We start from the raw sequence: 55155 nt of genomic DNA on the forward strand, positions 1-55155 counted from the left end.
GTGGTCCACCGCCGCCTGGATGTCGGCGCCGGGCCGCAGGGAGATGGTGGCGGGCTCCGCCCCGAACGCCACCATCGGAAGGCCCACGAGAAGGACGGCTGCGCCCGCGAAGAGGGCAGGGCGGAGGGCGTGCCGCCGGGGTGTGGCGCGTCCGGTGTCCATGGTGGCCTCGCTGCGTCGTCCGCGGCAAGGCGCCGGGCGGATCGAAAGGGCGGGCGGAAACGCTACCACGCGCGTCCGGCGGCCAGAATCGTCAAACCGGACGATCGACCTTGGTCGGGGCCGGACCCTGGCCGAAGGGAACCGGAGAGACCGCAGGCCGTTGCCCAAGGGCACATCCCCAATCGTTCGAGAGCGTGCCATGGCCTCCCGCATCGAGGATTACGCCCTTCTGGGAGACTGCGAGACCGCAGCCCTGTTGTCCGTCGAAGGTTCCATCGACTGGCTGTGCTGGCCGCGCTTCGATTCCGACGCCTGTTTCGCCGCACTGCTGGGAACGCCGGAGAATGGACGCTGGCTGTTGCGCCCCGGCGATCCCGACGCCCGCACGACCCGGCGCTACCGCGGCGACAGCCTGATCCTGGAGACAGATTTCGAGACGGCGGAGGGCGCCGTCACCATGATCGACTTCATGCCGCCGCGCGGGGAGGCGTCGGACGTCGTGCGCATCCTGCGCGGGCGGCGTGGGCGCGTCGCCATGAGGATGGATCTGACGCTGCGCTTCGGCTATGGGCACGTCGTGCCGTGGGTGACGCGGATCGGCCCAAACACCCTGCGCGCCATCGCCGGGCCGGACATGGTCGTCCTGCACACCAGCGCCCCGATCCACGGCGAGGATCTGAGCACCGTCGCCGACTTCACCGTGGCGGAGGGCGAGAGCATCAGCTTCGTGATGATCCATTCCCCCTCGCACCTGCCGCTGCCGGAGCCGGTCGACGCCGAACAGGCGTTGACGGAGACCGAGCGCTTCTGGGCGGAGTGGAGCGGGCGTTGCACCTACAGCGGCCTCTGGCGGGACGCGGTGGTGCGCTCGCTGGTCACGCTGAAGGCGCTGACCTACCGCCCGACCGGCGGCATCGTCGCGGCGCCGACCACGTCCCTTCCCGAACAGCTCGGCGGGGTGCGGAACTGGGACTACCGCTATTGCTGGCTGCGCGACGCCACCCTGACCCTGCTGGCGCTGATGAACGCCGGCTATCTCCAGGAGGCGCTGGACTGGCGCGACTGGGGCCTGCGCACCATCGCCGGCAGCCCCCAGCAGATCCAGATCATGTACGGCATCGCCGGCGAACGGCGTCTGCTGGAATGGGAGGTGCCCTGGCTGCCGGGTTACGAGGGCGCCAGTCCAGTCCGCGTCGGCAACGCCGCTGCCCCCCAGCTCCAGCTCGACGTCTATGGCGAGATGATGGACGCGGCGCATCAGGCGCGGATGCGCGGCATCGAGATCAGGCCGGAAGCCTGGCAGGTCCAGTGCGCCTTGCTCGACCATATGGAATCGGTGTGGGACCAGCCCGACGAGGGCATCTGGGAGGTGCGCGGCGGCGCACGGCATTTCACCCATTCCAAGGTGATGGCCTGGGTCGCCGTGGACCGTATGGTGAAGAGCGCGGAGAAGTTTAGCCTGGACGCGCCGCTGGAGCGCTGGAAGGCGCTGCGGCAGGCCATCTTCGAGGACGTCTGCGCCAACGGATTCTCGAAGGAGCGGAACAGCTTCGTCCAGCATTACGGCGCCAGCCACGTCGATGCGGCTCTGCTGATGCTGCCGATGGTCGGTTTCCTTCCGGTGGACGATCCCCGCATCCGGGGCACCGTCGCCGCCATCGAGCGGGAACTGCTTCAGGACGGCCTCGTCATGCGCTACCGGACGGAAAGAACCGACGACGGGCTTCCGGACGGGGAAGGGGTGTTCCTCGCCTGCTCCTTCTGGCTGGCCGACGTCTACGTCCTCCAGGGGCGTCAGGCCGAGGCCGAGGCCCTGTTCAACAGGCTGCTCGCCCTGCGCAACGATCTGGGCCTGCTGTCGGAGGAGTACGACACAAAGGCGAAGCGGCTGGTCGGCAACTTCCCGCAGGCCTTCTCGCACATCGCGCTGGTCAACACCGCCTTCAACCTGACCCGCGCGGAGAAGCCGGCGGAGCAGCGCCGGGACGGGGATTGACGACGGACAGGAAGAACCCCTCCCGCCGGTGAAGGCGGGAGGGGCGCGTTGGGCACACGGTCAGCGGATGTTGCTGCCCGAGGTGCTGCTGGAAGTGCTGGTGCGGTTGGTGCTGTCCGAGGTGCCGGAGGTCCCGCTCATGCCGGTCCCGGAGGTGCTGGAGGTTCCGGACGTGCCCGTCGTGGACCCGCTCATCCCGGTGCCACTCGTGCCGGTGCCACTCGTGCCGGTGTTGGAAGACCCGGTGGTGCCGAGCCCGGCCATGGCCGACGCCCCGGCGGTGGTGCCGGTGCCGCCGAAGGTCTGCTCGCGGACGCGCAGGTTGTTCTGCACATGGCGGACGCCGGAGATGGTCTCGGCCATGTCCTCGGCCCGGCGCTTGGTCCGGCGGTCGTCCACCGTGCCGCTCAGCGTGACCTCGCAATTGCTGACGGTCACGTCGATCTCCGAGGCGTCGATGTAGGGATCGTCGGTCAGGCGGTCGTTCACATCCTCGCGGATGCGGTCGTCGGAGCGGGTGTAGCCGCGCGGCCCGCGGCCCCGGTGATGCTGGGCGCCGGGATCGTCGTTGCGGGCGTCCATGCGGCGGCGGCGTTCGGCGTCCTCGTCGCCGAACCAGGAGGCCATCTCGTCGCCCGCCCGTTCGAAAAATCCGCGCTCCTCATTGCGGCCAGAGCCGCTTCCGCCGCCATAGCCCATCCGGCCGTAATCCCGGTTGCCATAGTCACGGCTGCTGTAGTCGCGGTTTCCGGTGCCGCGGGACCCGTAGTCCATCCCGCCGTAGTCCCGGCTGCCGTAGTCCCGGCTGCCGAAGTCGCGGCCGCCATAGGCTCCGCCGCCGTAATCGGACCGGCCATAATCGGAACGGCCGAAGCCGCCGCGGTAGCCGAAGTCCTGGCCGTAGTCGCCACGGTCGTCGTAATTCTGGCGATCATCGCGGGAACGCCAGTCGCGCTGTCCCTGGCCGAAGGAACCGCGGGACCCATAATCGCGGCCATAATCGCGACTGCCGGAGCCTTGGCCGTAACCTTGACCATAGGAACCCTGGCCGTAATCGCCCCGGCCCTCCTGCTGGCGCCAATAGTCACGGCCGTAGTCGTAGCCTTCGCGGCCCTGGCCCTCATAGCCGTAGCCGGGCTGGCGGCCACCGCCGCCCATCATGCCGGACCGGCCGGACTGGCCCGAACCGGACTGGCCCCAATTCGACGGACCGAACTCGTCACGGCCACGGTTCTGGTACGAACCGGCGCTCCACTCGCGGCTCTCGCCGCGTTGGCGGTCGCGCTCCCACCGGTCGTCGTCGCGGCGGGTGCCCTGGTCGTTCCTCCACCTGGATTCATAGTCGGACATGGGATGCTCCCCATTTGGACGGTGCCCGTTCGCCGGGCGTCCGAAAACAACAGGGGAGGCGCCGAAGGATCGCGGGGCGGCGTCGGCTTTGCCGTGCCTTTGCCATGCGCTTCGCACAGGCCAGCCAACCGGAGCGCTCCCGGGTACGCGCAACCGCCTGCAATTCAAGGGGGCGCGCCGTCCGCCGCCGCGCCGCGCGGAGGTCGCGGGGACACAGGCGCAAACGGCCCCTTGAATGTCCCCCCTTGAACGCCGCTGCGAAGGAAACATATGTGCAACACCGCCGGCGGATGGCCGTAACCTTCGGGTGACCGACCGGCGAACCCCTTTCCGGGTCATGATTCAGCGGTTGACCGGCGTCTTCATCTGGATTACTGGCTCGAACACCGCTCTCCCTGGCCGGTTCGGCCGGCTGCCTCGACCCATCCCCACGGTCCTGGCGCCGCCGATGGCCGGGGAGACCCCCGAGATCCGCATCGACACGCGATGCACGCCCGTCCGGCAGCGTTGAATGCCGGCTGAGATGTACTGAAGCAGAAGGACGAATGACGTTTGATAACAAGCGCCGCCGCGCGGCGCCCAAGGGCGGCAACCGCCCGAACTCGAATTTTGGCGGCAACCGCCCGAACACGATTGTTGGCGATGTGCGCAGCGGCAAGTCCGGCGGCCCGCGTTTCCAGAAGAACCAGAACCCCAAGCCCTACGAGCGGCCAAAGGCGACCCGTCCGCCGGGTGCGCCGGTTCCCGGCCCGGTGCCGGGCAACGACGAAATCCTGTTCATCCCGCTCGGTGGCTGCTCGCGCATCGGCATGAACATGGCCCTTTACGGCCATGCCGGAAAATGGCTGATCGTGGACGCCGGCGTCGCCTTCATGGGCGACGAGGCGCCGGGCATCGACAGCCTGATGGCCGATCCCTCCTTCATTGAGGAGCGGATGGACGAGGTGGTCGGGCTGGTCGTCACCCACGCCCACGAAGACCACATCGGGGCCATCCATCATCTGTGGCCGGGGCTGGAATGCCCGATCTACGCGACCCCCTTCGCCGCGCACGTGATCCGTGACCGGCTGAAGGAGACCGGCGGCCTGCGCCACGCCCGCATCCGGGTGTTCGAGCCGGGCGCCTCCTTCGAGATCGGCCCCTTCGGCATCGAGACCATCACCGTCACCCACTCGATCCCCGAGCCGGTGTCGGTGGCGATCCACACCAAGGCCGGCACGGTCCTGCACACCGGTGACTGGAAGTTCGACCCGCACCCGCTGGTCGGCCCGACCATGGACCTGGACGCGCTGAAGCGCCTGGGCGACCGCGGCGTCCTGGCGATGATGTGCGACAGCACCAACGCCAACGTCGACGGCACCACGGGGTCGGAGGCGGACGCCCGCGCCGGCCTGATCGAGGCCTTTGCCGGGCGCAAGGGCGCCATCGCGGTGACCGGCTTCGCGTCCAACGTCGCCCGCATGCAGGCGGTGGCGGAGGCCGCGGCGGCCCACGACCGCAAGGTGGTGCTGGTCGGCCGGTCGATGCTGCGCATGGAGAAGGCGGCCCGCGCCAGCGGCTATCTGGAGAAGGCTCCGGAGTTCATCTCCATCATGGAGGCCTCCTGGACGCCGCGCCGGAACCTCGTCTTCCTGTGCACCGGCAGCCAGGGCGAAGAGCGGGCGGCGCTGAGCCGTCTGGCCCGCGACGGCCACCGCGACCTGTGGCTGGAGAGCGGCGACACGGTGATCTTCTCCGCCCGCGCCATTCCCGGCAACGAGGTGGTGCTGGCCGACGTGCAGGACCATCTGAAGGCCAAGGGCGTGACGGTGGTGACCCCGGCCGACGCGCCGGTGCATGTGTCGGGCCACCCGAAGCGGGACGACCTGATCCGCATGTACGACCTGATCCGCCCGCGCTTCTCCGTGCCGGTGCACGGCACCATCGAGCATCTGGAGGCCCACGCCCGTCTCGCCCGCGCCTGCGGCGTGGAGCGGGCGCTGGTTCCGGAGGACGGCGACATCCTGCGGATCGCCCGGGAAGGCACCGCGGTGATCGGCCACATGGAGGCCAAGCGCCTCGCCAACACCGGGCGCGAACTGATCCCCTGGACGGGGCTTCCCGTCGCGGAGGATGCGGACGCCCTGGCTGACGCCGTGGAATCGATGGCCGCCTGACGCGGCCATCCTCCCTCACCGCCATCGTTCATCGGGCCACGAATCACCAGAAGGGGGACACCCGCCCTCCGTTCGCGCGCACCAGGGGCCGGTTCACGGCCCTGTTTTTTCTTGGAGAGTTGCCCATGGCTGGCTATCCCGCCGACCGGCTTTCCTTTCCCGACATCCTCGACCCGGTGCTGGAAGCGCCGGACGGGGACGACACCGCCCTCGACCGCGCCATCAACGAGGTGGCCGAGGCGCTGGCCGACAGCGGGACCCTGATCGTCGATGCCCTGGGCCAGGCGGCCTACGGCGTGACCGACGAGGAGGCCGTCCTCGGCCTGATCGACACCTACATCCGCGTCCTCCTGCATCTTGGCGAGGTGGAGGAGGCGGCGGACATGGGCGAAGTGATCGAGCGCATCCAGAGTTTCCAGCGCCGCCGCAAGCGCCGCGGCTCGCGCGCCTCCTGACCCCACCCTTTCCTCAGACTGGCGGGACGGTTCCGCCGGTCAGCCAGCGGGTCGCCAGGGCGCGCAGCCGCGCGGTCTGCTGCCGCTGGCGGTAGACGGACACGGCGTAGCCGATCCCGATGAAGCCGACGATCACCACCCAGAAGCCGAACAGGTAGCGCCAGTCCGCCCCCGCGGTCAGCAGCACCAGCAGGACCAGCGTCACCACTCCCGCCACCACCCCGCCGATGATGCGCATCCGCAGGAAGGCGGCCTCGTCGCTCTGTTCGAAATCCTCGGCCAGCGCCTGGATTTCCAGTCCGGCCTGACGGCGGGCCTCCGCCGCCGGGTTCAGCGCATCCATGCCATCTCCATTCCGTTTCGGGGCTCCGGCCCCCAGGCGCGATGATCCGTCACATTCGCCTGCTATGAAAGGAAGAACAGGCGAAACGCGCATCCGGCCCTCCGCCCTCACGGTGCGCATGGGCCGCATCGGGGGAGTCTCGAACCATGCAGACCGGCTATGTGCGCACCTATGAACGCATCGCCCCGCTCTATGACGCGCTGGATCTCGGTTACGAGGTGATGTGGAAGCGACGCCTGCGGCAGGGCACGTTCCGCGGGCTGTCCGGGCGCATCCTGGACGCCGGGGCGGGCACCGGCTGCAACATTCCCTTCTACCCCGCCGGCGCCCGCGTGACCGCGGTGGACGCCAGCCCGGCCATGCTGACCCGCGCCGCCCGGCGGGCGGGCCGGGTGGGGCGGGCGGTGGAGTTTGAGGTGCTGGACTTGGCCGCCACAGGCTACCCCGACGGCCATTTCGACCATGTGGTGGCGACCTTCGTCTTTTGCGTCCTGCCGGAGGAGCTTCAGGTGCCGGTGCTGGGCGAGATGCGGCGCATCCTCAAGCCGGAGGGGACGCTGCGCATCCTCGACTACACCCAGTCGGAGCGCTCGGCGGCACGGCTGTGGATGCGCGTGGTGTCGCCCTGGCTGAGCTTCGCCTTCGGCGCCCGCTACACCGCCGGCTACGAGGCCCATCTGCCGCAGGCGGGCATGCGGGCGGTGGACAGCCGCTTCGTGATGGGCGACTGCGTGAAGCTGGTGGAGGCCCGCGCGGTCTGAGCCGCCGGGCCTTTTCTCAACCAGTCGGCCGGCGGTCAGCCGGTGCGCCGCCGCTCGTGCGCCGGGACACCGCCGAAATGGTCGAGCGCCTGGACCAGCGCGTCGTCGAACACCTCGGCCTTCTCGGTGAAATAGTCGAAGTAGCCGTAATGGCGGCGCAGCGGCAGTTCGGTCAGCGAGCGGATGCGGTAGGCCGGGTCGTTCAGCGTGCCACGCTCCATCAGCTCGATCACCCGGCGCAGTCGTGCGACCTCCGCCTTGTAGGAGTTGGCGAACCACTGGCGGATCTTCCAGTTCTCCACTTCGAGCTGGTTGCGCGGCACCGGCCCGATCCAGGAGACGGGGAAGGGGGCGGCCACCGTCACCTCGTCGAAGCCGTGCAGTTCCGACAGGATGATGCTGCGGTGATAGGCGCCGTCGATCAGCCCGCCGGGGGCCTCCTCGAAACCGTAGAGATAGAGCCAGAGGGCGCTTTCCACCGCTTCCGCGGTGATGTCTTCCAGCCCGACCTCCCCGGCCATCAGACGCCGGGCGGCGGCGTTGCCGTGCAGCAGCCCGTTGCCGGAGCGGAAGTCGTAAGTGTTGAAGACGACGCCGACCTCGGCCTCGTTCAGGGTGCGGGCGATTTCGGCCACGGTGTCGCGGTCGCGCACCGGGGCGTACTGGCGGGCCGGCATCAGCCGCTCCAGCATCGCCGAGGGCGACAGCGGCACATCCAGCCAGCGCCGTGCATGCTCGCCCAGCACCGGGCGGAACACGCCCTTGTGCCCGAACATCGCGGTTTGCCAAGCCCGGAGCAGCCCGCCGGACGCCCCCGTGTGTTCGAGAAGCAGGCGGCGCACGTCCTCGCCGCGCAGCCAGGCGGCCAGCACGACGATCTGCCCGGAGGTCACCGTGAACAGGTCGGGCATCCGGTCCAGGCGGTCGAGCGCCGTCAGCACGCCCGCGCCGTGCAGGTTGAACCCACCGAAGCCGCCCAGGGCGACCGCATGTTTCTGCATGTCAAAAACTCCAACCGAAGAACAACCGGCCCGCACGGCGCCGCTGTCGCGAAGCACCGTCGGGCGGGCCCGCCGCCGTGCGCCCGCAGAAGAGGCTGCCGGGCGTGGCGGGGCGTTACTGCCGATATGTCAGGGAAAAATCAGGGCCGTCCGTCGTCAACCGGCGGCACGGCCGCCATCGAGGCGGTGAGGATTCAGGTCGTCCGTCCGACCTTTCAGGAACGCGTTCAGCCGGCCGAGCAGGGACCGGAGATGATCGGCGCGCATCCGCGCCGCCTTGCGGCGGATGAGCTGCAGATCGCGTTCGGAGGGAAGGGCGGAAGCGAAGTTCGAAGGCGTGTTCATAAGGGACCTCCTCAAAGGATTGAGAAGGCGTCTCCCCCTGGAGAAAGGGCTTATCGTTATGTTGCAGTGCACAATATAGGGCAGCGCCACTGCCCCGTCAAGGCTGGTCCGCTTTTTGTCCACCGCTTCCCGGTCGCGACCACCGGCCGGGGAGCGGCTCAGTCCCCGGTCTGGCTCAACGGATTGTGGTTCAGAAGATCCTGGATGGCGCTTTGAAGCTGCCGCGGCGTGATCGGCTTGCGCACCACGGCGAGCCCGAGCGCGGCAGCGTCGCGCTCGCAGTCTGTGCCGATCTCGCCGGTCAGGATGACGGCCGGAACCGGCGATCCGACCAGTCCGCGGATCTGCACGATGGCTTCCGTCCCGATCCGGCCGTTGCGCAACCTGTAATCGGCGATGATCAGGTCGGGCCGGCGGGCCAGCCCGCGCAGCCGGTCCAATGCCTGCTCCGCTGAGCCGGCCACCACGACCTCGTACCCCCATTCCTGGAAGATGGTCCGCAATCCCATCAGGACGATCACGTCGTCCTCGACCAGGACGGCCAGCCGTCCGTCGCCGGATGGGGCGGCCTCGGCCTCGGGGGCGGGAGGGGAGACGGCCGGGGCGGCGGCGCGCGGCGCCTCGATGGAGAAGACCGAGCCGTGGGCCGGTTCGGAGCGGACCGACACCGGATGGTTCAGCAGCCGCGAGAGCCGCTGCACGATGGCCAGCCCGAGCCCCAGCCCCTGGCTGCGGTCGCGTTCCGGATTGCCGACCTGATGGAACTCCTCGAACACCTTGGTCTGCTGCTCCGCCGAGATGCCGATGCCGCTGTCCTGCACGGTGATGCGCACGCTGCCGTTTGACGCCTGGCAGGACACGCGGACATAGCCCACCTCGGTGTAGCGGATGGCGTTCTCAACCAGATTGCGGAGCATCCGGCCGAGCAGCAGCCGGTCGCTGCGCACCGCCAGGTCCGCGCCGGGTTGGGCGACGGCGAACTCCAGCCCCTTGCTGGAGGCGATGGGGGCATAGGCCGCCTCGATCTCCTCCAACAAGGGGCGCAGGGGCAGCGTGACGATCTGTGGGGTGATGACGCCGGCATCCAGGCGCGACACGTCCAGCAAGCTGTCGAGAAGGTTCTTCAACGTCTCCAGCGCGCGCTCCAGAGAGGCCAGCGGGGCGCGCCCCTTGTCCGGATCGACGTGGCGTTGCAGGACGCCGGCGAACAGCAGGGCGGATTGCAGCGGCTGGCGCAGGTCGTGGCTGGCCGCGGCCAGGAATTTCGACTTGGAGACGTTGGCTTCGTCGGCCTTGGCCTTGGCGTCGCGCAGGGCCTCCTCCATCGCCTTGCGCCCGGTGATGTCGATGTTCAATCCGCTGAGCCGGACCAGACGACCATTCTCATAGACGGGGCGCCCGATCGCCATGATCCAACGCACCCCGTCGCGCGGATGAAGGATGCGGAACTCCCCGCGGTAACCGGGACGACGGGCCTCCAGCACGTCCTTCGTGAAACGGCACACCGAATCCCGGTCCGCAGGATGGACCAACTTGAAGAAGCTGTCCTCGCCGGGTGTGAAACTGTCCGGGGTGACGCCGTACAGCCGGTACATGCCGTCCGACCAGGCCAGCGTGCGGTCACGCAAGTCGAAATCCCAGATGCCGGCTTCCGACGCGGCCAGCGCGATGGTCAGCCGCTCCTCGCTGCGGCGCAGGGCCTCCTCCAGCGCCTTGCGCTCGGTGATGTCGAGGTTCAGGCCATTGAAATGCAGAGGCGTGCCGTCCGGATCATAGCTGACGCGCCCGATCGACGAGACCCAGCGGACGGCGCCGCCGGGCTGGATGATGCGGTACTCAAGCCGGATGTAGGCACGCCGCTCGGCGAGCATTTCCGTTTGAGCCTTCAGCGTGGCGATGTCGAAGTCGTCCGGATGGACCACGGACCGCCAGACGGCGCTGGTTGCCTCGTGCACGGCCGGGTCCAGGCCGAAGATGCGGAAGGTTTCCTCCGACCAGTGGCCCTGACCGGAGACCAGATCCCAGTCGAAGGAGCCCGCCATGGCCGATTCCAGGGCGAGGCTCAACCGGTCCTTGCTCTTGCGCAGATCGTCCTCGGCCTGGCGCCGTCGTGTGATGTCGAGAAGATAGACCGACAGGCCGTCTGCGTTGGGAAAGGCCCGCATCCAGAACCAGCGTCCGGTGCGCGCACCCTGGAACTCGGCGTCGGTGGGCATCTGCTCGGCCATCGCCTGATGGGCCTGATGCCACAGCGGCGTGTCCACCAGTTCCGGAAAGGCGTCCCACAGCGACCGACCGCGCAGGTCGCGGCCCTGGGCGACCAGGGAAACCGCCTTGTCGTTCAGGTAGGTGAAGCGCCAGTCGCGATCCAGCTCGATCACGCCGTCCACCGTGCTGCCGAGCACCGCCGCCATGCGCAGCGCGTTGCTGCGCGCCAGTTCATGCGCGCGCAGGAAACGCCACAGGCTCCAGCCTGCGGTCACTCCGGCGAACAGGAACAGCCCGGTAAAGATGACGAGGGTGCGCCGTGCCGCCGCGTTGACCGGCCGCATGGATTCGTCCTTGTCCAGGCTGACATGGAGGTAAAGGTTGGGGACGCCCGCGGCCAGCGGCGACACCGCGGTGATCCGCATCCGGCCCTCCGGCCCGGGTTCCTCGACCACACGCCGCTCGCCCCGGTCCAGCAGGGCCTGGTAAGGCGTGTGCAGCGGTCGGCCGACGGTGTCCGGCGTTTCGGGCTGGTGCGCCAGGACGATGCCGGAGCGGTCGGCGATCACCACCTCCGCGTCCTCCGGCAGGCTTTTCTCGCGAAGGAACAGGTTCAGCCAAGTGGTGTCGAGGAGCGCCGTGACCACCCCCGCCGGAACGCCGTTCTCGTCCTTGTAGGCCAGAGCGAAGGGGATGGAGGGGCGTCCCGTGGTGCGCGAGGTCAGGGTGGCCCCGTTGGTCTGCTCCCCCGTGGTCAGTGCCTCCCGCCAATAGCTGCGGTCGGCGACCGAAAGGCCACGCGCCCGCGGTTCGGTGGAGCACCAGATGGTCCCGGACCGGTTGCTGACGCTCACCGCCAGATACGGGGGAAACTTCGCCTTGATCCGAAGAAGTGTGTCCTGGCAGGCCGCTGGAGACAGTTGTCCTATGCCCATCTCTGTGAGAGCAACCAAAACGTGTTCAATGTCGTCGGCGATGCGCTGCTGCTCGGATTCGACCTGATCCAAAAGCTGCATCGACTCCAGGCGGATTTCCGCTTCCCGGGACTTGCGCAATTCCAGGATGTTGTGCACTTCAAAAGCGATCAGCGGTAACGCAACCACAAGGAAAAGAATCGACAACCGACGCGCCGACCATCCAGGCCGCTGGTCCGGCTCGCTGGTCTTCACCCGTATCTCCCCACTCCACCCTTCTGCGGGGAAAGACTGCCAGAATACGATGGTAATTGAAACAGGCTGTCCGTTCTATCCCGGTTGCCAGTTCTCTTTTTCTTGAAAAGGCTGTTACAGCATGGGTGGCGTGTAACCGCAGGTGGCCTCCACCGCCGCGGCCAGCCGCAGAACCGCCGCGTCGGACAGGCGCGGGCCGGCGATCTGGAGCCCCACGGGAAGCCCGCCGCGCTCCGTCAGCCCGCAGGGGACCGAGCAGGCCGGCGCGTAGCAGTGATTGAACAGCGGCGTGAAGACCGCGTGGCCGCGCGGCGTCACCGGGCGCCCGTTGATGGTGGCGGGGCCGAGCCGGTCGAACGGCCATGCGGTGACCGGAGTCGTCGGGCATACCAGCAGGTCGTACCGCGTGAAGAGGGCGGCCAGCGCGCGGTACGCCTCCTCCCGCAGATGCAGGGCGCGGGCGACCTCCGCGCCGCTGGTGCGCAGGCCGGCCTCGATCTGCTGCCCGATGTCCGGGTCGAACAGGTCCGGCGTCGTGCGGTAGCGCTCGCCGTAGAGCGCGGCGAGACCGGCGAACTGCAGGGGCATCAGGCCGCTTTCCCCGGCCCCCTCGGGCCAGACCGGGTCGGCCTCCTCGACGATGGCCCCGGCGTCGGCGAGGCGGTGGACGGCGCGCTCCACGCAGGCCGCGACCTCCGGATCGACCGGGGCGTCGAGACCCAGCCGCCGGCTGTAAGCGACGCGCAGGCCCGCCGGGTCGGGATCGGCGGCGGCATGCACGAACGAGCCGGACAGCGCCACCGATTGCGGGTCGCGCGGGTCCGGACCGGTCAGCGCGTCGAGCGTCAGCGCCACGTCGGCGACCGAGCGGGCCATCTGGCCGATCACCGAGTTGCCGAACACCGGCTCGGCGAAGCCGATGGGGTGGGGGACGACTCCGGCCGACGGCTTCATGCCGACCACCCCGACATGGGCGGCGGGCCGGCGGGTGGAGCCGCCGCCGTCGGTGCACAGCGCCAGCGGCGCCAAGCCCGCCGCCACCGCGCTGGCCGCCCCGCCGGAGGAGCCGCCAGGCGTCAGCGCCACGTCCCAGGGATTCCGGGTCGGGCCGTGCAGCAGATTGGTCGTCACCCCCTTGCAGGCGAACTCGGAGCAGTTGGTGATCCCCGCGAAGACGGCGCCCGCGGCGCGCAGCCGGGCCACCGCCACCGCATCCTCCGGCGCCACGAAGTCCTCGAACAGCCGCGATCCCTGGCGGACCGGCTGGCCGCGCACCCAGATGTTGTCCTTCACCGTGAAGGGCACGCCCAGCAACGGCAGCGCCTCGCCCCGCGCGGCGCGCGCGTCGGCAGCCTGCGCCTCCGCCCGCCCGGCCTCCGGGTCGAAATGGACAATGGCGTTCAGCCGCGGATTCTCCGCCGCGATCCGCTCCAGCAGATCGTCATAGAGCGCGACGGCGCTGACCGCGCGGGCGGCGACCTGTTCGGCGATCCGGCGGGCGCTCATCGTACGCATGGGGTGTCCTCGGCAGCGGTGGAAAGGTCGGGGGTGGGGGCCGGGGGAAGGGGGACGACCAGCGCCGCGGCGCCGACCAACGCGGCGGCGGCGGCGGCCAGATAGCCGGCGGAATAGCCGAAGCCCCCCGCGACCAGAAGGCTGAACAGCGCCGGCCCGGCGACCAGCCCGGCGTAGGCGATGGCGAGCATGCCGCCCGTCGCCTCGCCCGCCCGGCCCGACGGGGCGAGGCGGGCGACCTCCGCGACGAACAGGCCGTTCCAGCCGCTCGCCGACAGCCCGAAGGCGGCGCAAACGGCCAGAAAGGCGGGCACCGGCCAGCCGGGGTTGGCGATGGCGACGAGGGCGGCGGCCACGCTCATGGCGACGCCCAGCCCGGCGAGGATGACGCGGGGCGTCGCCCAGCGCGTCGCCACGAGGCCCCAGCCGACACGCCCGACCAGCCCGGCGCCCTGCGCCACCGCCAGCGCCGTTCCGGCCAGCGGCAGGCTCCAGCCCAGGCCGGTCACCGCGAAGCTGACCAGGAAGCCGTTCAGGCAGAGCTGCATGGCGGAGAAGGCGCAGACTGCCATGGCCAGCCGGCGCAGCGCCGGTTCCCCGGCGACCAGATCGAGTGCCCGCTTCAGCGTGCCGCGGCCGGCGGGGCGGGGGGCGGCGCGGTCGTCGCCGTCGTGGCGGCGGGCCAGCGGCTCCAGGACGAGGGCCAGGACGGCGGTGGCGCCCGCCACGATCATCAGGCTCGCTTGCCAGCCGAGGGACAGGACCAGCAGCGGCACGGCGAAGCCCGCGGCCATGCCGCCGAACTGGTTGCCGGTCTGGCGCAGCGAGAAGACCAGCGGCCGCTTCTCCGGCGGGGTGAGTCGGGACAGCAGCTGCGTGCTGGCCGGCGTCTCCGGTCCGAAGGCGAAGCCCAACGCCAGCGCCCCCAGCAGGAAGGCGATGGGAAGGGCGCTGGCCGACAGCAGCGCGGCCCCGGCGGCGGCGAGCAGGCAGGCTTGGCAGGTGCGGATCGCCCCCCAGCGCGCGATCAGCCCGCCCGCCCCCAGCGACGCGGGGATGGCGGCGGTGAAGACGACCGCGGTATAAAGGCCGAGAAGCCCCGGATCGACCCCCAGGTCGGGCGCCGCCTGCGGCGCGATCACCGGGATGGCGAAGAGACACAGCCCGACGAACGCCTGAACCGCCGCCATGGCGATCAGAGGCAGCAACCAGACGTTCATGGGGACTCCACAAAGGAAAGGGACGGGCCGATGGCCGGCGGGATTTCGTTGCATGCGGTGGATGTGGCGCGCGGGGTGCCCGCCGAGGGGATGCGGGTGGAACTCTATGCTTTGCGGGACGGACAGCGGGACAGGCTAGCGGAAAGCCGTTTGTGTGCCAATGGCGCGCTTGACCATCCGGTGGTCGGCGGCGCGGGCGTGACGGCGGGCGTCTACGAGGCGGTGTTCCACATCGGTCCCTGGCTGCGCGCGCAAGGCGTGGGAGCGGCGGAACCGGCCTTCCTGGAGGAGGCGCCGTTCCGCTTCACCGTCACCGATGTGGCGCAGCACTACCATCTGCCGCTGAAGTTCACCCCCTGGGGCTATTCCCTGTTCCGCGGGGCGTGAGTTTCGGGTCTTGGGCTTAGCGGAGCTGGCGCGACAGGCCGGCGACTCGCTCCATCACCACCATCGCCAGAACGGTGACGGCGATCAGCACGCCGGACACCGCCGCGGCGCGGACGTCCAGGCTGTTCTCCAGGATCTGCCACATGCGGATGGGCAGCACCTCGTTGCGGGCGTCGGCCATGAACAGCGACACCGGGATGTTGTCGAAGCTCGACATGAAGGCGATGAAGGCGCCGGCGCCGATGCCGTTGCGGATGGTTGGCAGCGTCACCCGGCGGAAGGTGTAGAGGCGCCCGGCCCCCAGGCTCTCGGAGCTTTCCAGCAGCGCCGGGTCGAGCTGGGCGAGGCTCGCCAGCGTGGTGCGCAGGACGTAGGGCACGCTGACCACGATATGGCCGATCGCCAGCGTCAGGAAGGACAGCTCCACCCCCGCCGTGCTGAAGAACACCAGCGAGGCGAGGCCGAAGGCCAGCGCCGGCAGGACCAGCGGCGACATGAACAGGGCGTCCAGCCCGCGCGCCCAGGCGCGGCGGCTGCGCCCGATGGCGAGCGCCGCGGCGGTGCCCAGCACCACCGACACGGCGGTCACCACGGCGCCCAGCTTCAGGCTGACCAGCGCGGCGTCTTGGAGCTGCCACGCGTCGATCAGCGAGGCGTACCAGCGCAGGCTGTAGGAGGGCGGCGGGAACTTCAGCGAATAGCCGTCGGTGAAGGAGGTGACGAGCACCACCAGCGTCGGCGCCGCCAGCAGCAGCAGTGCCGCGCCGGCGAGCGTGCCCATGACGAGGCCGAAGGAGGCGCTTCCCAGGGTCGGGCGCTGCATGTCAGGCATGGACGTACCCCTTGCTGGCGCGGCCCAGCAGATTGAACAGCATCACCACACCCAGCACCGACACCATGAAGACGATGGAGATGGCGGCGGCGAAGGGCCAGTTGTGGAGCGTGATCGTCTGTTGATAGATGTATTGCGGCATGAACAGCATCTGCCCGCCGCCGACCAGCGACTGGGTGATGAAGGCGGTGACCGCGGCGGCGTAGGTCAGCAGGCACCCCGCGACGATTCCCGGCAGGCTCAGCGGCAGCGTCACCTTGAGGAAGCCCCGCCACGGCCCGGCGCCCAGCGCCGCCGAGGCGTCGAGCAGGTTCGGGTCGAGCCGCGACAGGGTGGTGATGAGCGGCAGCACCATCAGCGGCATCTGCACCTGCACCAGGGCGGCGACCAGGCCGCCCTCGGTGTAGAGCAGGCGCAGCGGCGTTTCCGCCAGACCCAGCGACAGCAGCAGGTTGTTGACGATTCCGTCACGCCCCAGAATGACGATCCAGGCGAAGGTGCGGACCACGACGGAGGTCAGCAGCGGCAGGATGATGATCAGGATCAGCGCCGATTGCATCCGCGGCCCGCTGCGGGTGTAGAGCCAGGCCAGCGGATAGCCGAACAGCAGGGTCAGCGCCGTGACCTTCACCCCGAGCAGCAGCGTGCTGCCGAGCACGGCCAGATTGAAGGTGTCGCCGAAGAAGCGGATGTACTGGTCCAGCCCGAACCGCGTCATCTCCGCGTCGGCGTAGAGGCTGACGGCGACCAGCAGAAGCAGCGGCGTCACGAAGAACACCGCGAAGAAGGCGGCCAGCGGCAGCGCCAGCGTCCATTCCCGCCCGATGCGGGGCCGTGCGGCGGTCGCGGGTCCGGCGAGGCCGGGGGCGGTGATGGCGGTCATGGGGTGGGGTCCTGTGGGGGAACGGGGAGTGGCTGCGCCGGGCCCCCCTCCCAGCCTCCCCCCGCTTTGCAGGGGGAGGAGATAAAGCCCTCCCCTGCGAGAGCGGGGATGGTTGGGTGGGGGCCCGTTTCCCGCACTTACACCTTGATCTCCTTGTTGAACCGCTCGATCCAGCCGGCGCGGTTCTGGTTGATCACCGACCAGTCGTGGAACACGAAGGAGGCCTTCAGCTCCTCCTGGTCCTTGGCGATCATGCGGGCGATGTCGCCGTCCATCTGCACCTTGGAATTCGTCGGGATGACGTAGAAGGGCGCCTGCATCAGCTTGGTCTGGACCTCCGGCGCCATGGCGGATTCGATCAGCGCCGCCGCCAGCTTGGCGTTGGGCGAATTCTTGGTGATGTGGGCGGTGGTCAGGAAGGCGATGGTGCCGGTCTTCGGCTTGGCGAACTCCACCGGCACGCCGCGGGCGCGCAGGATCTGGATGGCGTTAAAATTGCCCGGCGAAATGTCGATCTGGCCCTGCTGGAACAGGGTGGCGAGCGCGCCGGGGTTGGGGGCGACAGCGCCGAGATTCGGCTGAAGCTCTTTCAGGGCGGCGAAGGCCGGCTCGATGTCGTTCTCGCCGCCGCCGCGGGTCTTCGCCAGCTCGACCATGAAGGCGGTGCCGAGCGTCGAGTTCATGTTGGTGATGCCGACCCGGCCCTTGTACTCCGGCTTCCACAGGTCGTCCCAGCTCGTCGGCGGGGTCTTGATCTTCTCCGGGTTGTAGGTGATGCCGACCGCCTGGAAGAAGATGCCCGGCCCTTCGGGAAGCTGCGCCACCGGCAGCAGGTCCTGGTAGTTCTTGCTGTCCGCGACGGGGAAGGGGGCGGCCAGATCCTGGCCGATCACCGACAGGCGCGGGCCCGGGTCCATCAGCATCACGTCGATCGGCGGGTTCGCCTTGGCGGCGGACACCTTGGCGATCATGTCCACCGACAGCATCGGGTCAAGCGCGATGTCGGCATTGCCCGTGGCCTTGCGGAAATGCGGGACGATGACGTCGCGGTGGGCTTCCTCCCAGCTTCCGGTGAAGGTGGCGAACACCAGCTTGCGCGCCTGCGCCCAGCTCATGCCGGGGAACAGGGACATGGCGCCGAGCGTGAGGCCGGCGGCAAGGATCTGGCGGCGGTCGAGGGTCATCGGCAGGCACTCCAGGGGGAGGAGAGAAGGGGGAGGGGATGGCGTCAGGCGCCCGCGGGAACGGCGAAGGCGCGGCAGGTCTGGGGGGAGACGGGCTGCAGCCGGACCGGCGTGCCGGGCGCGCGCAGCGCGGCGCCGGCCACGCGCGGCTCGGTCACCTTCACCTGCCCGCCGTCGGCGGTGCGCACCTCGTAGACGACCACGGGGCCGAGCGGCAGGGCGAGTTCGACGGTGCCGGCGATCTGCTGGGGCGCCGCCTCGGTGGCGAGCCGCAGGTTTTCCGGGCGCACGCAGAGGATGGCGGGGTCGCCTACGGCCAGCGTGGCGTCGGGGGTGACGGCGGTCAGAACGGTGCCGGCCTCCAGCGCCACCTCGGCGACGCTGCCGGAGGCGCGGACGACGCGGCCCCGCAACTGGTTGGCGCTGCCGACGAAGCCGTTGACGAACAGCGTGCCGGGACGGTCATAGACGTCTTCCGGCGTGCCGAACTGTTCCAGCTTGCCCCGGCTCAGCACGGCGATGCGGTCGGCCATGCTCAGCGCCTCCTCCTGGTCGTGGGTGACCATGATGGTGGTGATGCCGAAGCGGCGCTGGAGCTGCTTGATCTCGATCTGCATGTCCAGCCGCAGATTCTTGTCGAGCGCCGCGAAGGGCTCGTCGAGCAGCAGGATGCTCGGCTGGATCGCCAGGGCGCGGGCCAGCGCCACGCGCTGCTGCTGCCCGCCGGACAGCTGCTTGGGGAAGCGGTCGCGCATGGCGTCCAACTTCACCAGCCCCAGCATCGCCTCCACCCGCGCCCGCACGGCGTCGCGGGCGGCACCCCGCGCCTCCAGCCCGTAGGCGACGTTCTGCGCCACGGTCATGTGCGGGAACAGCGCATAGTTCTGGAACACGATGCCGACGCCGCGCCCGGCGGGCGGCAGGCTGTCGACCACCCGGTCGCCGATGACGACGCGGCCCAGCGTCTGCGCCTGGAAACCGGCGAGGATGCGCAGCAGCGTGGTCTTGCCGCAGCCGGACGGTCCGAGCAGGGCCACCAGCTCGCCCGCCTTGATCTCCAGCGTCACGTTGTCCACGGCGGTGGAGGCGCCGAAGCGGTGGGTGATGCCGTCCAGCGTCACCGCGACGCCCGCGGGGCTCACGGCGGCCTCCGCGTCGGGCTGCGGGGCCGGATGATGGTGCGAACGGGCGGATTGGAGTGCGGCCATGGGGCGTATCCTGGTGGGGCGCACCGGCGGGAACCCCCGGTGGCGCGACGCAGGACATTGGGAGAGCAACACGCGTGCCACCCCGGCGGCTTCACGGTCGGGCTGGCCGCGAGAACCCGCACACTCTGGTGTCCGCTTGAAAAGGGCGGTTCGGGCACGGCGCGAAGCTGGGCAGACTGCCCGCTGAATATGCCTAAATTTTCAGCGCAGCCTTGGTCTTGACCATGGCGCCTGATAAATGGGCAAGGACGAGTACGGATAAGGGGGGCACCGGGATCAGGCGAAGCGGGCGACCTCGCGCCGGGAGGGCGGGGTGCACGGCGACCGCGACGGTCTGCGTGGGGCCATTCGCCCGAGCCTCCCGGCAACAGCCCTGCGGCCGAGCCGATTGCCAAGACGGAAACACCGTGCCACGGTGCGCCGCACGCGAAAACCAGAGCGGGACAAGGCGGTGGCGTCGGGCGGGATGCGCGATCTTCGGTTGGATTTTTTCCGTGGGCTGGCCTTGTGGTTCATATTCGTGGATCACATTCCGGGCAACCAGATCGCCTGGGTGACGATGCGCAACTTTGGTCTCAGCGACGCGACCGAGGTGTTCGTCTTCATCTCCGGCTACACGTCGTCGCTGGTCTATGCGCGGATACTGGAGCAGCATGGCTGGCGGTTCGCCGCGGCCAAGGTGCTGGATCGCTGCTGGACGCTTTACATCGCCTATCTCTTCCTGTTCATCGCCTTCACGGCGCAGGTCGCCTACACCGCGCGGGTCTTCGACAACCCGCTGTTCACCGAGGAAATGGGGATCGCCGGCTTCTTCGCCGATCCGGCGGTGTCGCTGGTCCAGGCGCTGGCGCTGAAGTTCCGCCCGGCCAACCTGGACATCCTGCCGCTCTACATCGTGCTTCTGCTGTCCCTCCCGGTGGTGCTGCCGGTGCTGCGGCGCTGGCCGCTGGTGCTGCTGGCCGGGTCGGTCACGCTCTACGCGGCGGCGCGCCTCCTGGACTGGAACCTGCCGACCTATCCGGACGGCGGCGTGTGGTTCTTCAATCCCTTCGCCTGGCAACTCCTGTTCGTGCTGGGGGCCACCATGCAGCGGCTGCCCGAGGTGGCGGCGGCGCTGACGACGCGGCGGACGGCATTGCTCTGGCTGGCGGGGGGGTATCTCTTCGCCTCGCTCCTGCTGGTGATCTCCTGGCAGATCGCGCCGATGGCCGCGCTGATGCCGGTGTGGCTGGCGGAAATCCTCTACCCGATCAGCAAGACTGACCTCGACCTGCTGAGGCTCGCGCATTTCTGCGCGCTGGCCTACGTCGTCCTGCAGATCGCGCGGTTCGACAGCGCGTGGCTTCGTTGGCCGGCGCTGGCGCCGGTGATCCTGTGCGGGCGGCAGTCGCTTCAGGTCTTCTGCCTGGGCATCTTCCTGTCCTTCGCCGGCCAGACGGTGCTGAACCACTGGTCCGCCTCGCTTTTTGCCCAGTTTTCGGTCACACTCGCCGGCATCGCCGTGATGGTGGCGGCCGCGCGGGTGCTGACCTGGTATCAGTCCGTGGGACGGCGGCCACGCCAACCGGCGTCCACCCCGCCCGCGGCACCCGCCGCTCCACTGGCCCCTGCCGCCAAAGCCCCAGCCAAGGACCCGAGCGCATGAAGCGCGCGACCGTCTTGACCCTGGCCCTCCTCGCGGGACTGACCGTATCCATCGGCATGGGTGTCGCGCAGGCGGCGTCGGAGACGCCCGGCGATCCCTGCGCCGTTCCGGAATCCGTCTACACCGTCGACGGCGCCCTGCCGCGCGCCTGGGAGCGGCTGAAGCGCGGCGGCGCGCTGCCCATCCTGGTGCTGAACTCGGCCAGCTCGCGCCCCGACACCGCCTACCCGGTGCTGCTGGAGAAGGAACTGGCGGCCCGGCTGCCCGACCGCAAGGTCAGCGTGACCGTTCGCAACGCGCCGGGGGCGACCGCGCAGGAGATGCTGCCCATCCTGAACCGGGAGCTGGCCGCCTCCTCCGCTTCCCTGCTGGTCTGGCAGGTGGGAACGGCGGACGCCATGCGGAACATCGGGCCCGACAGCTTCGGGGAGGCGCTGGGCCGCGGCATCGCGGCGGCCCAGGGGCGCGGCGCCGACGTGATCCTGATGGACATGCAGTACAGCCCGCAGACGGCGCAGCTCATCACGTTCCAGCCCTACCTGGACTATATGGAATGGGTGTCGCAGGACAGCGACGTGGTCCATTTCCCCCGTTTCGAGATGATGCGGCATTGGTTCGAGGATGGCCGCGTCGGCTTCTCCCCCGATTCCAAGGAGGAAAAGCTGCAGGCCTACCAGTTCGTCCATCGCTGCCTCGGCCGCATCCTGGCCGACACCGTGTCCACCATGATCGACCGCGCCGGGAGACCCGCCCCGTGACAGGCACGCCCGCCCCCCGGACCCGTGGCCGGAGGGCCGCCGTCCTCTCCGCCGCCCTGCTGTCTCTTGTCCCTTTCCTCGCCGGCCTGACGGCCAAGCCCGATCCGGTGCGGGCGGCGGCCTGCGCCGTGTCCGTGCAGACCGCCGACCTCGCCGTGCCGCTGCCGCGCAGCGCGCGGGCGCTGGCCGCCGGCGGGCCGCTGCGCATCGTCGCCATCGGCTCCTCCTCCACCGCCGGGGCGGGGGCCAGCAACGCGGGGCACAGCTACCCGGCGCGGCTGGCCGAGCATCTGGGCGCGCGTTACCCCGGCCTCGCCCTGACCGTTCTCAACAAGGGCGCCAACGGCGAGACCGGGCCCGACATGCTGAAGCGGTTCCGGCGCGACGTGCTGGACGAGGCGCCCGATCTGGTGATCTGGCAGGTGGCGGCCAACACCGTCCTGCGCGGCGACGATCCCGACGCGGCGGAGCAGGTGATCCGCAGCGGGGTGCGGACGTTGAAGGACGCCGGGCTGGACGTCGTGCTGATGGATTTGCAATACGCCCCGGCCATGCTGGCGAAGCCCCGGCACGAGGAGATGGAGGAACGCATCGCCCGCGTCGCGGCGGAGGAGGGGGTGGGCCTGTTCCACCGCTACGCGGTGATGCGCCAGTGGGTGGAGACGCGGCAGGCCGCCCTGAGCGATCTGGTCGGGCCGGACGGCATCCACCAGAACGACTTCGGCTATGACTGCGTGGCCCGCACGCTGGCGGCCTCGCTGCACGACGCGCTCAGTGTGCGGACCACGGGGAGGGTAGCCGTGAAGCCGTGAGGGACGGGGTCGCGGAGTCGTTGCCCCCACCCCAGCCCTCCCCCGCTGACGCAGGGGAGGGAGATAGGCGCGAAGCGGCGGCAGTTCCCTCCCCTGCGAAGCAGGGGAGGGTTAGGGAGGGGGCCAGCGATGGCGGAACCCCAGCTCCCGTTCCAGGAAGCGGGCGCAGCGCAGCAGCCGGTCCTCCTCATAGGGGCGGGCGATCAGTTGCAGGCCGATGGGCAGGCCGTCCGCCGTCCAGCCGCAGGGGATCGACAGGCAGGGGAAGCCGATCAGCGACACCGTGTAGGTGATCGCCAGATAGTCGATGATGGTGGACAGGCGGAAGCCGTTGATCTCCGTCACGTCGCCCTGGGCGTTGGGGAAGGGCGGCACGCTGGCGCTCAGCGTCATCAGGATGTCGTGGTCGCGGAAGAAGGCGGCGAAGCGGCGGTAGAGGGCGCTGCGCTGGGCCTCCGCCCGCAGATAGTCGGCGGCGGTCAGCCCCTTGCCCCGCGCGATGTTCCAGGCGACCGACGGGCTCAGCCGGTCGCCGTCCTGCTCCAGCGTCCGGCCGTAGGTGTGGAAGATGTGCGCGGCGCGCAGCGTGCCGAAGGCGGCGCTGGCCTCCCGGCAGTCGGGCGTGGCCTCCACGAAGTCCCCGAAGCGGCCCTCCAGCCCGCGCATCACCGCCTCGAACCGCTCGGCCAGCCCGAGGTCGATCAGGGCGGAGCCAAGGTCCGTGCTCCAGGCCACCCGGAGCGACAGCGGGTCGAGCGCGTCGAGGTCCGGCACCGTCCATTCCGGCACGGGAAGAGAAGTCGGGTCGCGCGGGTCCGGCCCACTGACGGCGGCGAGCGCCAGCGCGGCGTCGGCCACGTCGCGGGCGAGAAAGCCCTGCGTCGCCAGCCCGTCCCAGGCCAGCGCGCGGCCCGGGCTGGGGATGCGTCCCGGCGTCGGGCGCAGCCCGACCACCCCGCAGAAGCTGGCCGGCGTGCGCACCGAGCCGCCGAAGTCGGTCCCCTGGGCCAGCGGCACCAGCCCGGCGGCGACCGCCGCGGCGCTGCCGCCGCTCGACCCGCCGCTGGTCTTGCCGAGGTCGTAGGGGTTGGCGGTCGGCCCGCACAGCTCGTTGCCGGTGATGGCGCCGAAGCCGAACTCCGGCGTGTTGGTCTTGCCGACGATGATGGCGCCCGCCGCCTTCAGCCGGGCGACGCTGAGGTCGTCGGTGTCGGGGATCAGATCGGCGTAGAGGGTGGAACCGTAGGTGGTGCGCAGCCCCGCCGTCAGCGTCAGGTCCTTGACGCCCACCGGCACGCCGTGCAGCGGGCCGAGCGGCGCCCCGGCCTCGACCCGCCGGTCGGCGGCCTCGGCGGCGGCGAGGGCCGCGTCGGGGGCGACGGTGATGAAGGATTTCAGCCCGCCGTCCAGCGCCGCGATGCGCTCCAGGCTCGCCGCCACGAGGTCGCGCGCCCGGAAGCGGCGGGTGCGCACGCCCTCCGCCATGTCGGTGGCGCCGAGGCGGAACAGGTCGGGTGTGCTCACGGGCAAAGTCTCCGGTTGCGGCGGGCCGAGTTTAGAACGGCAGGACGGGGGCGGGCGAGCCCTTGGGCCGCGCCGGGGCGGGCAGGCCGCAGGGCAGGAACTCGCCGCGCCCGGGCTCGGCCAGCAGTTCGCCGTCGCGGCAGATCACCGCGCCGCGGGACAGCGTGACGACCGGCCAGCCGGTGACCTCGATCCCCTCATAGGGCGTGTAGTCCACATTGTGATGCAGGATGCCGTTGGTGATGGTGACCGTGCGCGACGGGTCCCACAAGGCGATGTCGGCGTCCGCCCCCACGGCGATGGTGCCCTTGCGCGGGTGCAGGCCGTACATGCGGGCGGGGTTGGCGGCGGTCAGCTCGACGAACTTGGTCAGCTCCATCCGGCCCTTCATCACGCCTTCGGAGAAGAGCAGCGGCAGTCGGGTCTCGACGCCGGGGATGCCGTTGGGGACGCAGCGGAAGGGCGCTTGCTCGCCATGCACCTTCTTGCCGCCCGGCCCGTCGAAGCGGAAGGGTGCGTGGTCGGAGGAGAAGACCTGGAAGGCGCCGCCGGTCAGCCCGTCCCAGATCACCTTCTGGTTCGCGGCGTCGCGCGGCGGCGGCGAGCAGATGCACTTGGCGCCCTCGAACCCCTCTCCATCGAGATCATCGGCGGTCAAAAACAGGTACTGCGGGCAGGTCTCGGCGTAGATGCGCAGGCCGCGCCCCTGCGCCCAGCGGATCTGCTCCACCGCGTCGGCCCCGGAGACGTGAACGATCAGGATCGGCACGTCCACCAGTTCCGCCAGGGAGATGGCACGGTGGGTGGCCTCGCGCTCGGCCACGCGGGGGCGCGAGACGCCATGGAAGAAGGGAGCGGTCTGGCCGGCGCGCTCCAGCTTCTCGGTCAGCCAGGCGATGCAGTCGGCGTTCTCCGCGTGCATCATGACCATGGCGCCCTCGGAGCGGGCGATGTCCAGCACCTCCAGGATCTGGCGGTCGTTCAGCTTCAGCGCGTCGTAGGTCATGTAGATCTTGAAGGACGTGTAGCCCTCGCGGATCAGCGCCGGCAGCTCCTGGCCCAGCACCTGCTCGGTGGGGTCGGTGACGATGAGGTGAAAGGCGTAGTCGATCAGCGGCTTCCCGGCGGCGCGGCGGTGATAGTCGTCCACCGCGGCGCGCAGCGTCTTGCCCTTCTCCTGGCAGGCGAAGGGCAGCACCGTCGTGGTGCCGCCGAAGGCCGCGGAGCGGGTGCCGGTCAGGAAATCGTCGGCCATGACGGACTCATCGCCGGTCGGCTGGTCAAAATGGACGTGGCCGTCCACCCCGCCCGGCAGGACGAGCAGCTCGGCGGCGTCGATCTCCTCCCGCCCGGCGGCCAGCCCCTCGCCGAGCGCGGCGATCCGCCCGTCGCGCACGCCGACGTCGGCCTTGAACACGTCCGACGCGGTGGCGACCGTGCCGTTGCGGATGACCAGATCGAAGTTCATCGTCGTTTCTCCCATTGTGACGCACGGGCCCCCACCCCGGCCCTCCCCCGCTGGGCGGGGGAGGGAGAACAGTTCCCTCCCCTGCGTCAGCGGGGGAGGGTTAGGGTGGGGGCAAGACTTCCCTCAGCCATGCAGCTCGCGGAACAGGCTGCCCCAACCCTCGACGCGGCGGGTGTCCACGCCGGTCATGCGCAGCGCCTTCCACACCACCGTGGACACCGTGTCGTAGACGGGGATGCCCAGCGCCTTCTCCATGCGCTCGGCCACCGGGGCGCCGCGCATGTTGGTGCAGATGATGGCGATGGCCTCCGGCTTCGCCTCGGCCACCTCCAGGCACATGCGCTCGATGGTCTCTTCGCTCACTTCGGAGAAGGAGAAGTTGCCGCGGTCGTTCAGATGCCGCTCCGCCACCACCTCGAAGCCGGCGGCGTTGTAGTTGGCAACCATCTTGTCCTGGATCTCGTCCAGATAGGGGCTGACGATGGCGAAGCGCTTGCGGCCCGTCGTCTCCAGGATCTCGTTCAGCGCGAGCATGGAGGTGCAGGCGGGAATGCCCGTCTCCGCTTCGATGGAGGTGCACAGCTTCTCGTCGGCCGCGAAGCCCAGCCAACCGGCCGAGGTGCCGTTCCAGCCGATCACGTTCAGCCGGGCGTCGGCCAGCAGCCGGGCGGCGTCCAGGAAGGGGGCGTCGGTGAACTGGTCGAGCGCGGCGGCGCGCAGGGAAATCTCCTTCACCGTGAAGCGCCCGAAATGGGCGGTCACCTCCGGCAGGCCGCTCAGCATCGCGGAGGTGACGGGCTCCAGCACCGTGTTGGAGGACGGGGTCAGCATGCCCAGAAGGACGCGGTTGCTCATATCCATGGTTCTTTCGGTCAGGCGCGCGCCCACAGCGCGCGGGCGGCCTTGTCGGCCTCGGTGCAGATCTCGTTCAGGTCGGCGCGGACGGGGCGCCCGTCCTCGACCAGCGTTTCGCCGTCCACCAGCACCATCTCCACGTCGCGCCCCTGCGCGGTGTGGACGAGCGTGCCGAGCGGGTTGATCAGCGGGCGCAGATGCGGGCGGCGGGCGTCGAAGACCACAAGGTCGGCCTTCTTGCCCACGGCCAGCGTGCCGATCTCGTCGGCCATGCCGACCGCCTGCGCGCCGCCCAGAGTCGCCATGCGGAACACGTCGGCGGGCTGCCAGGCGGCGGTGACCCCGCCCTGCTGGATGCGTGCGGTGGCGAGCGCCCAGCGCATCGCCTCTACCATGTCGCCGTGCTGGGTGTCGGTGCACAGCGCCAGATTGACGCCGGCCTCCTTCAGCTTCGGCGTCGGCGCCAGCCGGCCCGAGGCGGCGTTGCATTTCGGCACATGGACCGCGTGCGCCCCGGCGCGGGCGAGCCGCGCGATGTCGGCGTCATCCACATAGAGGCAGTGGGTGGCGAGCAGCCGGTCGTTCATCAGCCCGCACTCGTCCAGCAGCTCCGCCGGGGTCAGGCCGGTGGAGGCCTTCACCCGCTCCACCTCCACCCGGCTCTGCGCCAGATGGGTGTTGACGCGCATGGAGCGCGCCGCAGCCTCGTCCGCCAAGGTGCGCAGGAAGGCGGGGGAGCAGGTGTCCGGCGCGTGGGCGGCCATCTGCACCTGGATGCGTCCATTGTTGGCGCCGTTCCAGCGGGCGTGCAGGTCCAGCGTCCGCAACAGCAGGTCGCTGCCGATGGCCGCGTCGAAGCGCCATTCGCCCTGAGCCACGCGGGCGAAGTCCACGTCATGGACGCGCCAGCTCGCATGGACGCGCAGGCCGAGGTCGGCGATGGCGTCCAGCGTCGCGTCGGCGTGGACGAAATGGTCGCAGATCAGCGTGGAGCCGGCGAGCAGGGCCTCCACCGCGCCCAGCCGGGCCAGCGCGCGGGCCTCCTCCGGCGTGGCGTCGGTGCCCTTGGGCACGCCCGGCGTGTAGGAGGGGGCGAAGCCGAGATCGGCGGCCACGCCGCGCACCATCACCAGGACGGCGTGCAGGTGCGCGTTGACGAAGCCCGGCGTGACCACCCGCCCCGGCAAATGCCGGACCTCGGCGGCGGCGGGAAGCCCCTGCGATGCCGGGGCGAGGTGGGCGATGCGCCCGTCGCGGATGCCGATGGCGGCGTCGTCCACCACGCTGCCGACGGCTTCCCCGGTTAGGGCGGTGACGCCGGTCAGCAGCAGGTCGAGCCGGCCGGTCACGCGACGGCGGCCTGCCGTTGCTGCAGACCCTCCTCACGGATCAGGTTGAGGATGTGGCGCTTGTGGTCGTTGAAGCGCGGGCCGGTGGTGTCGCGCGGGCGCGGCAGGTCGAGCGCGATCAGCTCGCGGATGCGGCCCGGACGGCTGGTCATCACGGCGACGCGGGTGCCCAGCACCAGCGCCTCGTCCACGCTGTGGGTGACGAAGACGACGGTGCAGCGCTGCTTCTGCCAGATGGCGACCAACTCCTCCTGCATGTCCATCTTGGTCTGGGCGTCGAGCGCCGCGAAGGGCTCGTCCATCAGGATGACCTGCGGGTTGAGCAGAAGGGCGCGGGCGATGCCGACGCGCTGGCTCATGCCGCCCGACAGCTCCGCCGGGAAATGGTTCTCGAAGCCGCGCAGGCCGACCATGTCGATGTATTCCTGGGCGGCGTCGCGCCGGTCGGCCTTGCGCCAGCCCTTCAGCCGCAGGTGGAAGGCGACGTTCTCCCACACCGGCAGCCAGGGCATCAGGTTGGCCTGCTGGAAGACCATGCCGCGGTCGGCGCCCGGCCCGTCCACCGGCTTGCCGCCCACCGTCACGGTGCCCTCGGTCGGTTTCTCGAAGCCGGCGATCATGTTCAGCAGGGTGGACTTGCCGCAGCCCGACGAGCCGAGCAGGCAGAGGAACTCGTTCTTCTCCACCGACAGGCTGACGTCGTCGATGGCCAGCAGGTCGCGCTTGCGCTTGGCATCGCGGAAGATCTTGGTGATGTTCTGAAGCTCGATGGAAGCCATCGCTCAGCCCTCCCGGCTCTGGAGCGTGGAGCCGTGCTGCCAGTGCAGCGCGGCGGACATCAGGACCTTGATGAGCGCGTCGGTCGCGTAGCCGAGCAGGCCGATGCTGGCCATGGCCGCGAGCACGAGGTCGTAGCGCAGGAAGTAGTAGCTGTCCCACAGCACGTAGCCGAGGCCGCTCTTCACCGCGACCATCTCCGCCGTGACGGTCAGCATCCAGGCGGCACCAATGCCGATGCGCAGGCCGGCGAAGATGCTGGGCAGGGCCGCCGGGAACACGACGTGGCGCAGAAGCTGCTGTTCCGTGGCGCCCATCATCGAGGCGGCGCGGATCAGGTTGCGGTCGGCGGTCTTCACCCCGTGGATGGTGTTCATCAGGATCGGGAAGAAGGCGCCGAGGAAGACCAGGAAGATGGCCGGCTTGTTGGCGATGCCGAACCAGATGATGGCCAGCGGAATCCACGACACCGGCGGCACCGGGCGGAGCATCTGGAGCGTCGGCTCCACCGTCCGCTCGACCCAGCGCCACCAGCCGATGGCGATGCCCAGCAGCACGCCGCTGACCACCGCGATGCCGTAGCCGGCGGCGACGCGGGTGGCGCTGGACAGGGCGTCGGCGAGCCAGCGCCCCGTGTTGCCCTGCGAGGTCTCGTCGAAGCCGAAGATCCAGTCGCCCCAGGTGTGCAGAACCACCGACGGGGCCGGCAGCAGGGCCGCCGGCAGGAAGCCGGACCGGGAGAACACCTCCCAGGCGGCAAGGATGAAGAGGGGAACGACGGCGCGCTCCCAGGATTTCGACAATGCCGTCATGGCCCGGTTTCCCTGTCCCGTCGAAGGTGTTCGTGATTTTCCCTCTAGCCCTCTCCCCTCCGGGGAGAGGGTGGCCCAGAGGGCCGGTGAGGGGGATGCGCTTTTGCCGGACGTTCCGCTGCGCGCAACCCACTCACCCTGACCCTCTCCCCGGAGGGGAGAGGGAATTGAGCGGTTGCTCTTAAAAACCCAGCTCGCTCTTCGGCTTCTTGGTGACGGCTTCGAGGAAGGTGTAATCCAGGTTCTTCTCCGCGGCGGCGGTGACGTCGTTGGAGATGTATTTCAGCTCGCGCATCATCGTGGCGATGGCCAGCGTGCTGTCCTTGTGGATGGCGTAATCTGGGGAGGCGTTCTTCAGCGCCTCGGTGGCGACGGCCTTGTCCATGCCGGTGTATTTGTTGATGACGTCCACCCACACGGTCTGGTCGGACTTCAGCTTGTCGACCAGGGCGACGACCGAGCCGACGGTGGCCTCAACCGCCTTCGGATGGTCCTTGATGACGTCGGAGCGGGTGACGATCAGGTTGGTCAGGTTGCCGGCGGCCTGGTCGTAGGGCAGGGCGAAATGCGTGCCGACGCCGGTCTGGCGGATCTGCGAGGCGAAGGGCTCCACCGTGCAGATCACGTCGACCTCGCCGCGCTGAAGGGCGGCGGCGTGATCGGACGGGTTCGGGATGTTGATGAACTGCACGTCCTTGTTGACGTTGATGCCGTGCTTCTGGAGGGCGCCGCGCATGTGGATGTCCTGCGCGTTGCCGCGCGACGCCGCGACGCGCAGCGGCTCGCCCTTCTCCTTGCGCTCGGCGATCAGCTTCTTCAGCCCGTCCCAATCATCGGCCTTCAGAGTGATGCCCTTGCCGACGACGATCTCCGACCCGCCGTTCACTTGGCCGGACACGGCCACCACGTCGAAGCCCTTATCGAGCGCCGTGATGTAGTGCAGGTAGGTGACCTGGGCCATGTCGATGCTCTTCGACACCAGCGCGGTCAGCACGTCGTTGCCGGAGTTGAAGTTGATCGCCTCGATCTCCACGCCCTTGGCGAGTTCCGGGGTCAGCGCCATCGGTAGGCAATGGGCGCATTTGGCGAAGCCCAGCTTCAGCTTCTCCGCGTCGGCCGCCTGGGCGCCCGTGGTCGTCATAGCGGCGGCGGAGAGGGCGAGGAAGGCGGCGGTGACGGTCGTCAGGGTGAGGGACCGGAACGTCATGAAAGGAGTGCTCCCGATGCGGTTGCGTCCCTCTTCCTTTCGCAAGCGCTGTGCCAAATTGTATACAATATTATAATCGTCAATTTATTGGCTGTTTTCAGCCGTTTAGAGCATAGTGATGGAGGACGGCCGGGCGGGAGCGGGCTTGCCTGGATTTTGGGCATGACGCATCGTTTCGGTATGCATGCCCAAGTATGCAGCACTTTCGGGGGTGGTGGGTCAGGATGGACAGGATCAAGACCATGAAGGCGCCGGCCCGGCCGATCCGCCGCGCGACGCTGCACCATTCCGCGGTGGAGGAACTGCGGGCGATGATCCTCGACGGCGAGCTGCCGCCGGGCGTCCGCGTGCCGGAGGTGCAGTTGTGCGAGCAGTTGGGAATCTCCCGCACGCCGCTGCGCGAGGCGCTGCGCGTCCTGTCGTCGGAAGGGCTGGTGGAGCTTCGCCCGCACCGCGGGGCCATCGTCGCCCCCGTGGACCCCGGCGAGATCGGCGCGATCTTCGAAGTGATGGACGCGCTGGAACGGCTGGCCGGGACACTCGCCTGCCGCAACGGCTCCGACGCGGAGTTCGCCAAGCTCGACCGGATGCACGACCAACTGGTCACCCAGCACGAGGCGGGGGAGCGCGCCGCCTACTTCCTGACCAACCGGCAGATCCACACCCAGATCGTCGCCATGGCCCGCAACCCGGCGCTGGAGGCGACCTACGCCGGCTTCGCCGCCAAGATCCTGCGCGCCCGCTCGCTCGCCAACTACGACACGGGCCGCTGGCAGGAGTCGGTGGACGAGCATGAAGGGTTCATGACGGCGTTCCGCCGCCGCGACGCCGAGGAGGCCGGCGCCCTGCTGGCCGACCACAGCCGCCGCACCGCGGTGGCGGTCATCCAGGCGCTGCGCCAGCCGCCCGTTCAGGAGGGGGGGCAGGAGGGCGGGGCGGTCACCGACGCCGAGCCGATGGACGTGGAATGATTTGTTCGATTAAGGCTTGAATTATGCTGCGCTGCGGAATATATTAGTTTCACTGACGCCTTTTCGGGCGTTTCCTCCCTAGACTCGGGCCGCCGGAGCAATCCTGGCGGCCTTTTTCTTTGCGCGCCGCGCAGCCGTCGTCGCAGCCGTTGCCCTTGTGCGCTGCAGCAGAAAACGCAATGTCTGGTGGAAAGCACGACCCTGAAAGTGAAACACGCTGCCGCCGTCAAAGCCCTGCGGGGGCTTGAGGCATGCAGCGTGTCGCATTGTGTGCGCGCCTTTGTTTTTGTGCGGCGCGCCCCTGCTTTCACGGACTACCGAGTCCTCCCTAGACTCCGGCCTGACGCTGTTCGCAGCGCTACGAAAGATAGACCATACGTACCCGCATGATGTCAATGGGCATGGCGGCAGGAGGAGTATATTTTTCGGCCTATGACCTTGCGGCGCGCCCCGCAGGTTCCAAGCGAATCAGGACATGATCGACTGCAAACGTAGGATCAGGCCGATCGCAGCGCGTACCATCGCCGTCTTGGTTCACGTCATGCCCGCCGGGCATTGGAACCGACACTGCGGAGGAAGCACCATGGCCGACGAACGGAACCCGAACCAGATGGGCAGCCAGGACGAGCGGAAACAGGGGCAGCAGACTCAGGACAATCCGAAGAACCGGCAGCAGGGGCAGGACCAGGCAAACCGGCGACAGCAGGACATGGACCTTGATCGGGACGAGAAGGGCGGTCAGCAGCGCTGACCTCCACGTCGCGCGGAGGCGGGACATGATGTCCCGGTCCGTGCGACGGGTTTGCGGCTTACTGGTTTTTTCGGCATACACTGGGGCGGCCGGTCGGCCGCCCCTTTTCGTGTGGGCGGTCCGGCTTCCGCTGGGACGAGAGGACGGACCATGACCTACTGCGTCGCCCTGTATCTGAAGGACGGCTTGGTGATGCTGTCGGACACGCGCACCAACGCGGGGGTGGACCACATCTCCATCTTCAGCAAGATGCATGTCTTCGAAGAGCCGGGCGACCGCATGATCGCCTTGATGACCGCCGGGAATCTGTCGCTGACCCAGTCGGTGGTCGCGCTGATCCAGGAGGGGGTGGAGCTGGACGGCGAGGTCCGGACCATCTCCAGCGTGAACGGCATGTTCCAGGCCGCCCAGCTCGTCGGTGCCGCCGTCCGTCAGGTGTGGAAGCGGGACGGCCACGCGCTGAAGGAGCAGCGGGTGGATTTCGACCTGTCCATCATCCTGGGCGGCCAGATCCGCGGCGACCGGGTGCGGCTGTTCCACGTCTACGCCGCCGGCAACTTCATTGAGGCGACCGCCGACAACGCCTTCTTCCAGATCGGGGAACACAAATACGGCAAGCCGATCCTCGATCGCGCCTTGACCCACAACACACCGCTGGAGGAGGGGATGAAGCTGGTGCTGATCTCCATGGACAGCACGCTGCGCTCCAACCTGACGGTCGGTCTGCCGCTCGATCTGATCGCCTACCGCCGCGACTCCCTGAAGCTGGAGACGCGGCGGCGGATCGGCGAGGACGATCCCTGCTTCAAGGAGATCAGCGACGGCTGGTCACAGGCGCTCCGCGAGGCCTTCCGCTCCCTGCCGCCGCCCAAATGGGCCGATTGAGAACGATCTGATTAAGCCGCGTCCGCCTTCCGCACCCGGACGTGGCTGTCGTGGAAGGCGGCGCCGCCGAAGGGCGCCACCGGGTCGGCGCCGGTCAGGCTGTTGATGCCGCGCCCGCCCTCGTGCGCGGCGTTGGGCCAGATGGATTCGGCGATGACCACGCCCCGCCGCACCCCATCGAACAGCCGGGCGTGCAGAAGCACCGCGCCGCGCCCGTTGGCGGCCTCCACCCGGTCGCCCTCCGCGATGCCCAGCGCCGCCGCGTCGTCGGGGTGCAGCATCAGGCTCGGGCGACGCTCCCGCCCCGCGGAGGTCGGGGTCTCGGTGAAGCTGCTGTTCAGGAAGTTGCGGGCCGGGGCGGTGACCAGCCGGAACGGATGCTCGTCGTCCGCCTCCTCCGTCACCGCCCAATGGTCGGGGAAGGCCGGCATGGCATCGACCGGGCCGAAGGTGGACGGCGCGGCGTAGGGCACCTTGGGCCAGTCCGGCTTCAGGCGGAACTTGCCGTCGGGCCAGCGGAAGCCCTTCACGAAATGGGCCTCCTCGAAGTCCGGCTGCACGTCGAGGAAGCGCTGGGATTCCAGGGCCTCCAGCGTGCCGTGGCCGGACGCGCGCAGCGTGGCGTCGATCAGTTCCCGCTCGGTCGTGGCGAAGCCGGGGTGGGAGTCGTTGCCCAGCCGCCGCGCCAGCTCGTTGATGACGGCGTGGTTGGGCCGGCAGTCGCCGGGCGGATCGACCAGCTTGGGCCCGAGCAGGATGTGCTGGTTGCCGCCCGCCTGATAGAGGTCGTCGTGCTCCAGGAACATGGTGGCGGGCAGCACGATGTCGGCCATGCGGGCCGTCTCGGTCATGAACTGCTCGTGCACGCAGACGAACAGGTCGTCGCGGGCGAAGCCGCGGCGCACGCGCGCCTGGTCGGGAGCGATGGTCACCGGGTTGGTGTTCTGGATCAGCAGCGCCGTCACCGGCGGGCCGCCGGCCAGCGCCTCCGGGTCGCCCTCCAGGATCGGGCCGATGCGCGACTGGTCGAGCATCCGCACGGTCGGGTCGCGCAGGTCCAGCCCCTCGATCAGCGTCTTGTTCCAGCCGTAGATGCCGCTGTTGGAATGGAAGGCCCCGCCGCCCTCGACCTGCCAGGCGCCGCTGACCACCGGGATGCAGGAGGCGGCGTGCATGTTCACCGCCCCGTTGCGCGAGCGGGTGAAGCCGTAGCCCAGCCGGAAATAGCTGCGCGGCGTCCGCCCGACCAGCCGGGCGAAGGCCTCGATCTCCGCCGCCGGCAGGCCGGTGATGGCCTCCGCCCATTCCGGGGTGCGGCTGGCGAGATGAGCCTCCAGCCCGACCGGGTCGTCGGCGTGGCTGGCGAGATAGGTGCGGTCGGCCAGCCCGTCGCGGAACAGCACATGCATCACCGCGCAAGCCAGCGCCCCGTCGGTGCCCGGACGGATCAGCAGGGGAATGTCCGCCTGCTCCATGGTCGGGGTGCGGTAGACGTCGACCACGGCGATCCTGGCGCCGCGTTCCTTGCGGGCGCCGACGGCGTGGGTCATCACGTTGACCTGGGTGGCGACGGCGTTGGTCCCCCAGATCACCACGAGGTCGGACTTGGCCATCTCGCGCGGGTCGGCCCCGGCCAGCTTGCCGGCGCCGGCCAGCCAGCCGGCCCAGGCCGGGTTGGTGCAGATGGTGGCGAAGAAGCCCGACCAGCGCCGGGCGTGGCGCAGCCGGTTGATGCCGTCGCGCTGCACCAGCCCCATGGTGCCCGCGTAGTAGTAGGGCCACACCGTCTCCGGCCCGTGCCGGCGCTCGGCCTCCAGGAACCGGTCGGCGACGATGTCCAGCGCCTCGTCCCAGGAGATCGGCTCGAACTGGCCGGAGCCCTTGGGGCCGGTGCGGCGCAGCGGCCGGGTCAGCCGGTCGGGGTGGTGCACCCGCTCGGCGTAGCGGGCGACCTTCGCGCAGATCACCCCGGCGGTGTAGCTGTTGTCGGCGGCGCCGCGGATGCGTCCGATGCGGCGCTCGTCCAGCACCTCGACCTCCAGCGCGCAGGTGGACGGGCAATCGTGCGGGCAGGCCGAGGCTTGCAGGCGGGAGGCGGTGCGGTTGGACATGGCTCTACAAATGGGGGCGGGAGGGGGTCAGGGAAGGGCAGCGGTGCTGTGCAGCGTCACGCGCAGGCCGCCGTGCGACACCGACGGACCGGACGGCTGGAAGGGCAGGCCGGTCGCCTGGGCCAGCGACGCCTCGTTGGTGACGAGGCCGACCCGCCAGCCGGAAAAGCGCGACAGCAACGTCTGGCCCAGCGCGCCGTAGAGGGCGAACAGCGGCTTCTTCTCGCCGATCCGCGCGCCGTAGGGCGGGTTGACGATGACGAGGCCCGGTGGACCCTCCGGCGGCATCAGGTCGCTGACGGCGTGCTTCTGGAAGTCCGTCAGGGCGGCGACGCCCGCGCGCTCGGCGTTGGCGCGGCTCATGGCGATGGCCCCGCCGTCGCGGTCGCTGCCATAGAAGCGGACGGCGGGCGCGGTGCCCGTGCCGCCCGCGGCGCGCATCGCCTGCCACGCCGCGTCGTCGAAGGAGGCGAACTGTTCGAAGGCGAAGCGGCGGCTGCGTCCGGGGTGCAGGCCGGCGGCGATCTCCGCCGCCTCGATGACGAAGGTGCCGGACCCGCACATCGGATCGACCACCGGCTCGCTGCCGTCGAAGCCGCAATGGTGCAGGAACAGGGCGGCCAGCGTCTCGCGCAGCGGGGCCTTGTGGATCTCCTCCTTGTGGCCGCGCTTGTGCAGGGACTCGCCCGAGGCGTCGACGCTGATGGTGCAGAGGTCGTCGTCGATGCGGGCCTTGATGGAGACCTCGGCCTCGGCGGAGATGGGGGCGCCCAGCTCCTCGGTGATGGCGCGCTCGATGCGCTGGGCGGTCGCCCCGGCGTGGTAGATGCGCGAGCCTTTGCAGGACGCCTCGACGCGGACCGGCACGTCGGGGCGCAGGAACTCGGCCCAGGGCACCCGGCGCGCCCGCTTGTCGAGCTGGGCGAGGTGGAAGGCGCGGAAGGAGGCGACGCGGGCCAGCACGCGGGTCGCCCCGCGCAGTTCCAGGTTCGCCCGCCAGACCTCCGGCCAGCCGCCGCGGACGGTGACGCCGCCCTTGATGGCGGTGGCGTCGCGGAAACCCTTGGCCTTGACCTCGTCGCAGAGCACCGATTCCAGGCCCGGCGCGGTGACGATGAAGATCTCGAAATCGGTGCCGGTACGGTCGGCGGCGTCGGTGTCGCTGGTCATGGCCCCTAGATATCCCGAAGCCCCGCTGCCTTCGACATCTTTCTAACAGCCGGCCTTGCCGACGATCGTGGTCAGACGCTCGTAGCCCGCACGGGTCAGATGCACCGGGTCCTTGTAAAGCGGGCAGGAGCCCTCCGCCGGGCAGGCGTCGCGCAGCGGGGTGTAAGCATCCACCACGCGCAGGCCGGGACCGGCGAGGGCGGCAAGCCCTCCGTTCACCTCGGCGATGCGTTCGGCGAAGGCGGCGTTGTCGTCGCGTCGCGGCAGCAGGGTGAGCAGCGTGACGCAGGCGCCGGGAGCGGACCGCTTCACCTCCGCCGCGATGGTCCCGATGGTGTCGGCGATCTCCGCGGCGGAGCGGTTCGGCAGGTCGTTCGTCCCGACCAGGACCAGCGCGGACCTCAGCCCCATGCCCGGCCCGAAGGACTGCCGCACCCGCCACAGCAGGTTTCCCGTGGTGTCGCCTCCGGCCCCGAAGTTCATCGGCTCCGCGTCGAACAGCTGGTGGGCAAGGTCGGGCGGCCAACCGGCGACCAGGGAATCCCCCAGCAGCATCGCCATCGGGTCCTGCCGCCGCAGCGTCTCCATGCGCGTCACCAGCCAGTCCGGATAAGGCGGCTGCGTGCGCGGCCCGACGGGCGTTCCGCTCTGCGCCGGGACGGCCAGGAACGCCAGCAGTGTGGCAATTCCGGCCCATCCCGCTCGGATGAGCCGACTCACGCCGCCTTCGCCGGAAGGGCGACGGCCGGGACCTGCTCCGGATGCAGGGCGGGCGGCGAGAGGTCCAGCACGGCGCGCTCCCCCTCGGCCAGCGGGCGCACGGCGTTCACGGTCAGCGAGACGGTCAACGGTCCCTTCGGGGCGGGAGCGTCCAGCACGAGGTCGGTCGTCCGGCCGGGATGCACCTCGAACCCTTCTTCGGCCAGCGTCGCTCCATCCTCCGCGGCGATCGTCACGGTGACGTGGAGCGGGACGGAGTCCCGCAGGGGGCAGCGCAGGGTGGCGCCGAGATGGAAGGGACCGGGCGCATGGACCCCCGTCCAGCGCAGCGTGGTGCCGGGCCGTTCCGGATCGGGGCCGTGCAGGCGGAACAGGCCCTCATAGGGGCGGCACCAGCTGTTGCCGTTCAGCAGGCGGACCGTGCCGGCGCGCAGGTCGCCGGTGATGGGCTTGCCCATGTCCTGGTCCGGAGCAAAGGGGAAGCGCAGTTGCACCAGCGCGTCCGGCGTGCCGATGCGCAGGGCGGCGTGGCGCCGCGTCCAGTCGTCGCAGGGGAACAGGCGCAGCGCGCCCTGGACGATGGAGAACCACGCCGCGGCGTCGATGTCGTCCGCCTGATGATAGGGGGCGAAGCGGGTGACGTAGCCGCGCATCAGGCCGGGCCGCTGCCAATCCACGCGGCCGATGCGGGCCGGATCGTCACTCGCCTGGACCTCCAGCAGGGCGAAGTCGTCGTGGCCGGCCAGGGCGGCCAGCGCCTCGTACAGGCCGTCGATGGTGGCTGGGGCGATGCCCGGGTTCGACTTCACGACGAAGATCACGCCGCCCATCGCCGCCCGCGCGGTGAATTTGGCCTGGAGATACTGGATCTTGCGCGTCTCCCGGCGGTGCATCGCGCGCCGCGTCGGCTCGTCGTCGCGGAAGACCAGCCGGCCGCCGGCCACGTCGGACTTCATGTCGCTGTGCCAGCCGATGCCGTAGGTGGCATCCAGCACCATGCCGGTGCGCAGCGGCGACAGGTTCTCGAACCGGTACATGCCGTCGAAATTGGCGCGCAGCTTGGTCAGAAGCTGGTCGGGCTTCATCGAGGCCCAGCGGAACAGGCTTCCCGCCTCGCAGGACAACCGGCGCAGGACGAAGCCGAATTCGCAATTGTCGCCCAGACTTTCAAACCGCAGAAGGTCGTCCGCACCGATGCCGATGGTCATGCTGTTGTCCCGTGTCGCTGCCAAGCCGTGGTTTCGGCAAGCCTAGCGCGAGCCGGTCGGGACGCGTCAACGGGCGGTGGCGGCGGCGCCGAAAAGATCACCGCGAATTCGAGGCAATCCGTTCGGAGTGTCTGGCCGTTCGGAGTGTCTGGCCGTTCAAATCGTCCGGGTGACCTTGCGCAGATGACGGGGACGGTCAGGGTCGAAACCACGCGCCACCGCCAGCTGGGCCATGAACGGGTAGAAGGCCTGGATCGCCGCGATGGGGTCCAGCACCGGGTGCAGCGGCGGCGGCAGGGGTAAGGGCGTGTCGGCAAGATCGAGAGCCCGCTCCTCGGCGGAGGCGACCAGCAGATGGGCGCCGGCCTCCTTCAGTGCGCGGGCGGTGTCCAGCACGCCGTCCAGCGTCTCGTCCCGCACCGCCACCACCAGCACGGGAAAGCCCGGCTCGACCAGCGCCATGGGGCCGTGCATGACCTCCGCCGCGCTGAAGGGTTCGGCGTGGGCGGCGGCGGTCTCTTTGAACTTCAGCGCCATTTCCTGCGCGATGGGATAGCTGCGTCCCCGTGCGACGATCAGCAGGCTGGACGCAGCCTCCAGCACCGGCAGCGCCGCCGACCAGTCCGCAGCGCCGGCCCGCTCCAGCCAAGGGGGCAGCCGGGGAAGGGCGTCGAGAAGCGCGCGGTCGTCCGTCCAGACGGCGGTCAGCCGTGCGATGGCGGCGAGGCTGGCGACGAAGCTCTTGGTCGCGGCGACGCTCAACTCCGGCCCGGCGTGCAGGGGCAAGGGATAGGCGACCCGCTCCGCCAACGGCGAATCCTCCGCGTTGACCAGCGCCGCCGTCCGAGCGCCGCCGGCCCGCGCCGCGTCCGCGACGCGCAGCAGGTCGGGGCTCTGGCCCGATTGGGAGATGGCCAGGACGAAGGCGTCCCTCACCCGCAGTTCCGCCCCATAGGCCGTGACCACCGATGGCGCCGCCGAGGCGGTGACCAGCCCCAGCGCCGTCTCGAACAGGTAGCGGGCGTAGCCGGCGGCGTGGTCGCTGCTGCCCCGCGCGATGGTCATCGCGAAGGGCGGCGGCACGGCCCGCAGCCGGTCGGCGAGGGCGGCCACCGCATCGGCGTCGGAGTCCAGCAGGCGCCGCACCGCCGCGGGGGCGGCTGCGGCCTCCTGCATCATCAGGGGAATGCTGGTCATGGGTCGGCCTCCGTTCCAGGCCGATCATAACACGGTCGTTCCGCCAACCTCATGCCGGGCCGGTCGGGGCCTTCGCCAGGACGGCGGTGTCAGAGGAGTCCATCTCCTCCGTCGGGGCGGGCTCGGCCTGGGGCGGTTTCCAGTTGCGCAACCGGCTCACCATCGCGCCGGCCTGGGTCTTCCAGCGGTCGGCCTGGGCGCGCATCGACTCTCCTCCCTGGACCAGCAGGCGGCTGGGCAGCGGCCCGGGCGTCTCGAAGGTGCCGATGTGAAGCGTTTCGACCGGATGCTTGCCGGCGAGGCCGCGCTTGAACTGGTAGACGCCGGGGTTGGTCTGGGCGTTCACCCCGTGCAGGTCGTAGCGCAGCCCGCCGTTCGCCTTGATCCACAGCAGCGCCCGCCATTGCAGCAGATAGGCGGCGTTGACCCGCAGCCCGGCCTCCAGCGTGGCCGAGTTCTGCATCTGCCCGGTGGTGCCGAACAGCGACACGACGACCCCGGCCACCGGCCGTCCCTCGTGCATGGCGAGGAAGGCGCGCATCTTCCGCCGCGGCGGAAGCGCCTCGTTGATGCGGGTGAAGGTGCGGCTGTCGTAGGCCTTGAAGCCCTTGCGGCGCTGCGTCTCGACGAAGATGTCGTCGATGGTCTCCAGAAGTTCGGCGTGGGAGCCTTCGACGACCTCGATCCCCATCCGCTCGGCCTTGTTCAGCCCGCGCCGCCAGTGGTGGGACAGGTTGGAGCGCAGGCCCGCCTCGTCGGCGTTCAGGTCGGTGATGAAGGTGCGGTAGGGCGCTTTCTCCTCGCGGAACTGCATGCCCAGCGAGGCCAGCGCCGCCGTCACGGCTTCCCCGTCCTCCTGGGAGACGTGGGGCAGCAGGCGGAGCATCAGGCCGCGCCGGTCCGTGTATTCCGCCTTCAGCGCGTGCAGCGCGGTCATCAGGGCGGCATGGTCCGGCCCCTGGCCGCGCGGGTGCCACATCGGCCCCCACATGACCAGTGCCAGGCCCCCGATGCCCGGCACGCGGCGCAGCAGCACCTGCACCGCGGCCACCGGTCGCCCGTCGCGCCGCACGACGAGGTGGCTCAACTCGCGCCCGGCATGGGCGATGCGGCCATAATCCCAGGTCTGGAAGATGTTGGCATCGTCGAAGCCATCGAGGATGGCGTACCAGCCGCTTCGATCGACCCGGTCGATCTCGATGGAGGACGCGGGGCACAGGACATCGCCACCAAGCGCGTCGGTGTACATTCAGGTTTCTCCCCTGGAATTCACGTCGATCGTTTTTTGTGGAAGCGTTTGGTAACGGTCGGATGCTTGGTCAGACGGTTCCGCCGGAGCGGTAGAAGGTGCTGAAGGCAGGGCGGGCCGAGAAGGCGGCCTGCGGGATGTCGAGCAGACGGCGCAGCCGGTCGCGCACCGCCGGTTCCAGGACCGCGGCGACCAGCAGGGCCACGGCGATGGACAGGGCACCGCCCGTCACAGCACCGGCCATGGAGGAGGCCCCGGCCTGCATCGCCAGCGCCTTGGCCGATCCGCCGATCACCTCGTGCAGCAGATAGAGCGGATAGGTGGCGAGCCCGATCACGCGCAGCAGGGCCAGCAGGGACGGCGGCAGCGTGGCGATTTCCGCCCGCCAGCGCGCCGAGGCGGCGATGGCGAGAAGCGACGCGCCCCAGATCAGCAGCGGGTTCATCCACAGATCGGCGAGGTTCAGCGGGACGGGCGAGCGCTCCACGAACTCCACCGACCGGGCGGTGATCTCCAGCGGCGCGGCGATCAGGGCCAGCAGGGCGGCGGCCATGCCCGTCCGTGTCAGCTTGCCGCGCGACCACAGCCACAGGAAGATGCCCAGCGCGAAGAACACGCCGTGGCGCAGCAGCGTCATGTTCAGCATGCCGTACTCGAACTCCAGGAACGGCATGTTGACGACGCCGAAGACGTGCAGGCTGTAGACGCCGAGATAGGCCGAACTGGCGGCGGTCAGCGCCAGGGCGAACTGCGGCAGCCGGTGGAAATTCCCGCTGAACAGCAGCAGGAACACCGCGCCGTAGAAGGCGATCTCGACCGGCAGCGTCCAATAGGCCGACGCGATGTAGGGGCCGGCGGGCGCCAGCGTGAAGGAGGCGATGAAGCGCCGCGCCAGATCGGAGTCGGGACCGGGCATGAGCACAAGGGCGACGAGGCACAGGATGGAGCAGACCCAGGCCGCCGGATAGAGGCGCAACAGGCGCGACCGGATGAAGGCGATCGGGGTGGCGTTGTTGGCCGAATTGGCGATGACGAAACCCGACACCACGAAGAAGACCTGCACCCCGGCCCAGCCGGACCACATGACGTCGGCGACCGCCGGGTCGCGCCAGGTCAGATGGAAGCCGGTGACCAGCAAAGCCGCGGCGAACCGCACCATGTCGATCCCGTAGACGTAGTCGCCCCCGGATGACTGGCGGGCATGCCCGTCCCCCGGCAGAATTTGCTTGATCGGCGTTTCAGGCACGATTCCTCCCTTCCTGCATGGGGCGTGCCCATGTGCAGGTTCTCGACGTCTGTTGATTCCGGAAGACGAGCGCGATGCAGCCTCAGGACGCAACTTGCGTGCTGCTGGCGAGCATACTCGCAGGTGGACGCGGATACAGGGGCCCGAACGGATTCAACAGGAAATCTGCGGGAGTATACTGTTCAGATGATCCGCCGTTACCGAAGCCTTGGCACAAAGGGGAGGTGGCCGGCGCGAACGGTCCGCCCGATCCCGGGCGTTTTACCGTGAAGGGATGTACCGAAGAGCGAATGGCACGCGGCCCGCTCCCGGCTTGGCAACCGGAAACGGGCCGTGTGATCCAGGCGGCGGTATGCCGCCGGTGCCTTGCTGCCAGTGCCTTACTGGTAGTTCAGGCCGCCGTTGATGTTCAGGGTCGAGCCGGTGACGTAGCCGGCGATTTCCGAAGCGAGGTAGGACACCGCGCCGCCGATCTCGTCCGGACGGCCCAGGCGCTTCATCGGAACGCTGTCGGTGATGGCTTGGCGGATGTCCTCACGGATGGCCATGACCATATCGGTGCCGATGTAGCCCGGCGCGATGGCGTTGACGGTGACGCCCTTGGTCGCCAGCTCGGCGGCCAGCGCCTTGGTGAAGCCGATCACACCGGCCTTGGCGGCCGAGTAGTTGGTCTGGCCGGCCTGGCCCTTCACGCCGTTCACCGAGGAGATGTTGATGATGCGGCCCCAGCCGCGCTCGGCCATCTTCGCCGACACCTGCTGGGTGACGTTGAACAGGCTGCTCAGGTTGGTGGCGATCACCGCATCCCACTGAGCCTTTTCCATCTTCGCAAAGAACTTGTCGCGGGTGATGCCGGCGTTGTTCACCAGGATGTCCACCGGACCCAGGTCGGCCTCGATCTTGGCGACCATCGCCTTGCAGCTTTCGAAGTCGGAAACGTCGCCTTCCGCCACGTAGAACTTGAAGCCAAGGGCTTCCTGCTGGCCCAGCCAGGCGGCGGCCGGCTCGAAGTTCGGCAGGCAGTTCGCCGCCACGATGTAACCGTCCTTGGCCAGGGCCTGGCAGATGGCGGTGCCGAGACCGCCCATGGCACCGGTGACGAGCGCGATCTTCTGAGACATTACAATCGCTCCAGTAATAGAAACGGCCAGCTCCTGGTGAGGCAAGCCCGCTGGTGAACCGCAGAAGCAAAGGGGTTGCTTCTTGTTACGGATGCTGTCGTGCCGATGGTCCTTATGGGGGAGCCATCAACCGCGGCGGCAGGCATAACATAGAACAAGTCCGGCTCCGGGCCAATGCGCTGCAACATCGCAGATGTATGCGAGTGCGATTTTTCACAGGAATGTCAACAAGAAGTGAATTTTCAGAACCTTACTGCACTGCACCAAGTGGTGTGACCGGTTGGATTCGGCTCAAATCCGCAGGATTCGCCCGCCGGCCTTGAGCGCGAGCGGGAACAGCCTGGGCGCCACGGCCCCGAGAAGCCAGGGCCGCAGCTTGGCCAGTGCCGCCGGTGCCGCCAGCAGGACGAGCGTCGCGCCGCTGTGCGCCCATTGGCCGGCGGTCATCCGCTCGAACCCGTTCCACAGCAGGACGGCGCCGCTGCACAGCCCGGCCACGGCGGTGACGGCCTCCCCCAACGCCTGGAGCGCGTCGATCTCCCAAAGCGGGTTTGCCGTGGTGACCCGAGCCACCAGCCGTCGCAGCTGCGCGGTCAGGCGTGCCGCGGAGGCGGCGTCGAACCGCCCGTCCTCGACTTCGGCGCGGGGCAGGGCGACCAGGACATCGCCGTCGGGCTGGATCGACACGCGAACCGGGACGGTGCGCAGGCCGCCGCCCGGTGACGGCGCGGTCACCGGCACGCGCAGGCCGATCGTCCGTCCGCCTTGGGCGAAGAATTGGAGGGCCAGGGCGATGCCATGCCCGCGCTGCGGGATCAGGCCGGCCTTGCCCCGGCGCAACCGCCCGATCATCTCGGCCAGGGCGTTTCGCCGCCAGACGAAGCCGTGCGGCAGATCGCTCAGGAGGCGTCGGCGCAGCGGGCTACCCCGTGTCTCCTACCAGGGTGTTCACGGCTTTCCCGGCGAACCGTCCCAACGCATCGATCAGAAAGCTCCAATAGCGGAAGGAGACGTCCACCGCGTCCTTGTGGACGCCGATCATGACGCTGCTGCCGGCGTTGTCCCGGCCCTTCAGCAGGCGGGTGACCACGTCGCCGTCGATCTGGATCGTCGACTGCATGACCACCAGCTCGGTCCCCACGTCCCACGCCTTGCGGATGGTCACCACGTCCGCCGTCTTCAGCGCCGGCATGCGGCGGACCTCCTCTTCCATGCCGCGCAGATAGCTGACGGTGTCCAGCCCGCGCCGCCGCAGCACGTCGTTGATCTGGTCGGAGTTGCGCTGGATGCGCATCAGGATCGGCAGCGCGTCCCGGTCGATCAGCGCCGCGGCGGACACCAGCTCGGCGGTGGCGCCGGGGTGCCGGGCGGTGTCCAGGGTGCGGTCGGTCATCTCGCGCAGCCAGCTCGCCACCTCGCGCAGGTCGTCGAAGACCTTCAGCGTGGTGCCGCGGGCTGGGTCGTTTCCCGGCAGGTCTCGGCTGAGGAAGAACGGGTCGTAGCGGTCGGGCTGGGCGGTATCGGACGGCGGGGCGAAGGGCGCCAGTCCCCAATGGAAGGTTTCCGAAATCCGGCCGGCCCAAGGGGCGAGGATCGCCGCCTCGCGGCTGCCGAAGACCTCCAGCTGCTCGCACAGGAAGACATAATATTCCTGCGCCAGATCGATCAGCGCGTCCCCCGCCATCGGCATCTTCTCCGCCGAGATGCCGGTCTTCAGCACGGTGTTGATTTCGAGCGCGAGAAGGTTGCGCGCCAGATCGACGAACTGGGACATCGGCCACCTTGCTGGGTTGGGGAGTGCGTCGGGGGACCGGCGGCGGAAGGGATGGCCCCCGCCGGCCCAGTGGCGGGTCAACTCGTGCGGCCGGAGATCTGGACGGCCAGATCACGGATTGCCTTCAGGTTGGTGCTGACGATGTCGCTGCTCTTGGTCACCTGGGCGAGGTGGAACTCGGTCAGGCTGTGATAGGCGGTGTTGGTCGCGAAATCACGGCTGATCAGGTTCTCGATGTCGCCGGTGACCAGATTCACCTGGGTCTGGAACGCCTCGATGGTCGTTCCGGCCTTCGGACGGCAGGAGAAGCCGACCTGATTGGGATCGTCCTGGACCACGTCGATGTCGGCGATCGCGGTCACCACCGTCAGCGTGACCAGCCGGTCCAGCTTGTCCGCAATGGTGTTCAATAGGGAGTTCGCCTTGCCTTGCTCGTTCTGGATGACGGCGGCACCGCTGGGCGGAGGGGCGGACGATACCGGCGGCGCCTGGACGGCCGGCAACTGGATGGCGGGGGCGGCGGGGTCGGCGACGGCGGTATCGGACATGTCTGCACCCTTCTGGGACGGATGACGTGGGCTTGCCAAGCATCACGCAAAAGACGAGTTCTGTCCAATGACCGCTATCGGTGGGAAAGTGTGACGGGAAATTTCTATTTCACGGAAATCTGCGAGGCGGTTACTCGTGAAGAAGCGCGTCGATGGCGTCGCGCAGATCGCGCAATTCCTGCCGCTGGTCCTCGCCCAGCGCATGGCCCGAGGCGCGAAGGCTGTGAATCTTGTCCATGTTGCTGCGCAGTGCACGCAATGCGGGTGCAGCGGAGGGGGTTGCCGGGCGGGCGGCCTTGCGCTCCTGCTTGGCGCTGCGCACGTCCTTCACGGTCAGGCCATCGCCGGCCCGTCTCCAGAGCGCGAATTGGGCCTCCTCGTCGGGCAGTTCGGCCAGTTCCATGAGGAGGGAGACGGAGACGGCGGGCCGGTCCGGAGCCTCCTCCAGGATGCGGGCGGGCAAGCGCAGGATGCCCAGCAGGCGGGCCACATATTCCTGCGACTTGCCGATCAGGACGGCGGCCTGCTCCTGCGTCAGCCCCTTGTCCCCGATCAGCCTGGCGAGCGTCAAAGCGAGGTCGATGGGGTGCAGGTCGACGCGCTGGGCGTTCTCGATCAGGGCCAGCGCCTGCACGTCATCGGTGTCGATGACCAGCGCCGGGATGGTCTCCCGCTCCAGGGCGCGGAAGGCCCAGTAGCGCCGTTCCCCGGCCACGATCTGGAAGCGGTCGGGCGCGACCTCCCGCACGTTGATCGGCTGCAGCAGCCCCCGCTCGCCGATGGAGGCGGCCAACGCCGCGATGTCGGCCCCGCGGGCGTTGCGCCGCGGCTGATCCGGGTTGGGCTCCACCTGATCCAGCGGGATTTCGCGGTGGCGCATCTTGCCGGACAGGCCGAACAGGGCGGCGTTGCTGCCGCCGCCGCTGCCGGTGCGGCTGAGCGCCCGCTTGAACAGGCCGGCGTTGGAGGTGTCGAGCTTACGCGCCATGGCGCATTTCCTCCCCGGCGAGGGCCAGCAGGGCGTCGGCGATCTCGCGATAGCTCTCCGCGCCCGCGGAGTTGGGGTTGTAGGCAAGGCCGGGGCGCCCGGCCATCACGCTCTTGGAATAGTCGGCGGCGCGCTTGACCGGGGAGAAGAGGTGGAGCTGCTCCGCCGCGGCAAGCTCGCGCAATTCCTTCATCACCGTCTCGTCCTGAAGGCGGCGCGGGCTGTACATGGTCGGCAGGACGCCGAGGATCTGCAGGCGCGGGTTCACCAACTCGCGCACGCCGGCGATGGTCTCGAACAGCTGCGGGATGCCCATCATCGACAGCATCTCCGTCTGGGTCGGAATCAGCAGCTGGTCGGCGGCGTTCAGCACCGAGACGGTCAGCTCGCCCAGATGCGGCGGGCAGTCCAGCACCACGAAGTCGTACTGGCCGGCAAGCTGGGCGATCTTGGCGCGCAGGATCAGCGTGCCGTTGGGCTGGCGCAGCAGCTCCCGGTCGGTGGCCGCCAGCGAGATGGAGGAGGGCAGCAGGTCGAAGGCACCGTCGCAGACCGGAGTCATGAACTCCCGCATCGGGCGGCTGGCCTTCAGCGCGTGGGTCAGGGTCGCCTTGGCCAGTTCCCGCTCGTGCGGATCGACGCCCAGATGCACGGTGGCGTTGGCCTGCGGGTCGCAGTCGATCAGCAGCACGCGCCGCCCCGATTGGGCGAGCAGCCACGCGACGTTGACGCAGGTGGTCGTCTTGGCGACCCCGCCCTTCTGATTGGCGGCGCAGAACACCACCGGGGCCGCCCGCACCGCCGCGGCGGGGATGCCCACCGGCTCCGTCGCGGTCTTCAGGGCGCCGGCGACGATCTGCGGAATCCGCTCCGCCCCGGTTTCCCAGCGGGAGATCTTGGCGCGGTCGTAGCGCCGGTTCAACCGTTCGTTCAGCCAGCCGACCAGAGCCTGCTGGTTCATGCCGCGCTGTTCGCGGTAGCGGCGCAGCTCCTCGCCGCTCATCTCGTGGGCCACGGGGGCATCCCTTATTTGGGGTGATCGCGCAGGCACCATGAGTCATGTTGATGGTGGTGTCAACATCCGTGCAGCACATGTGATGACGCTTCGAAACGGACATGGAAGCGAGCCTCGGCGTGGAACAAGGGGGGCGCGCTGCGGCTTTCCTGTGGTGCGAAAGGCCGCTATGGTCGCGGCCGAAAAAACCTGCGCCAGGAATCGTGAGGGAGACCCAATGGACGCCGACTCCATCCGCGCCGCCTACCGGCGCTACGCGCGCTTCTACGACCCCGTCTTCGGGAACCTGCTGGCGTCGGGCCGGCACGCCGCCGTGAAGTGGATCAACCGGCGGGGCGGCCTGCGCGTTCTGGAGGTGGGCGTGGGCACGGGCATCTCCCTGTCCGACTACCGCAAGGACAACCGCGTGGTCGGCATCGACCTGTCGTCGGAGATGCTGCGCGTCGCCCAGGACCGGGTGGACCGCGAGCGGCTGGAGAATGTGGAAGGGCTGCTGGAGATGGACGCCGGGAAGCTGGCCTTCGCCGACGGCAGCTTCGACCTCGTGGTCGCCATGTATGTGATGACGGTGGTCCCCGACCCGCAGGGCACGATGAACGAGCTGGAGCGCGTCTGTCGTCCCGGCGGCGACATCCTGATCGTCAACCACTTCGCCGCCGACAAGCCGGGCATCCGCCGCTCGGTCGAGAACTGGATGGCGCCCTTCTCCAAGAAGCTGGGCTGGCGGCCCGACTTCACCCTGGACACGCTGATGTCCGGCTCCCGCCTGAAGGTGGAGGAGTTGCAGACCGTTCCGCCCTTCGGCCTGTTCAGCCTGCTGCACTGCCGCCGCGAGGCCACCACCCCCGCCTGACGGGCCGGGGCATAAGCGTCAGGGAACTCGACCGCGGCCATTGCAGTTTCCCTTCCGGACCCGGATCGACCGGGAATGGAAGGGGCTCCATGGCGCGGCGGTGCGCGTTGCTCTTGGCGGGGATGCTGACGGCCGTCTCGGCGCTGCCCGCCGCCGGGGCGACGGTGACTCTCGCCTGCAGCGGGCTCGGCATCAGCTTCGACCTGTGCCGCGACGGCGCGCAGGAATGGGCGCGGGGCAGCGGCAACGAGGTCCGCTTCGTCTCCCCGCCCAAAGGGGCGAGCGAGCAGCTGGCGCTCTACCAGCAGCTTCTCGCCGCCGGATCGCCGGACATCGACGTGTTCCAGATCGACGTGGTCTGGCCGGGCATTCTCGGCACCTACTTCATCGATCTGAAGGACCGCGCCGGGCCGGACACCGTCGGCCAGCATCTTCCGGCGATGGTCGAGGCCGCGACGGTCAAGGGACGGCTGGTCGCGATGCCCTGGTTCGCCGACGCCGGGGTCCTCTATGCCCGCAAGGATCTGCTGGAAGCCCACGGGCGCCCGGTGCCGCAGACCTGGGAGGAGCTTCAGGACACCGCCGCGCTGATCCAGCGGGCGGAGCGCGCCGCCGGGCGGGACCGGATGTGGGGCTATGTCTGGCAGGGCCGCGCCTATGAGGGGCTGACCGTCAACGCGCTGGAATGGATCGCCAGCCGCAACGGCGGCACCATCGTCGCCCCCGACGGCGCCATCACCATCGACAACCCGCAGGCCGCCGAGGCGCTGGCCATGGCCCGCGGCTGGGTCGGCTCGATCAGCCCGCCCGGAGTTCTCAATTACATGGAGGAGGAGGCGCGCGGCGTCTTCCAGTCCGGCAATGCCGTCTTCATGCGCAACTGGCCTTACGCCTGGACGCTGGTCAACGCGGCGGACAGCGCGGTCGGCGGCAAGGTCGCCGTGGTGCCGCTGCCCAAGGGCGGGCCGGAGGGGCGTCACACGTCCACGCTGGGCGGGCAGTTGCTGGCGGTCAGCAAATTCTCCGCCCATGCGGACGAGGCCGCGGACCTGGCGCTTTACCTGACCGGCCTGGCCGAGCAGAAGCGGCGGGCCATCCATGGCGCCTCCAACCCGACGATCCCGGCGCTCTACGAGGATGCGGAGGTGGTGGCCGCCAACCCCTTCTTCACGCAGCTGGCCGACTCCATCGCCAACGCGGTCAACCGCCCAGCCCAGGCGACGGGCATGCGCTACAATCAGGTCTCGGCAGAGTTCTACGCCAACGTCCATGAGGTGCTGACCGGACGGCGGGACGCCAAGGCGATGCTGCCGGACCTCAAGGAGGCTCTGGTCCGCATCAGCCGGGGAGGGCGCTGGTGAGCGACCCCCAGACCTCCAGTCTGATGCACCAGAGGCGCCGGGCGGCGTGGCTGTTCCTGCTGCCGATGCTGGTGGTGCTAACGGGGGTGGCCGGCTGGCCGTTGTTCCGCACCGTCTTCTTCTCCTTTACCGATGCGACGCTCGCCACGCTGGACGGCTTCCAGGGGGTGGGGCTGGACAATTACCTGTGGCTGATGCGCGATCCCGTCTGGTGGCGGGCGGTGTGGAACACGCTGGTCTTCACCGTGGTGTCGGTGGGGATCGAGACGGCCTTGGGGCTGGGAATCGCGCTGATCCTGAACGCGCATCTGCCGGGGCGGGGGCTGCTGCGCGCCGCCGTTCTGATCCCCTGGGCGATCCCCACGGTGGTGTCGGCTCAGATGTGGGGCTGGATGTTCCATGATCTCTACGGCGTGGTGAACGCGATCCTGATGGGACTCGGGCTGATCGCCGAGCCGCGGGCCTGGACCGCCGATCCCGATCTGGCGCTGCCGGTGGTTATTGCGGTCGATGTCTGGAAGTCCACGCCCTTCATGGCGCTGCTGATCCTGGCCGCCCTGCAGATGCTGCCGCGTGACCTCTACGAGGCGGCGCGGGTGGACGGGGTGCATCCGGTGAAGGTGTTCGTCCGCATCACGCTGCCGCTGATCCGTCCGGCGCTGATGGTGGCGGTGCTGTTCCGCACGCTGGACGCGCTACGCGTGTTCGACCTGATGTATGTGCTGACCGGCAACAGCCGCTCCACCATGTCGATGTCGGTCTATGCCCGGCAATATCTGATCGATTTCCAGGACGTGGGCTACGGCTCCGCCGCGGCGACTCTGCTGGTCCTGGTGCTGGCGGTGGCGACCGTGCTGGCGGTGACGCTGGGCCGCGTCCGAGTCGATGCCGGGAGGTGAGGGGATGGGCCTGAGACGCATCGCCTTTGCTCTTTTGATTCTGGGGATCGTCGTCTGGGCGGTGTTTCCCTTCGCCTGGGCCATCGTCACCTCGCTGAAGGCGGGCAGCGCGCTGTTCACGGTGGAGGCCTGGCCGTCGCAGCCCTCGCTGGCGAATTACGCGGCGATCTTCAAGGAGCAGCCCTTCGGGCGGAACATCCTGAACTCCCTGCTGGCCGCCTCGGCGGTGGTCGCGCTGTCGCTGGGGCTGGCGGTGCTGGCCGCCTACGCGCTGGGGCGGGTGCGCTTCAGTGGGCGGGGGCTGCTGCTGTTCGTGGTGCTGGGCGTGTCGATGTTCCCGCAGGTCGCCGTCCTGTCGGGCCTGTTCGAGCTGGTGCGTTGGCTCGGCCTCTACAACCGGATCGGCTCGTTGGTGCTGTCCTACCTGATCTTCACACTGCCCTTCACCGTCTGGGTGCTGACCACCTTCATGCGCGAGCTGCCGAAGGAACTGGAGGAGGCCGCCATGGTGGATGGCGCCGGCCCCTTCGTGATCGTGATGCGGGTGTTTCTGCCGCTGATGGGGCCGGCGCTGGCGGCGACCGGGCTGCTCGCCTTCATCGCCGCCTGGAACGAGTTCCTGTTCGCCCTGACCTTCACCCTGACCGACGACGCGCGCACCGTGCCGGTGGCGATCGCGCTGATGTCGGGAGCCAGCCAGTACGAGCTGCCCTGGGGCCAGATCATGGCGGCGTCGGTGGTGGTGACGGTGCCGCTGATCGGGCTGGTGCTGCTGTTCCAGCGGCGGATCGTCTCCGGCCTGACCGCCGGTGCGGTGAAGGGGTAGGGCGATGGCGGGCGTCACGCTGCGCGGGGTGCGCAAGAGCTTCGGGCGGATCGAGGTCATCCACGGCGTCGACCTGGAGGTCGCGGACGGCGAGTTCGTCGCCTTCGTCGGGCCGTCCGGCTGCGGCAAGTCCACCCTGCTGCGCCTGATCGCCGGGTTGGAGGAGCCGAGCGCCGGGGACCTGTCCATCGGCGGGCAGCGGGTGAACGACCGGCCCCCGGCGGCGCGCGGCATCGCCATGGTCTTCCAGTCCTACGCGCTCTACCCCCACATGACGGCCTACGACAACATGGCCTTCGGCCTGACCCTGTCGCGGACCGACAAGGGGACCATCGCGGAGCGGGTGCGCGCCGCCGCGCGTCTGCTGCAGATCGAGGACCTGCTCGACCGCAAGCCGCGCGACCTGTCCGGCGGGCAGCGCCAGCGCGTCGCCATCGGGCGGGCCATCGTGCGCGAGCCGCAGGTCTTCCTGTTCGACGAGCCGCTGTCCAACCTCGACGCCGGCCTGCGCGTCCAGATGCGCCTGGAGATCGCCAAGCTGAAGGCGGACCTGCGCGCCACCATGATCTACGTGACCCACGATCAGGTCGAGGCGATGACCCTGGCCGACCGCATCGTCGTGCTGAACGCCGGGCGGGTGGAGCAGGCCGGCACGCCGCTGGAGCTGTACCACCGCCCGCGCAACCGCTTCGTCGCCGGATTCATCGGCTCGCCGGCCATGAACTTCCTGGATGTGGTTTCGGAAGGGTGGGCGGACGGATCGGTGCGGGTCTGGCTGCCCGGCGGGGTGCCGCTGGACGTCGCGGTGGACGGTGCCGCGCCGGCGGCGGGCACGCCCCTGACGCTCGGCGTCCGGCCGGAGCATGTCGGTTTGGCCGATGGCGGGGTCGGGCTGCTCGCCACCATCCTGGCGGTGGAGCGGCTGGGCGGCGAGACGCATTGCCACGCCGCGCTGGAGGACGGGCAAAGACTCCTGGTCCGCCTCGACGGTGACCGGCCGGTGAAGGCGGGCGAGCGGTTGCGCTTGAACCTGCGGGGCGAAACCGCGCATCTCTTCGGTCCCGACGGGCAGAGGCTCTGAGCGCATGGGGTGGAGTGCGCTGCTTCGCTTTCAAATGAACTTGCCGGCGAAGCGGCGGTCCGCTTGAATGCCGTCATGGACATCATGACACCCCGGCAGACCGACATCCTGGCGCTCGCCCGCACGCAGGGGCGCGTGCTGGTCGACGATCTGGCCGCCCGCTTCAACGTCACGCCGCAGACCATCCGCAAGGACCTGAACGAGCTGTGCGACCGCCGCCTTCTCCAGCGGGTGCATGGGGGGGCCGTCGCCGGATCGGGGGTCGAGAATCTCGGCTACGAGGCGCGGCGGCTGATCGCCCAGGACGAGAAGCGCGCCATCGGCCGCCGCGCGGCGGAGCTGGTGCCCGACAGCTCCTCCCTCTTCATCAACATCGGCACGACGACGGAGGAGGTGGCCCGCGCCCTTCAGGGGCGGAGCGGGCTGGTGGTCATCACCAACAACATCAACGTCGCCAACCTGCTGCGCCCCGAGCCGCACATCGAGGTGATCGTGGCTGGCGGGGTGGTTCGGCGGTCGGACGGCGGCATCGTCGGCGAGGCCGCCATCGACTTCTTCAACCAGTTCATGGCCGATTTCGCGGTGATCGGCGCCTCGGCCATCGACGAGAGCGGGGCGCTGCTCGACTTCGACTACCGCGAGGTGCGGGTGTCGCAGGCGATCATGGCGAACGCCCGCCACGTCATCCTGGTCGCCGACCGCGGCAAGCTGGAGCGCACCGCCCCGGTGCGCATCGGTCACATCTCGCAGGTCCACACCTTCGTCACCGACGTCCTGCCCTCCGGCCGGCTGGCCCGCATCTGCCGCGAGGCCGGCGTGCGGGTGGAGGAGCTGTTCCCCGACCGCGCGACCGAGCCGGAACCCCAGGACTGATGCCTACACCAGCCAGACCCAGGCGGTGACGACGACGAGCAGCGACGCCGTGGAGGCGACGCCGATGGGCAGCGCCAGCCGGTAGATCGCGGATTCCGCCTCGGTCAGCCCCAGGAGGCTGGAGGCCAGCACAATCCGGCCCGGAGTCAGCAGCGTGCAGACGCTGCCGGCCACCACCTGGATCGCGGCGGCGGCGATCAGTGGCAGGCCGCTGCCCGACGCGAGATTGACCTGGATGTGCATCATCAGGGCGTTCGACGCCGTGTTGGAGCCGGTCAGCATCCCCGTCGCCGCCCCCAGCACCGGCACGGCCAGCACGGCGGCGGAACCCGCCACCGCCTGCCACGCCTGCCCGAAGGCCGTGGCCCCGCCGGAGGCGGCCATGAAGGCGGCCAGTTCCACGAAGACCAGGGTCGCCGCCATCGGCACCAGCGCGGCGCGCAGGGCGGGACCGGCCACAGCCAGGGCGCGCCCGCGCGGCAGGCCCGCCAGCATGACCAGGGCGATGGCGACCAGCCAGGTCGAGGGGTGGCGCAGCAGAGGCATCGGCGCCAGCCCGCCGAACGGGTCGAGCACCAGCGAGTCCGCCGTCCAGCCCGACAGCGGCGGCAGCAGCCGGGTCGCCATCAGCCCGCCGACCAGAACCACATAGGGCCACAGCAGGGCCAGCAGCCGCGACAGGCCGGCGGCGTCGCGCGGCAGCCGCCGCGCCTCCACCGCCACCAGGAGCACCGCCGTCGCCAGTCCGCCGCCCAGCTCCGGCGCCACGAAGCGGTTGGTCAGCCAGAGCAGTCCGGCCAGCGCCAGCATCAGGGCGAGGTCCCTGGCCCGGTCGATCGGGCTGGAGGCCAGCCCGGCACCGTGGATCAGCCGCCAGAACACCAGCAGCAGGCTGGGCAGCACGACCACCATCAGCGCCGCGCTGGCCGTCCCCAGCTCCGTGAAGGACACGCCGATCAGCTCCGCCCCGACCCGCGTGCCGACGCCCAGCGCGCCCCAGGGGGCGAGCATCTGGCTGAACAGGCCCAGCGCCGCGGCGTGGGCCGGCGGCAGGTTCAGCGGGCGCAGCATGGCGAGCGCCACCACCAGCCCGACGCCGAACCCGGTCACCGATTCGGCGAAGGGACCGGCGAGCAGGCAGGCGACGAAGACGGCGCGGCGGCGCTCGGCCGGGGTCCTCACCTCGGCCTGCGCCTCGGCCTTGACGGCACGGGCCTCGAAGGCGCGATGGAACAGCAGGCCCGCCGCGATGATCGACATGGCGTGCCACGCCAGCCACGCTCCCTCGCCGGCCTTCAGCGCCACGGCGGGGAGCAGGCCGGGCAGCTGGGCCTGCCAGTCCGGAACGGCGGTGCCGCTCGGCGGCGCCACCATCAGGGCCGCCATCAGCACCCCGGCGGCCAGCGCCATGCCCGCGGTCCCGGCGGTCAGCATGCTGACGCGCCGGGACACGAGCAGGGCGACGGTGGCGGCGAGCGGCAGCAGATGGAGGGTCAGGGGCATGATCGACACAGGGGACCGTGGAAGAAGCGTGCTGATATACTAATATCGGCGCGCTTCGGCCAGCCCCATCGGTCTTTGCGCGGCAGCCCCGCTTTCCGGGAGGCTCAGGCGCCCCGGGTGCCGTGCAGCAGAGCGATTTCCGCCAGAAGATCGTCGATGGCGGCCAGCGCGAAATCCAGCGCGGCCTGGTCGGTCAGCCGGCCGTCCCTGATCTTCTCGTGAACCATGCCGATGACCACCTGCGGGCGGGCGATGACCCGGCCCATCATGCCGGACAGCGTCTCGCGCATCTCGTGCTGGGCGCGCACGCCGCCGGTGAAGGCGGGGGAGGCGGTCATGATGAGGATCGGCTTGCCCCGCACCGGCGACTTCATGGCCGGGCGCGACGCCCAGTCCAGCGCGTTCTTCAGCACCCCCGACATG

The 55155-nt window shown here is 69.6% G+C and carries 52 protein-coding genes (2 of these 52 only partly in view); 18 read left to right on the plus strand and 34 right to left on the minus strand.

The features are described from left to right. On the minus strand, window positions 1-162 hold the start of the coding sequence (locus ACFPMG_RS00225; protein ID WP_376993248.1) for a right-handed parallel beta-helix repeat-containing protein. It extends 1344 nt beyond the left edge of the window; 162 of the gene's 1506 nt are visible here — the first part of the coding sequence; it begins with the start codon at window positions 160-162; its stop codon lies off the left edge, out of view. A gap of 199 nt (window positions 163-361) precedes the next feature. On the opposite strand from ACFPMG_RS00225, the gene ACFPMG_RS00230 reads away from it, so the two are divergent. Continuing rightward, window positions 362-2158, plus strand: a complete 1797-nt coding sequence (locus ACFPMG_RS00230; RefSeq protein WP_376993249.1) for a glycoside hydrolase family 15 protein — start codon at window positions 362-364, stop codon at window positions 2156-2158. A 60-nt stretch (window positions 2159-2218) separates the two neighbouring features. On the opposite strand, the gene ACFPMG_RS00235 is transcribed toward ACFPMG_RS00230, so the two are convergent. Continuing rightward, complete coding sequence (locus tag ACFPMG_RS00235) at window positions 2219-3508, minus strand: BON domain-containing protein (RefSeq protein WP_376993251.1); 1290 nt, start codon at window positions 3506-3508, stop codon at window positions 2219-2221. Between the two features lie 545 nt (window positions 3509-4053). Here ACFPMG_RS00235 and ACFPMG_RS00240 point away from each other — a divergent pair. Both ACFPMG_RS00240 and ACFPMG_RS00245 read left to right on the plus strand, forming a co-directional pair. After that, a complete protein-coding gene (locus ACFPMG_RS00240; RefSeq protein ID WP_376993253.1) occupies window positions 4054-5664 on the plus strand; it encodes a ribonuclease J in 1611 nt (536 codons plus the stop codon). A gap of 125 nt (window positions 5665-5789) precedes the next feature. After that, complete coding sequence (locus ACFPMG_RS00245; protein ID WP_014241828.1) at window positions 5790-6119, plus strand: hypothetical protein; 330 nt, start codon at window positions 5790-5792, stop codon at window positions 6117-6119. A 13-nt stretch (window positions 6120-6132) separates the two neighbouring features. On the opposite strand, the gene ACFPMG_RS00250 is transcribed toward ACFPMG_RS00245, so the two are convergent. Then, window positions 6133-6462, minus strand: a complete 330-nt coding sequence (locus tag ACFPMG_RS00250) for a hypothetical protein (protein WP_035679689.1) — start codon at window positions 6460-6462, stop codon at window positions 6133-6135. A 146-nt stretch (window positions 6463-6608) separates the two neighbouring features. Between ACFPMG_RS00250 and ACFPMG_RS00255 the strand changes: the two genes are divergently transcribed. Continuing rightward, window positions 6609-7223, plus strand: a complete 615-nt coding sequence (locus tag ACFPMG_RS00255) for a class I SAM-dependent methyltransferase (protein WP_376993254.1) — start codon at window positions 6609-6611, stop codon at window positions 7221-7223. A 35-nt stretch (window positions 7224-7258) separates the two neighbouring features. On the opposite strand, the gene ACFPMG_RS00260 is transcribed toward ACFPMG_RS00255, so the two are convergent. From ACFPMG_RS00260 to ACFPMG_RS00270, 3 genes are all read right to left on the minus strand, one after another. Then, on the minus strand, window positions 7259-8224 hold the full coding sequence (locus ACFPMG_RS00260; RefSeq protein ID WP_376993255.1) for a hypothetical protein: 966 nt from the start codon (window positions 8222-8224) through the stop codon (window positions 7259-7261). Window positions 8225-8380: 156 nt separating this feature from the next. Then, window positions 8381-8569, minus strand: coding sequence for a hypothetical protein (locus tag ACFPMG_RS00265; RefSeq protein ID WP_376993256.1), 189 nt, complete (start codon window positions 8567-8569; stop codon window positions 8381-8383). 158 nt (window positions 8570-8727) lie between these two features. Next, window positions 8728-11631 (minus strand): hybrid sensor histidine kinase/response regulator, encoded by a 2904-nt coding sequence (locus ACFPMG_RS00270; protein WP_376993257.1) that lies wholly within the window; start codon window positions 11629-11631, stop codon window positions 8728-8730. Window positions 11632-11733: 102 nt separating this feature from the next. Between ACFPMG_RS00270 and ACFPMG_RS00275 the strand changes: the two genes are divergently transcribed. Continuing rightward, window positions 11734-11871: a hypothetical protein gene (locus ACFPMG_RS00275; RefSeq protein ID WP_376993259.1), complete on the plus strand. Its 138-nt coding sequence runs from the start codon at window positions 11734-11736 to the stop codon at window positions 11869-11871. 189 nt (window positions 11872-12060) lie between these two features. On the opposite strand, the gene ACFPMG_RS00280 is transcribed toward ACFPMG_RS00275, so the two are convergent. Then, window positions 12061-13461, minus strand: coding sequence for an amidase (locus ACFPMG_RS00280; protein WP_376993261.1), 1401 nt, complete (start codon window positions 13459-13461; stop codon window positions 12061-12063). Continuing rightward, a complete protein-coding gene (locus ACFPMG_RS00285; protein WP_376993262.1) occupies window positions 13449-14681 on the minus strand; it encodes an MFS transporter in 1233 nt (410 codons plus the stop codon). Before ACFPMG_RS00285 ends, ACFPMG_RS00280 begins: the two co-directional genes overlap by 13 nt. A gap of 30 nt (window positions 14682-14711) precedes the next feature. Here ACFPMG_RS00285 and ACFPMG_RS00290 point away from each other — a divergent pair, with 30 nt between their 5' ends. Continuing rightward, window positions 14712-15068, plus strand: a complete 357-nt coding sequence (locus tag ACFPMG_RS00290; protein WP_137142171.1) for a hydroxyisourate hydrolase — start codon at window positions 14712-14714, stop codon at window positions 15066-15068. Window positions 15069-15084: 16 nt separating this feature from the next. On the opposite strand, the gene ACFPMG_RS00295 is transcribed toward ACFPMG_RS00290, so the two are convergent. The 4 genes from ACFPMG_RS00295 to ACFPMG_RS00310 all read right to left on the minus strand — a co-directional run bounded on the left by ACFPMG_RS00295 (window position 15085) and on the right by ACFPMG_RS00310 (window position 19175). After that, a complete protein-coding gene (locus ACFPMG_RS00295) occupies window positions 15085-15900 on the minus strand; it encodes an ABC transporter permease (protein WP_040136197.1) in 816 nt (271 codons plus the stop codon). After that, window positions 15893-16783 carry an ABC transporter permease gene (locus ACFPMG_RS00300; RefSeq protein ID WP_376993265.1) on the minus strand — a complete coding sequence of 297 codons (891 nt, stop codon included), beginning with the start codon at window positions 16781-16783 and terminating at the stop codon, window positions 15893-15895. Before ACFPMG_RS00300 ends, ACFPMG_RS00295 begins: the two co-directional genes overlap by 8 nt. A 137-nt stretch (window positions 16784-16920) precedes the next feature. Further along, entirely contained in the window at window positions 16921-17967 is a 1047-nt protein-coding gene (locus ACFPMG_RS00305) for an ABC transporter substrate-binding protein (RefSeq protein WP_119507233.1), read from the minus strand. Between the two features lie 44 nt (window positions 17968-18011). Beyond that, window positions 18012-19175: an ABC transporter ATP-binding protein gene (locus ACFPMG_RS00310; protein ID WP_376993266.1), complete on the minus strand. Its 1164-nt coding sequence runs from the start codon at window positions 19173-19175 to the stop codon at window positions 18012-18014. Window positions 19176-19641: 466 nt separating this feature from the next. Here ACFPMG_RS00310 and ACFPMG_RS00315 point away from each other — a divergent pair, with 466 nt between their 5' ends. Genes ACFPMG_RS00315 through ACFPMG_RS00325 form a run of 3 tightly spaced genes read left to right on the plus strand, consistent with a single transcriptional unit; the run spans window position 19642 to window position 22390 of the window. Further along, entirely contained in the window at window positions 19642-20820 is a 1179-nt protein-coding gene (locus ACFPMG_RS00315; protein WP_376993313.1) for an OpgC family protein, read from the plus strand. After that, the gene (locus tag ACFPMG_RS00320) at window positions 20817-21578 is read left to right on the plus strand and encodes an SGNH/GDSL hydrolase family protein (RefSeq protein ID WP_376993267.1); all 762 of its coding nucleotides are present in this window, start codon (window positions 20817-20819) and stop codon (window positions 21576-21578) included. Before ACFPMG_RS00315 ends, ACFPMG_RS00320 begins: the two co-directional genes overlap by 4 nt. Beyond that, window positions 21575-22390, plus strand: coding sequence for an SGNH/GDSL hydrolase family protein (locus ACFPMG_RS00325; RefSeq protein ID WP_376993268.1), 816 nt, complete (start codon window positions 21575-21577; stop codon window positions 22388-22390). Before ACFPMG_RS00320 ends, ACFPMG_RS00325 begins: the two co-directional genes overlap by 4 nt. A 111-nt stretch (window positions 22391-22501) precedes the next feature. Here ACFPMG_RS00325 and ACFPMG_RS00330 read toward each other — a convergent pair whose 3' ends face one another. The 7 genes from ACFPMG_RS00330 to ACFPMG_RS00360 all read right to left on the minus strand — a co-directional run bounded on the left by ACFPMG_RS00330 (window position 22502) and on the right by ACFPMG_RS00360 (window position 30382). After that, window positions 22502-23914: an amidase gene (locus tag ACFPMG_RS00330; RefSeq protein ID WP_376993269.1), complete on the minus strand. Its 1413-nt coding sequence runs from the start codon at window positions 23912-23914 to the stop codon at window positions 22502-22504. Window positions 23915-23945: 31 nt separating this feature from the next. Beyond that, window positions 23946-25382 carry a dihydropyrimidinase gene (hydA, locus tag ACFPMG_RS00335; RefSeq protein ID WP_376993270.1) on the minus strand — a complete coding sequence of 479 codons (1437 nt, stop codon included), beginning with the start codon at window positions 25380-25382 and terminating at the stop codon, window positions 23946-23948. A 123-nt stretch (window positions 25383-25505) separates the two neighbouring features. After that, window positions 25506-26237 (minus strand): maleate cis-trans isomerase family protein, encoded by a 732-nt coding sequence (locus ACFPMG_RS00340; RefSeq protein WP_376993271.1) that lies wholly within the window; start codon window positions 26235-26237, stop codon window positions 25506-25508. Between the two features lie 17 nt (window positions 26238-26254). Next, entirely contained in the window at window positions 26255-27586 is a 1332-nt protein-coding gene (locus ACFPMG_RS00345; protein ID WP_376993272.1) for an amidohydrolase family protein, read from the minus strand. After that, a complete protein-coding gene (locus tag ACFPMG_RS00350) occupies window positions 27583-28365 on the minus strand; it encodes an ABC transporter ATP-binding protein (RefSeq protein ID WP_376993273.1) in 783 nt (260 codons plus the stop codon). The genes ACFPMG_RS00345 and ACFPMG_RS00350 overlap by 4 nt, the downstream gene beginning before the upstream one ends. A gap of 3 nt (window positions 28366-28368) precedes the next feature. Then, window positions 28369-29175: an ABC transporter permease gene (locus ACFPMG_RS00355; RefSeq protein ID WP_119507235.1), complete on the minus strand. Its 807-nt coding sequence runs from the start codon at window positions 29173-29175 to the stop codon at window positions 28369-28371. Window positions 29176-29356: 181 nt separating this feature from the next. Next, entirely contained in the window at window positions 29357-30382 is a 1026-nt protein-coding gene (locus tag ACFPMG_RS00360; protein ID WP_376993274.1) for an ABC transporter substrate-binding protein, read from the minus strand. A gap of 224 nt (window positions 30383-30606) precedes the next feature. Between ACFPMG_RS00360 and ACFPMG_RS00365 the strand changes: the two genes are divergently transcribed. The 3 genes from ACFPMG_RS00365 (at window position 30607) to ACFPMG_RS00375 (ending at window position 32989) form a co-directional block, all read left to right on the plus strand. Next, window positions 30607-31353: a GntR family transcriptional regulator gene (locus ACFPMG_RS00365; protein ID WP_376993275.1), complete on the plus strand. Its 747-nt coding sequence runs from the start codon at window positions 30607-30609 to the stop codon at window positions 31351-31353. 583 nt (window positions 31354-31936) lie between these two features. Beyond that, entirely contained in the window at window positions 31937-32104 is a 168-nt protein-coding gene (locus ACFPMG_RS00370; protein WP_172428473.1) for a hypothetical protein, read from the plus strand. 150 nt (window positions 32105-32254) lie between these two features. After that, complete coding sequence (locus ACFPMG_RS00375) at window positions 32255-32989, plus strand: proteasome-type protease (protein WP_376993276.1); 735 nt, start codon at window positions 32255-32257, stop codon at window positions 32987-32989. Window positions 32990-33000: 11 nt separating this feature from the next. Here the strand turns inward: ACFPMG_RS00375 and ACFPMG_RS00380 are convergent, their stop codons facing one another. From ACFPMG_RS00380 to ACFPMG_RS00440, 13 genes are all read right to left on the minus strand, one after another. Further along, window positions 33001-35100 (minus strand): molybdopterin-containing oxidoreductase family protein, encoded by a 2100-nt coding sequence (locus ACFPMG_RS00380; protein ID WP_376993277.1) that lies wholly within the window; start codon window positions 35098-35100, stop codon window positions 33001-33003. Between the two features lie 27 nt (window positions 35101-35127). After that, the gene (locus ACFPMG_RS00385; protein WP_376993278.1) at window positions 35128-36270 is read right to left on the minus strand and encodes a THUMP domain-containing class I SAM-dependent RNA methyltransferase; all 1143 of its coding nucleotides are present in this window, start codon (window positions 36268-36270) and stop codon (window positions 35128-35130) included. Window positions 36271-36312: 42 nt separating this feature from the next. Further along, the gene (locus ACFPMG_RS00390; RefSeq protein WP_376993279.1) at window positions 36313-36990 is read right to left on the minus strand and encodes a GDSL-type esterase/lipase family protein; all 678 of its coding nucleotides are present in this window, start codon (window positions 36988-36990) and stop codon (window positions 36313-36315) included. Beyond that, window positions 36987-38198 (minus strand): hypothetical protein, encoded by a 1212-nt coding sequence (locus ACFPMG_RS00395; RefSeq protein ID WP_376993280.1) that lies wholly within the window; start codon window positions 38196-38198, stop codon window positions 36987-36989. The genes ACFPMG_RS00390 and ACFPMG_RS00395 overlap by 4 nt, the downstream gene beginning before the upstream one ends. A 156-nt stretch (window positions 38199-38354) precedes the next feature. Further along, window positions 38355-39395, minus strand: a complete 1041-nt coding sequence (locus ACFPMG_RS00400; RefSeq protein WP_376993281.1) for an SIS domain-containing protein — start codon at window positions 39393-39395, stop codon at window positions 38355-38357. Between the two features lie 49 nt (window positions 39396-39444). Continuing rightward, the gene (locus ACFPMG_RS00405) at window positions 39445-40644 is read right to left on the minus strand and encodes a lipid II:glycine glycyltransferase FemX (protein ID WP_376993282.1); all 1200 of its coding nucleotides are present in this window, start codon (window positions 40642-40644) and stop codon (window positions 39445-39447) included. A 70-nt stretch (window positions 40645-40714) separates the two neighbouring features. Continuing rightward, window positions 40715-41890, minus strand: coding sequence for an acyltransferase family protein (locus ACFPMG_RS00410; protein ID WP_376993283.1), 1176 nt, complete (start codon window positions 41888-41890; stop codon window positions 40715-40717). A 380-nt stretch (window positions 41891-42270) separates the two neighbouring features. Next, window positions 42271-43011, minus strand: a complete 741-nt coding sequence (phbB, locus tag ACFPMG_RS00415) for a beta-ketoacyl-ACP reductase (protein WP_014242450.1) — start codon at window positions 43009-43011, stop codon at window positions 42271-42273. A gap of 291 nt (window positions 43012-43302) precedes the next feature. Next, entirely contained in the window at window positions 43303-43863 is a 561-nt protein-coding gene (locus ACFPMG_RS00420) for a hypothetical protein (RefSeq protein ID WP_376993284.1), read from the minus strand. Window positions 43864-43933: 70 nt separating this feature from the next. After that, a complete protein-coding gene (locus ACFPMG_RS00425) occupies window positions 43934-44785 on the minus strand; it encodes a hypothetical protein (protein WP_376993285.1) in 852 nt (283 codons plus the stop codon). Between the two features lie 77 nt (window positions 44786-44862). Next, window positions 44863-45333, minus strand: coding sequence for a hypothetical protein (locus ACFPMG_RS00430; RefSeq protein ID WP_376993286.1), 471 nt, complete (start codon window positions 45331-45333; stop codon window positions 44863-44865). A gap of 130 nt (window positions 45334-45463) precedes the next feature. Continuing rightward, on the minus strand, window positions 45464-46321 hold the full coding sequence (locus ACFPMG_RS00435; RefSeq protein ID WP_376993287.1) for a ParB/RepB/Spo0J family partition protein: 858 nt from the start codon (window positions 46319-46321) through the stop codon (window positions 45464-45466). After that, window positions 46311-47336 carry an AAA family ATPase gene (locus ACFPMG_RS00440; protein WP_376993288.1) on the minus strand — a complete coding sequence of 342 codons (1026 nt, stop codon included), beginning with the start codon at window positions 47334-47336 and terminating at the stop codon, window positions 46311-46313. The genes ACFPMG_RS00435 and ACFPMG_RS00440 overlap by 11 nt, the downstream gene beginning before the upstream one ends. 217 nt (window positions 47337-47553) lie before the next feature. Between ACFPMG_RS00440 and ACFPMG_RS00445 the strand changes: the two genes are divergently transcribed. The 6 genes from ACFPMG_RS00445 (at window position 47554) to ACFPMG_RS00470 (ending at window position 53229) form a co-directional block, all read left to right on the plus strand. Further along, window positions 47554-48189, plus strand: a complete 636-nt coding sequence (locus tag ACFPMG_RS00445) for a class I SAM-dependent methyltransferase (RefSeq protein ID WP_376993289.1) — start codon at window positions 47554-47556, stop codon at window positions 48187-48189. 89 nt (window positions 48190-48278) lie between these two features. After that, complete coding sequence (locus ACFPMG_RS00450; protein ID WP_376993290.1) at window positions 48279-49550, plus strand: ABC transporter substrate-binding protein; 1272 nt, start codon at window positions 48279-48281, stop codon at window positions 49548-49550. Further along, the gene (locus tag ACFPMG_RS00455; RefSeq protein WP_417281692.1) at window positions 49547-50449 is read left to right on the plus strand and encodes a carbohydrate ABC transporter permease; all 903 of its coding nucleotides are present in this window, start codon (window positions 49547-49549) and stop codon (window positions 50447-50449) included. Before ACFPMG_RS00450 ends, ACFPMG_RS00455 begins: the two co-directional genes overlap by 4 nt. 4 nt (window positions 50450-50453) lie before the next feature. After that, complete coding sequence (locus ACFPMG_RS00460; protein ID WP_376993291.1) at window positions 50454-51275, plus strand: carbohydrate ABC transporter permease; 822 nt, start codon at window positions 50454-50456, stop codon at window positions 51273-51275. A gap of 4 nt (window positions 51276-51279) precedes the next feature. Then, window positions 51280-52356, plus strand: a complete 1077-nt coding sequence (locus ACFPMG_RS00465) for an ABC transporter ATP-binding protein (protein ID WP_376993292.1) — start codon at window positions 51280-51282, stop codon at window positions 52354-52356. Between the two features lie 75 nt (window positions 52357-52431). After that, complete coding sequence (locus ACFPMG_RS00470; protein ID WP_376993293.1) at window positions 52432-53229, plus strand: DeoR/GlpR family DNA-binding transcription regulator; 798 nt, start codon at window positions 52432-52434, stop codon at window positions 53227-53229. Window positions 53230-53232: 3 nt separating this feature from the next. Here ACFPMG_RS00470 and ACFPMG_RS00475 read toward each other — a convergent pair whose 3' ends face one another. Together ACFPMG_RS00475 and ACFPMG_RS00480 are read right to left on the minus strand one after the other, a co-directional pair. Further along, a complete protein-coding gene (locus ACFPMG_RS00475) occupies window positions 53233-54732 on the minus strand; it encodes an L-lactate permease (protein ID WP_376993294.1) in 1500 nt (499 codons plus the stop codon). Between the two features lie 104 nt (window positions 54733-54836). After that, on the minus strand, window positions 54837-55155 hold the 3' portion of the coding sequence (locus tag ACFPMG_RS00480) for an NADPH-dependent FMN reductase (RefSeq protein WP_376993295.1). Its footprint extends 272 nt past the window's final position; the window shows 319 of its 591 coding nt (coding positions 273-591); its start codon lies off the right edge, out of view; it ends in the stop codon at window positions 54837-54839.

It is taken from the genome of Azospirillum himalayense, assembly GCF_042657465.1.
GTDB classification, from domain to species: domain Bacteria; phylum Pseudomonadota; class Alphaproteobacteria; order Azospirillales; family Azospirillaceae; genus Azospirillum; species Azospirillum himalayense.

What these genes read in the sequence shown, in the direction of transcription:
- ACFPMG_RS00290 (WP_137142171.1), top strand. Translation starts at nt 14,712, where the DNA reads ATGGCCGGCGGGATTTCGTTGCATGCGGTGGATGTGGCGCGCGGGGTG.
- ACFPMG_RS00450 (WP_376993290.1), top strand. Translation starts at nt 48,279, where the DNA reads ATGGCGCGGCGGTGCGCGTTGCTCTTGGCGGGGATGCTGACGGCCGTC.
- ACFPMG_RS00295 (WP_040136197.1), bottom strand. Translation starts at nt 15,900, where the DNA reads ATGCCTGACATGCAGCGCCCGACCCTGGGAAGCGCCTCCTTCGGCCTC.
- ACFPMG_RS00305 (WP_119507233.1), bottom strand. Translation starts at nt 17,967, where the DNA reads ATGACCCTCGACCGCCGCCAGATCCTTGCCGCCGGCCTCACGCTCGGC.
- ACFPMG_RS00265 (WP_376993256.1), bottom strand. Translation starts at nt 8,569, where the DNA reads ATGAACACGCCTTCGAACTTCGCTTCCGCCCTTCCCTCCGAACGCGAT.
- ACFPMG_RS00315 (WP_376993313.1), top strand. Translation starts at nt 19,642, where the DNA reads ATGCGCGATCTTCGGTTGGATTTTTTCCGTGGGCTGGCCTTGTGGTTC.
- ACFPMG_RS00435 (WP_376993287.1), bottom strand. Translation starts at nt 46,321, where the DNA reads ATGGCGCGTAAGCTCGACACCTCCAACGCCGGCCTGTTCAAGCGGGCG.
- ACFPMG_RS00285 (WP_376993262.1), bottom strand. Translation starts at nt 14,681, where the DNA reads ATGAACGTCTGGTTGCTGCCTCTGATCGCCATGGCGGCGGTTCAGGCG.
- ACFPMG_RS00240 (WP_376993253.1), top strand. Translation starts at nt 4,054, where the DNA reads ATGACGTTTGATAACAAGCGCCGCCGCGCGGCGCCCAAGGGCGGCAAC.
- ACFPMG_RS00465 (WP_376993292.1), top strand. Translation starts at nt 51,280, where the DNA reads ATGGCGGGCGTCACGCTGCGCGGGGTGCGCAAGAGCTTCGGGCGGATC.
- ACFPMG_RS00250 (WP_035679689.1), bottom strand. Translation starts at nt 6,462, where the DNA reads ATGGATGCGCTGAACCCGGCGGCGGAGGCCCGCCGTCAGGCCGGACTG.
- ACFPMG_RS00355 (WP_119507235.1), bottom strand. Translation starts at nt 29,175, where the DNA reads ATGACGGCATTGTCGAAATCCTGGGAGCGCGCCGTCGTTCCCCTCTTC.
- ACFPMG_RS00395 (WP_376993280.1), bottom strand. Translation starts at nt 38,198, where the DNA reads ATGACCATCGGCATCGGTGCGGACGACCTTCTGCGGTTTGAAAGTCTG.
- ACFPMG_RS00405 (WP_376993282.1), bottom strand. Translation starts at nt 40,644, where the DNA reads ATGTACACCGACGCGCTTGGTGGCGATGTCCTGTGCCCCGCGTCCTCC.
- ACFPMG_RS00310 (WP_376993266.1), bottom strand. Translation starts at nt 19,175, where the DNA reads ATGGCCGCACTCCAATCCGCCCGTTCGCACCATCATCCGGCCCCGCAG.
- ACFPMG_RS00255 (WP_376993254.1), top strand. Translation starts at nt 6,609, where the DNA reads ATGCAGACCGGCTATGTGCGCACCTATGAACGCATCGCCCCGCTCTAT.
- ACFPMG_RS00260 (WP_376993255.1), bottom strand. Translation starts at nt 8,224, where the DNA reads ATGCAGAAACATGCGGTCGCCCTGGGCGGCTTCGGTGGGTTCAACCTG.
- ACFPMG_RS00365 (WP_376993275.1), top strand. Translation starts at nt 30,607, where the DNA reads ATGGACAGGATCAAGACCATGAAGGCGCCGGCCCGGCCGATCCGCCGC.
- ACFPMG_RS00280 (WP_376993261.1), bottom strand. Translation starts at nt 13,461, where the DNA reads ATGCGTACGATGAGCGCCCGCCGGATCGCCGAACAGGTCGCCGCCCGC.
- ACFPMG_RS00360 (WP_376993274.1), bottom strand. Translation starts at nt 30,382, where the DNA reads ATGACGTTCCGGTCCCTCACCCTGACGACCGTCACCGCCGCCTTCCTC.
- ACFPMG_RS00400 (WP_376993281.1), bottom strand. Translation starts at nt 39,395, where the DNA reads ATGACCAGCATTCCCCTGATGATGCAGGAGGCCGCAGCCGCCCCCGCG.
- ACFPMG_RS00380 (WP_376993277.1), bottom strand. Translation starts at nt 35,100, where the DNA reads ATGTCCAACCGCACCGCCTCCCGCCTGCAAGCCTCGGCCTGCCCGCAC.
- phbB (WP_014242450.1), bottom strand. Translation starts at nt 43,011, where the DNA reads ATGTCTCAGAAGATCGCGCTCGTCACCGGTGCCATGGGCGGTCTCGGC.
- ACFPMG_RS00245 (WP_014241828.1), top strand. Translation starts at nt 5,790, where the DNA reads ATGGCTGGCTATCCCGCCGACCGGCTTTCCTTTCCCGACATCCTCGAC.
- ACFPMG_RS00425 (WP_376993285.1), bottom strand. Translation starts at nt 44,785, where the DNA reads ATGTCCCAGTTCGTCGATCTGGCGCGCAACCTTCTCGCGCTCGAAATC.
- ACFPMG_RS00350 (WP_376993273.1), bottom strand. Translation starts at nt 28,365, where the DNA reads ATGGCTTCCATCGAGCTTCAGAACATCACCAAGATCTTCCGCGATGCC.
- ACFPMG_RS00340 (WP_376993271.1), bottom strand. Translation starts at nt 26,237, where the DNA reads ATGAGCAACCGCGTCCTTCTGGGCATGCTGACCCCGTCCTCCAACACG.
- hydA (WP_376993270.1), bottom strand. Translation starts at nt 25,382, where the DNA reads ATGAACTTCGATCTGGTCATCCGCAACGGCACGGTCGCCACCGCGTCG.
- ACFPMG_RS00370 (WP_172428473.1), top strand. Translation starts at nt 31,937, where the DNA reads ATGGCCGACGAACGGAACCCGAACCAGATGGGCAGCCAGGACGAGCGG.
- ACFPMG_RS00235 (WP_376993251.1), bottom strand. Translation starts at nt 3,508, where the DNA reads ATGTCCGACTATGAATCCAGGTGGAGGAACGACCAGGGCACCCGCCGC.
- ACFPMG_RS00445 (WP_376993289.1), top strand. Translation starts at nt 47,554, where the DNA reads ATGGACGCCGACTCCATCCGCGCCGCCTACCGGCGCTACGCGCGCTTC.
- ACFPMG_RS00300 (WP_376993265.1), bottom strand. Translation starts at nt 16,783, where the DNA reads ATGACCGCCATCACCGCCCCCGGCCTCGCCGGACCCGCGACCGCCGCA.
- ACFPMG_RS00430 (WP_376993286.1), bottom strand. Translation starts at nt 45,333, where the DNA reads ATGTCCGATACCGCCGTCGCCGACCCCGCCGCCCCCGCCATCCAGTTG.
- ACFPMG_RS00475 (WP_376993294.1), bottom strand. Translation starts at nt 54,732, where the DNA reads ATGCCCCTGACCCTCCATCTGCTGCCGCTCGCCGCCACCGTCGCCCTG.
- ACFPMG_RS00470 (WP_376993293.1), top strand. Translation starts at nt 52,432, where the DNA reads ATGGACATCATGACACCCCGGCAGACCGACATCCTGGCGCTCGCCCGC.
- ACFPMG_RS00375 (WP_376993276.1), top strand. Translation starts at nt 32,255, where the DNA reads ATGACCTACTGCGTCGCCCTGTATCTGAAGGACGGCTTGGTGATGCTG.
- ACFPMG_RS00420 (WP_376993284.1), bottom strand. Translation starts at nt 43,863, where the DNA reads ATGATCGGGCGGTTGCGCCGGGGCAAGGCCGGCCTGATCCCGCAGCGC.
- ACFPMG_RS00460 (WP_376993291.1), top strand. Translation starts at nt 50,454, where the DNA reads ATGGGCCTGAGACGCATCGCCTTTGCTCTTTTGATTCTGGGGATCGTC.
- ACFPMG_RS00320 (WP_376993267.1), top strand. Translation starts at nt 20,817, where the DNA reads ATGAAGCGCGCGACCGTCTTGACCCTGGCCCTCCTCGCGGGACTGACC.
- ACFPMG_RS00385 (WP_376993278.1), bottom strand. Translation starts at nt 36,270, where the DNA reads ATGACCAGCGACACCGACGCCGCCGACCGTACCGGCACCGATTTCGAG.
- ACFPMG_RS00230 (WP_376993249.1), top strand. Translation starts at nt 362, where the DNA reads ATGGCCTCCCGCATCGAGGATTACGCCCTTCTGGGAGACTGCGAGACC.